The 56498-nt window shown below is 73.5% G+C and carries 49 protein-coding genes (2 of these 49 cut by a window edge); 26 read left to right on the forward strand and 23 right to left on the reverse strand.

Annotated features, from left to right (window positions below; genetic code table 11):
• On the reverse strand, positions 1-1962 hold the 5' portion of the coding sequence (locus ABT084_RS12730; RefSeq protein ID WP_351041720.1) for a helicase-associated domain-containing protein. The gene continues 486 nt to the left of window position 1, outside the view; only the first 1962 of its 2448 coding nucleotides appear in the window; it begins with the start codon at positions 1960-1962; its stop codon lies off the left edge, out of view.
• A gap of 130 nt (positions 1963-2092) precedes the next feature.
• Here ABT084_RS12730 and ABT084_RS12735 point away from each other — a divergent pair, with 130 nt between their 5' ends.
• Both ABT084_RS12735 and ABT084_RS12740 read left to right on the forward strand, forming a co-directional pair.
• The gene (locus tag ABT084_RS12735) at positions 2093-3175 is read left to right on the forward strand and encodes a hypothetical protein (protein WP_351041723.1); all 1083 of its coding nucleotides are present in this window, start codon (positions 2093-2095) and stop codon (positions 3173-3175) included.
• A gap of 101 nt (positions 3176-3276) precedes the next feature.
• Complete coding sequence (locus ABT084_RS12740) at positions 3277-3981, forward strand: HAD family hydrolase (RefSeq protein ID WP_351041726.1); 705 nt, start codon at positions 3277-3279, stop codon at positions 3979-3981.
• A gap of 35 nt (positions 3982-4016) precedes the next feature.
• Here the strand turns inward: ABT084_RS12740 and ABT084_RS12745 are convergent, their stop codons facing one another.
• Positions 4017-4319 carry a hypothetical protein gene (locus ABT084_RS12745; RefSeq protein ID WP_351041729.1) on the reverse strand — a complete coding sequence of 101 codons (303 nt, stop codon included), beginning with the start codon at positions 4317-4319 and terminating at the stop codon, positions 4017-4019.
• A 145-nt stretch (positions 4320-4464) separates the two neighbouring features.
• Between ABT084_RS12745 and ABT084_RS12750 the strand changes: the two genes are divergently transcribed.
• Positions 4465-4848: a cold-shock protein gene (locus ABT084_RS12750; RefSeq protein ID WP_351041732.1), complete on the forward strand. Its 384-nt coding sequence runs from the start codon at positions 4465-4467 to the stop codon at positions 4846-4848.
• A 153-nt stretch (positions 4849-5001) separates the two neighbouring features.
• Here the strand turns inward: ABT084_RS12750 and ABT084_RS12755 are convergent, their stop codons facing one another.
• From ABT084_RS12755 to ABT084_RS12765, 3 genes are all read right to left on the reverse strand, one after another.
• Positions 5002-5862, reverse strand: a complete 861-nt coding sequence (locus ABT084_RS12755; protein WP_351041882.1) for a 1,4-dihydroxy-6-naphtoate synthase — start codon at positions 5860-5862, stop codon at positions 5002-5004.
• A 70-nt stretch (positions 5863-5932) separates the two neighbouring features.
• A complete protein-coding gene (locus ABT084_RS12760; protein ID WP_351041733.1) occupies positions 5933-6697 on the reverse strand; it encodes a futalosine hydrolase in 765 nt (254 codons plus the stop codon).
• A gap of 8 nt (positions 6698-6705) precedes the next feature.
• Positions 6706-7221: a DUF2771 domain-containing protein gene (locus tag ABT084_RS12765; RefSeq protein WP_351041735.1), complete on the reverse strand. Its 516-nt coding sequence runs from the start codon at positions 7219-7221 to the stop codon at positions 6706-6708.
• 174 nt (positions 7222-7395) lie between these two features.
• Here ABT084_RS12765 and ABT084_RS12770 point away from each other — a divergent pair, with 174 nt between their 5' ends.
• The gene (locus tag ABT084_RS12770; RefSeq protein WP_351041737.1) at positions 7396-7734 is read left to right on the forward strand and encodes a DoxX family protein; all 339 of its coding nucleotides are present in this window, start codon (positions 7396-7398) and stop codon (positions 7732-7734) included.
• A 59-nt stretch (positions 7735-7793) separates the two neighbouring features.
• On the opposite strand, the gene ABT084_RS12775 is transcribed toward ABT084_RS12770, so the two are convergent.
• Entirely contained in the window at positions 7794-9158 is a 1365-nt protein-coding gene (locus tag ABT084_RS12775; protein WP_351041739.1) for an MFS transporter, read from the reverse strand.
• Positions 9159-9501: 343 nt separating this feature from the next.
• Between ABT084_RS12775 and ABT084_RS12780 the strand changes: the two genes are divergently transcribed.
• Entirely contained in the window at positions 9502-10437 is a 936-nt protein-coding gene (locus ABT084_RS12780; protein WP_351041741.1) for a DUF3027 domain-containing protein, read from the forward strand.
• 675 nt (positions 10438-11112) lie between these two features.
• Here the strand turns inward: ABT084_RS12780 and ABT084_RS12785 are convergent.
• The 3 genes from ABT084_RS12785 to ABT084_RS12795 form a co-directional block, all read right to left on the reverse strand.
• On the reverse strand, positions 11113-12639 hold the full coding sequence (locus tag ABT084_RS12785) for a flotillin family protein (protein ID WP_351041743.1): 1527 nt from the start codon (positions 12637-12639) through the stop codon (positions 11113-11115).
• 163 nt (positions 12640-12802) lie between these two features.
• Positions 12803-13009 (reverse strand): NfeD C-terminal domain-containing protein, encoded by a 207-nt coding sequence (locus ABT084_RS12790; RefSeq protein ID WP_502968921.1) that lies wholly within the window; start codon positions 13007-13009, stop codon positions 12803-12805.
• A 105-nt stretch (positions 13010-13114) separates the two neighbouring features.
• The gene (locus tag ABT084_RS12795) at positions 13115-14644 is read right to left on the reverse strand and encodes an MFS transporter (RefSeq protein ID WP_351041748.1); all 1530 of its coding nucleotides are present in this window, start codon (positions 14642-14644) and stop codon (positions 13115-13117) included.
• A gap of 115 nt (positions 14645-14759) precedes the next feature.
• Between ABT084_RS12795 and ABT084_RS12800 the strand changes: the two genes are divergently transcribed.
• The gene (locus tag ABT084_RS12800) at positions 14760-15383 is read left to right on the forward strand and encodes a TetR/AcrR family transcriptional regulator (protein WP_351041750.1); all 624 of its coding nucleotides are present in this window, start codon (positions 14760-14762) and stop codon (positions 15381-15383) included.
• 48 nt (positions 15384-15431) lie between these two features.
• On the opposite strand, the gene ABT084_RS12805 is transcribed toward ABT084_RS12800, so the two are convergent.
• Positions 15432-16481: a WD40 repeat domain-containing protein gene (locus ABT084_RS12805; protein WP_351041753.1), complete on the reverse strand. Its 1050-nt coding sequence runs from the start codon at positions 16479-16481 to the stop codon at positions 15432-15434.
• 124 nt (positions 16482-16605) lie between these two features.
• On the opposite strand from ABT084_RS12805, the gene ABT084_RS12810 reads away from it, so the two are divergent.
• Together ABT084_RS12810 and ABT084_RS12815 are read left to right on the forward strand one after the other, a co-directional pair.
• Complete coding sequence (locus tag ABT084_RS12810; RefSeq protein WP_351041755.1) at positions 16606-17298, forward strand: GDSL-type esterase/lipase family protein; 693 nt, start codon at positions 16606-16608, stop codon at positions 17296-17298.
• A 99-nt stretch (positions 17299-17397) separates the two neighbouring features.
• Positions 17398-18387, forward strand: coding sequence for an aldo/keto reductase (locus ABT084_RS12815; protein WP_351041758.1), 990 nt, complete (start codon positions 17398-17400; stop codon positions 18385-18387).
• Positions 18388-18521: 134 nt separating this feature from the next.
• Here ABT084_RS12815 and thpR read toward each other — a convergent pair whose 3' ends face one another.
• From thpR to ABT084_RS12830, 3 genes are all read right to left on the reverse strand, one after another.
• Positions 18522-19064, reverse strand: coding sequence for an RNA 2',3'-cyclic phosphodiesterase (gene thpR, locus ABT084_RS12820; RefSeq protein ID WP_351041760.1), 543 nt, complete (start codon positions 19062-19064; stop codon positions 18522-18524).
• A gap of 469 nt (positions 19065-19533) precedes the next feature.
• Positions 19534-20874 (reverse strand): MFS transporter, encoded by a 1341-nt coding sequence (locus tag ABT084_RS12825; RefSeq protein WP_351041763.1) that lies wholly within the window; start codon positions 20872-20874, stop codon positions 19534-19536.
• A gap of 24 nt (positions 20875-20898) precedes the next feature.
• Positions 20899-21336 (reverse strand): MarR family winged helix-turn-helix transcriptional regulator, encoded by a 438-nt coding sequence (locus tag ABT084_RS12830; RefSeq protein WP_266574971.1) that lies wholly within the window; start codon positions 21334-21336, stop codon positions 20899-20901.
• A 121-nt stretch (positions 21337-21457) separates the two neighbouring features.
• Between ABT084_RS12830 and ABT084_RS12835 the strand changes: the two genes are divergently transcribed.
• Positions 21458-21640, forward strand: coding sequence for a ribbon-helix-helix protein, CopG family (locus ABT084_RS12835; protein ID WP_351041766.1), 183 nt, complete (start codon positions 21458-21460; stop codon positions 21638-21640).
• 12 nt (positions 21641-21652) lie between these two features.
• Here ABT084_RS12835 and ABT084_RS12840 read toward each other — a convergent pair whose 3' ends face one another.
• Positions 21653-23092 carry an NCS2 family permease gene (locus tag ABT084_RS12840; RefSeq protein WP_351041769.1) on the reverse strand — a complete coding sequence of 480 codons (1440 nt, stop codon included), beginning with the start codon at positions 23090-23092 and terminating at the stop codon, positions 21653-21655.
• 178 nt (positions 23093-23270) lie between these two features.
• Here ABT084_RS12840 and ABT084_RS12845 point away from each other — a divergent pair, with 178 nt between their 5' ends.
• From ABT084_RS12845 to ABT084_RS12855, 3 genes are all read left to right on the forward strand, one after another.
• A complete protein-coding gene (locus ABT084_RS12845) occupies positions 23271-23618 on the forward strand; it encodes a DUF2530 domain-containing protein (RefSeq protein WP_351041772.1) in 348 nt (115 codons plus the stop codon).
• Between the two features lie 94 nt (positions 23619-23712).
• A complete protein-coding gene (locus ABT084_RS12850) occupies positions 23713-26181 on the forward strand; it encodes a cation-translocating P-type ATPase (RefSeq protein WP_351041773.1) in 2469 nt (822 codons plus the stop codon).
• 223 nt (positions 26182-26404) lie between these two features.
• Positions 26405-26647 carry a hypothetical protein gene (locus tag ABT084_RS12855; RefSeq protein WP_351041776.1) on the forward strand — a complete coding sequence of 81 codons (243 nt, stop codon included), beginning with the start codon at positions 26405-26407 and terminating at the stop codon, positions 26645-26647.
• Positions 26648-26888: 241 nt separating this feature from the next.
• On the opposite strand, the gene ABT084_RS12860 is transcribed toward ABT084_RS12855, so the two are convergent.
• The 4 genes from ABT084_RS12860 to serC all read right to left on the reverse strand — a co-directional run bounded on the left by ABT084_RS12860 (position 26889) and on the right by serC (position 33215).
• Positions 26889-30245 (reverse strand): sacsin N-terminal ATP-binding-like domain-containing protein, encoded by a 3357-nt coding sequence (locus tag ABT084_RS12860; RefSeq protein WP_351041779.1) that lies wholly within the window; start codon positions 30243-30245, stop codon positions 26889-26891.
• Positions 30246-30356: 111 nt separating this feature from the next.
• On the reverse strand, positions 30357-30989 hold the full coding sequence (locus tag ABT084_RS12865; protein ID WP_351041780.1) for a class F sortase: 633 nt from the start codon (positions 30987-30989) through the stop codon (positions 30357-30359).
• Positions 30982-31821, reverse strand: a complete 840-nt coding sequence (locus ABT084_RS12870; protein WP_351041783.1) for a hypothetical protein — start codon at positions 31819-31821, stop codon at positions 30982-30984. The genes ABT084_RS12865 and ABT084_RS12870 overlap by 8 nt, the downstream gene beginning before the upstream one ends.
• Before the next feature lie 275 nt (positions 31822-32096).
• Positions 32097-33215 (reverse strand): phosphoserine transaminase, encoded by a 1119-nt coding sequence (gene serC, locus ABT084_RS12875; protein ID WP_351041786.1) that lies wholly within the window; start codon positions 33213-33215, stop codon positions 32097-32099.
• A gap of 85 nt (positions 33216-33300) precedes the next feature.
• On the opposite strand from serC, the gene ABT084_RS12880 reads away from it, so the two are divergent.
• The 10 genes from ABT084_RS12880 (at position 33301) to ABT084_RS12925 (ending at position 47500) form a co-directional block, all read left to right on the forward strand.
• Entirely contained in the window at positions 33301-36054 is a 2754-nt protein-coding gene (locus ABT084_RS12880) for an FAD-binding and (Fe-S)-binding domain-containing protein (RefSeq protein ID WP_502968916.1), read from the forward strand.
• A 47-nt stretch (positions 36055-36101) separates the two neighbouring features.
• Positions 36102-37055, forward strand: coding sequence for an EamA family transporter (locus ABT084_RS12885; protein WP_351041792.1), 954 nt, complete (start codon positions 36102-36104; stop codon positions 37053-37055).
• A gap of 223 nt (positions 37056-37278) precedes the next feature.
• The gene (locus tag ABT084_RS12890; protein WP_351041794.1) at positions 37279-38484 is read left to right on the forward strand and encodes an MFS transporter; all 1206 of its coding nucleotides are present in this window, start codon (positions 37279-37281) and stop codon (positions 38482-38484) included.
• Positions 38485-38787: 303 nt separating this feature from the next.
• Complete coding sequence (locus ABT084_RS12895; protein ID WP_351041797.1) at positions 38788-39567, forward strand: TIGR03084 family metal-binding protein; 780 nt, start codon at positions 38788-38790, stop codon at positions 39565-39567.
• A gap of 74 nt (positions 39568-39641) precedes the next feature.
• Positions 39642-41336, forward strand: a complete 1695-nt coding sequence (locus ABT084_RS12900; protein ID WP_502968922.1) for an acyclic terpene utilization AtuA family protein — start codon at positions 39642-39644, stop codon at positions 41334-41336.
• A complete protein-coding gene (locus ABT084_RS12905) occupies positions 41333-42931 on the forward strand; it encodes an acyl-CoA carboxylase subunit beta (protein ID WP_351041802.1) in 1599 nt (532 codons plus the stop codon). Before ABT084_RS12900 ends, ABT084_RS12905 begins: the two co-directional genes overlap by 4 nt.
• 53 nt (positions 42932-42984) lie before the next feature.
• A complete protein-coding gene (locus ABT084_RS12910) occupies positions 42985-44961 on the forward strand; it encodes an ATP-binding protein (protein ID WP_351041885.1) in 1977 nt (658 codons plus the stop codon).
• Positions 44958-46136, forward strand: coding sequence for an acyl-CoA dehydrogenase family protein (locus ABT084_RS12915; protein WP_351041805.1), 1179 nt, complete (start codon positions 44958-44960; stop codon positions 46134-46136). The genes ABT084_RS12910 and ABT084_RS12915 overlap by 4 nt, the downstream gene beginning before the upstream one ends.
• A gap of 39 nt (positions 46137-46175) precedes the next feature.
• Complete coding sequence (locus ABT084_RS12920; protein WP_351041808.1) at positions 46176-46913, forward strand: enoyl-CoA hydratase family protein; 738 nt, start codon at positions 46176-46178, stop codon at positions 46911-46913.
• Positions 46901-47500, forward strand: coding sequence for a TetR/AcrR family transcriptional regulator (locus tag ABT084_RS12925; protein ID WP_351041810.1), 600 nt, complete (start codon positions 46901-46903; stop codon positions 47498-47500). Before ABT084_RS12920 ends, ABT084_RS12925 begins: the two co-directional genes overlap by 13 nt.
• A 66-nt stretch (positions 47501-47566) precedes the next feature.
• On the opposite strand, the gene ABT084_RS12930 is transcribed toward ABT084_RS12925, so the two are convergent.
• Positions 47567-48667, reverse strand: a complete 1101-nt coding sequence (locus ABT084_RS12930) for a citrate synthase 2 (protein ID WP_351041813.1) — start codon at positions 48665-48667, stop codon at positions 47567-47569.
• 239 nt (positions 48668-48906) lie between these two features.
• Here ABT084_RS12930 and pdxH point away from each other — a divergent pair, with 239 nt between their 5' ends.
• Complete coding sequence (pdxH, locus tag ABT084_RS12935) at positions 48907-49530, forward strand: pyridoxamine 5'-phosphate oxidase (protein ID WP_351041888.1); 624 nt, start codon at positions 48907-48909, stop codon at positions 49528-49530.
• A gap of 427 nt (positions 49531-49957) precedes the next feature.
• On the opposite strand, the gene ABT084_RS12940 is transcribed toward pdxH, so the two are convergent.
• Positions 49958-50203 (reverse strand): RRXRR domain-containing protein, encoded by a 246-nt coding sequence (locus tag ABT084_RS12940; protein ID WP_351041891.1) that lies wholly within the window; start codon positions 50201-50203, stop codon positions 49958-49960.
• An 89-nt stretch (positions 50204-50292) separates the two neighbouring features.
• Here ABT084_RS12940 and ABT084_RS12945 point away from each other — a divergent pair, with 89 nt between their 5' ends.
• Positions 50293-51612: a PAS domain-containing protein gene (locus tag ABT084_RS12945; RefSeq protein WP_351041815.1), complete on the forward strand. Its 1320-nt coding sequence runs from the start codon at positions 50293-50295 to the stop codon at positions 51610-51612.
• A 41-nt stretch (positions 51613-51653) separates the two neighbouring features.
• On the opposite strand, the gene ABT084_RS12950 is transcribed toward ABT084_RS12945, so the two are convergent.
• Positions 51654-52409, reverse strand: a complete 756-nt coding sequence (locus ABT084_RS12950) for an SIS domain-containing protein (RefSeq protein WP_351041818.1) — start codon at positions 52407-52409, stop codon at positions 51654-51656.
• Between the two features lie 211 nt (positions 52410-52620).
• On the opposite strand from ABT084_RS12950, the gene ABT084_RS12955 reads away from it, so the two are divergent.
• Both ABT084_RS12955 and ABT084_RS12960 read left to right on the forward strand, forming a co-directional pair.
• Entirely contained in the window at positions 52621-53313 is a 693-nt protein-coding gene (locus ABT084_RS12955; RefSeq protein ID WP_351041821.1) for an iron-dependent transcriptional repressor DtxR, read from the forward strand.
• A 288-nt stretch (positions 53314-53601) separates the two neighbouring features.
• Complete coding sequence (locus ABT084_RS12960) at positions 53602-54513, forward strand: alpha/beta fold hydrolase (protein WP_351041824.1); 912 nt, start codon at positions 53602-53604, stop codon at positions 54511-54513.
• A gap of 100 nt (positions 54514-54613) precedes the next feature.
• Here ABT084_RS12960 and ABT084_RS12965 read toward each other — a convergent pair whose 3' ends face one another.
• A complete protein-coding gene (locus ABT084_RS12965) occupies positions 54614-55069 on the reverse strand; it encodes a hypothetical protein (RefSeq protein ID WP_351041826.1) in 456 nt (151 codons plus the stop codon).
• A gap of 137 nt (positions 55070-55206) precedes the next feature.
• Positions 55207-56498, reverse strand: partial view of an alpha/beta hydrolase gene (locus ABT084_RS12970; protein WP_351041829.1) — the 3' portion only. Its footprint extends 442 nt past the window's final position; only the last 1292 of its 1734 coding nucleotides appear in the window; its start codon lies beyond the right edge, outside the window; its stop codon occupies positions 55207-55209.

Consider the following 56498-nt stretch of genomic DNA (forward strand, 5'->3'; position numbering starts at 1 on the left):
GAGCAGCGCGCCCGGTTCGGCCTGCGCGGCCAGGACGGTCGGCGCGAGGCGGCGCAGCCCGAGGCCGGCCGAGCGCTTGTCGGCGAGGAGTTCGCCGAGCACCGCGTCGTCGTCGCAGCGGACGTAGGAGGAGGCCGCGCCCACCCGCAGGTGCCCGTGTCGCCGCGCCACGTCGTCGATCAGGTAGGTCAGCGGCTGCGGTACCGGCGTGCGGCTGTGCTCGGCCAGGAAGGCGTGCAGGTCGGAGGCGGTCCGCCCGGCGTCCAGGGCCCGGCGCACGGACCCGGGCGTGAACCGGTACACCGTCGCCCCGCCCTTGGATTCCACGTCGGCGAGCACGGCCAGTACGTCCCCGAGCGGGCGGCGCAGCGGGCCCGGCGCGACGGCCGTCAGGTCGGCCTGGAGCAGGACGTGGTCCACCGGCTCCGGCAGCAGCGGAGCCAGCAGCGGCGCCGGATCCTCGTGCGCGAGCAGCGCGCGGCCGGGGGCGGAGAGTGCCCCGCGCCCGGTCACCCCGAGCAGCTCCGCCTCCGTCAGCGTCCAGTGCGCGAGGCGGGCCCGCAGCTCGCTGGTCCCGCGCACCGGGCGCTCCCAGGCGAGCCGCGCGAGCAGCGCGTCCGGGTCGGCGGAGCCGCCCTCGGGCAGCGCGGCGAGGAGTTCCAGGACCCGGCGGCGCACCTCGGGGGCGGCGCTGCGGTCCAGGTCGGGGCCGAGGACGGACAGCGTGCGGCCCTTGGCGTCCTGCTCCCCGGCCAGCGCGGCCGTGCGGGTCGCCGGGAGCCAGGCGGCGGCCAGCGCCGACCACCGCTCGGCGGGCGGGAGTTCGACCCAGGAGTCGAAGGCGGGCGTCGGCGCGTACCGCTCGTCGGCCTCGCCGTCGCTCGCCAGCAGACCGGCGGCGTAGGCGAGTTCGATCCAGAAGGCGGTGAGGGACTCGGTGGTGTCCAGAGCGGCGGCGGTCCGCTTGAGGTCCCGGACGGCGAGGCCGCCCGCGCGCAGCACGGCGGGCCCGGTGTGCTCCCAGTACTTGACGAGCTCCTCGACCGTGGACAGCGCGGCGAGCGCCTGCCCGGCCGCGTTCGCGTCCACAAGCTGTGGACGGTGCTCGCGCGCGGCGGGCACCGGCGGGGCCACGGGTTCCACCGTGCGGTGGGCCAGCCCGCCCCGCAGGTGCAGGGCGACCTCCCGGGGGAGCACGACCGTACGCGTCGAGGCGGGCAGCAGCAGCCCGCGGTCGCGCAGCCAGCGCACGGGCGGGGTGGGCTGCGCGGTCACCTCCCCGTACGGCGGCCCCCACACGAGGCGGCCCAGCACCTGATGGGCTTCGGCGGGCGCCTCGTCGAGCAGCGCCGACATCCGCTCCCCGTCGGTGAACAGCGAGGTCAGCGCGGATACCGCGGACACCGGGTCGTGGGTGGCCGGCAGCCCGGCGGCCAGCACGATCTCCTGGACCCGGCCCGGGGACATGCCCGCGGTGGCCTCGGCGACGGTCGGGCCGAGCCCGGTGGGGGAGGGCCGGGACGCGGAAGGGGCGAGCAACTCGCGTGCGGTGCGCACCAGTCGCAGCGAATCCTCGCCGCCCCACACGAGGGCCTGGTCGCGCAGGGTGCGCAGGGCGCCGGGCAGCGCGGCCCGCACCGCATCGGCGGCCGGGGCGCGGTCGTCCTCGCCCGCCGGGGCGGTGCCGGTCAGCAGCGACTCCAGTACCTCGTACGGGCACGGATCCGGGGCCACCGCCAGTGCCTCGGCGCTCTGCAGCGAGAACCGGTCCAGGTGCTCGAGGGCGCGCACCACCGACGCGCGGGTCCCGGCCCGGGTCGCCAGCTGGGTGACGTCCCCCGGGACCGGGCTCAACAGGTCCGGCCGGGCGCGCAGCAGAGCGGCGAGCGCGGCGTCGTCACGGGCGCGCAGCGCCTCTGCCAGGGAACGCGGAGCGCTCCCTGCGGTGCTTGCCTCGGGCACGGTCGCCTCCTGGTCGCGTCGGCCGGTCGTCGGCCGGTCCCCATCCGGTCCACGTTATCCGCTGCGTACGCGGCCGCTCCACGGGCGCACGCGCTACCTTTCGACGAGGCGGTACGGGAGGAGCCGGGGCGTGGGGATCGAGAGCGACCATCTGGTCTACGAATATCTGAGCCGGGTCGGCGACTTGGCCCAGCGTCGCCACCTGCCGTCGGGCGAGCGGATGCGGCTGGTGTCGGGGCTGCGGGACGAGATCGACCGGCGCCGCGCCAAGTACGACCCGGACACCCCGGCCGCCGTGCGGCGCATCCTCGACCGGATCGGCAGCCCCGAGGAGATCCTGGACGCGCTGGCGGAGGGGTCGGGGAGCGGGGAGTCCCGCCCGGCGCGGGCGGCGGCTCCGGAGGCGGGGGCCGGCGTACCCGTGCAGCGGGGGCCGGGGCGGTTGCTGGGGCGCAAGTCCGTACCGGCGCCCCGCCCCGCGTCGTCGTCCTCGCCCGCCGCGCCCGCCGCGCCCGCCGCCGGGCCTACGGCGGCCTCGCCCGGTGCCGCGTCGCCGCACCTGGCCGGGCTGGACGAACTCGGGCCGGACGGGGGCGGGTCCGCCGAGCCGGACTGGTGGCGGGTCGCGCCGGGGCCGTACGGGGCCGGGCCGCAGGTCGAGGGGTTCGCGGGCGGCATCGAGATGCCGGACCTGCCCGACCTGTTCAAGGTCCCGGCGGAGGAGGACGAGGCGGCCGAGGCCGCCGCCAAGGATGCGGGCGCGGGGGGCGGGTCGCGTTCGCGGGCGGTGGTGCGGGCGCTGCGGGAGCGGCGGCGCCTCAAGAAGGAGGCGGCGGCCGCGGCCGCGCCCGTGGCGCCCGAGGCGGCGGCGGTCGTGCGGGCCAAGCCGCATGCCTTCCTGCTCATCGCCGCGCTGCTGCTGACGGTGGGTGTGGTCAGTGGGTACTGGGTGCTGCTCGGGCTGGGCTGGCTGCTGGCCTATGCCTCGCGGGTGCTCGGGCCGGCCGAGAAGAAGTGGGTGGTGTTCGGGCTGCCGGGGGTGGTGTTCGCGGGGGCCGTGGTGTGGGTGTGGGGTCGCCTGAACCATCGTTGGGGTGACCCCCTCGCCGATGCGCAGCTCGGCGAGGCGTTCCAGGGCATGTGGCCCTGGCTGGTCCGCGGCGCCGCCGTAGCCTCGGCCCTGTACCTGGCCTGGCGCTCCCGCCGCCGATAACCCGCCCCGGGGGCTGACATCTCACCCGATTTCATGATCCGGTAAGGCAAGCCTAAGTGTACGTTCCCCCACGTTTGCCCGACCTCGGCACAATGGAGGGCATGACCTCCCCCGCCACAGCCCCCGCCACAGCCCCGGCCACAGCCCCCGCCCCGCACGCCTTCACGGTCGGCTTCGACCTCGACATGACGCTCATCGACTCCCGCCCCGGCATCAAGGCCACGTACGAGGCCCTGTCCGCGGAGACGGGGACGTGGATCGACGCCGCGGAGGCGGTCACCCGGCTCGGGCCGCCGCTGGACGAGGAGCTGGCGAACTGGTTCCCCGAGGACCGGATCGCGCAGATGGCCGACCGGTACCGGGAGATCTACCCCGCGTACGCCATCGAGCCGACCCCGGCGATGCGCGGAGCGCGCGAGGCGGTCGAGGCGGTGCGCGCGCTCGGCGGCCGGGCCATCGTGGTCACGGCGAAGCACGAGCCCAACGCCCGGCTGCACCTGGCGCACCTGGGCATCGAGCCCGACGCGGTGATCGGCTGGCTGTGGGCGGAGGCGAAGGCGGTCGCGCTGCGCGAGTACGGGGCGCAGGTCTACGTCGGGGACCACGTGGGCGACGTACGCGGGGCGCGCACGGCGGGCGCGCTGTCGGTGGCGGTGCCGACCGGACCGTGCCCCGAGCCGGAGCTGCGCGCGGCCGGCGCGGACGTGATCCTGGCGGACCTTACCGCGCTGCCGGCCTGGCTGGCGGAGTACGTCCGTACGCGCCCGGAGGCGGCGGAGACGGCCGCGGTGGTTCAGGAAGTCTGAGCCGAAGCCGCCTGGGCGGACGTCTACGCGGACGTCTACGCGGACGTCGGGGCGGACGTCCGCGCGGCGGCCGCCGCCTGCGCGAGGCGCGCGGCGCGGCGCTGGGCGGCGGCCGAGCGGAGCACACCGGCGGCCGCGATCGCGAAGCCGACGCCCATGAGCATGCAGACGGCCCACGCCCACGAAGGGAACGGCCGGGTGTGCAGGAACAGCGGGGCCATCGTCGCGAGGGTCGCCATGGCGCCCAGGATGAACACGATGCCGCCGGCCTTGACCAATGCGTCGCCGGGCCGCGCTTCGTCGGGCCGCGCTTTTTCGTGATGGGGAGTGGGAGTCACCTCACCAGGGTAGTTCCCTGGCCGAAGGGGCACTGCAGGAAGGACCGGGGGACGCCTTGTCAGCCCGACCCCGCCCATTAGCCTTGAGGGTGGCAGGTCACAGATGACCCGCCACACCCGACGAGCACAAGGACAGAGGACGGACGTGCCTACCGGCAAGGTCAAGTGGTTCAACAGCGAGAAGGGCTTCGGCTTTCTCTCCCGCGACGACGGCGGCGACGTCTTCGTCCACTCGTCGGTCCTGCCCGACGGGCTCGACGCGCTCAAGCCCGGCCAGCGCGTGGAGTTCGGCGTGGTCGCGGGCCAGCGGGGAGACCAGGCCCTCTCCGTGACGGTGCTCGATCCGGCGCCGTCGGTCGCGGCCGCGCAGCGCCGCAAGCCCGACGAACTGGCCTCGATCGTCCAGGACCTGACGACCCTGCTCGAGAACGTCACGCAGCAGCTGGAGCGCGGCCGTTACCCCGAGAAGGGGCACGGCACGAAGATCGCGGGCATGCTGCGCGCGGTGGCCGACCAGCTCGACGTCTGACGTCCGGCGCCTGACGTCCGGCGCCTGGCGTCCGGCATCTGACGCCCGGCGTCCGGCGTTCGACCGCTCTGACCGAACGGCCGTGCCCCGGCCCCCGCTCCTCGCGGGGACCGGGGCACGGCCGCGTCCGGGAACGGCGTGGCCGGCCCGGCCTCAGGGAAAGTCGAGCGCCCCGGGCGCGATCGCCGGGACCAGCCCTTCCGCCGCCGCCCGGGTCAGCAGCCCGCGCACCGCCGCGTACCCGGCCTCGCCCAGGTCCGCCGTGAACTCGTTGACGTACAGCCCGATGTGCTGGTCGGCGACCGCCGGATCCAGCTCCTGCGCGTGCGCCCGCACGTACGGACGGGACGCCTCCGGGTCGTCCCACGCCATCCGCACCGACGTACGGGCCGCCTCGGCCAGCGCCCGCAGCGCCTCGGCGCCCAGCGAGCGCCGGGCGATGATCGCGCCCAGCGGGATCGGCAGCCCGGTCGTGGACTCCCAGTGCTCGCCCATGTCGGCCAGGCAGTGCAGCCCGTAGTCCCGGTAGGTGAACCGCGCCTCGTGGATCACCAGTCCGGCGTCCACCCGGCCCTCGCGCACCGCGGGCATGATCTCGTGGAACGGCAGCACCACGACCTCGCCCACCGGGCCGGGCAGCACGTCGGCCGCCCACAGCCGGAAGAGCAGGTAGGCGGTGGAGCGCTCGCTCGGCACGGCCACGGTCTTGCCGGTCAGGTCCACGCCCGGCTCGCGGGTCAGGACCAGCGGCCCGCAGCCGCGGCCCAGCGCCCCGCCGCAGGGCAGCAGGGCGTACTCGTCGAGCACCCAGGGCAGCACGGCGTACGACACCTTGAGCACGTCCAGCCCGGCCAGGCCGTCCCGGTCCGCGGGGGCGTCCGGGCCGCGCTCGGCGATGCCGTTGGTGATGTCGATGTCGGCGAAGGTCACGTCCAGCGCGGGCGCGCCCGGCACCCGGCCGTGCGCCCACGCGTCGAAGACGAAGGTGTCGTTGGGGCAGGGTGAGTAGGCGATCCTCAGCGGCCCCTCGTGCGAGAGCCCGTCGGTCGCGGGCCCGTCCTGGGACGGCGCGTCCTTGAGCGGTTCATCGCTGCGCATGCTGACGTTCTCCCCAGTTCGCGAGTACGGGCCCCAGCGCGCGGAAGCCCCCGGTGAGCGCATCGAGCGCCTCCCCGATCCGCCACGCGGCGCGGTCGCGCGGGCCCACGGCGTTGGACACGGCGCGGATCTCCAGTACCGGCAGCCCGTGCGCGGCGGCGGCCTCGGCGACCCCGAAGCCCTCCATCGCCTCGGCCCCCGCGAGCGGGTGCCGGGCGGCGAGCCGCGCGGCGCCCTCGGCGGTGCCGGTGACGGTGGACACGGTGAGCACCGGTGCGAGCAGGGCGCCCGTCACCTCGGCGGCCAGCGCGGCCAGTTCGGCGGGCGGCAGGTGCACCGTGTGGCCGAAGCCGAGCTCGCGGACGTCCAGGAAGCCGTCGGGGGTCTCGGCCCCCAGGTCGGCGGCGACGAGGGCGTCCGCGACGACGAGCGAGCCGACCGCGGCGGCGGGCTGGAAGCCGCCGCCGATCCCGGCGCTGACGACGAGGCCGTAGGGGCGGGGGCCGTCCGGGCCGGGCGCGCCCGCGAGGGAGGTCGCGAGCGCGGTGGCGGTGGCCGCCGCGGCGGCGGCCGGGCCGACCCCGCCGACGAGGACGTCGAGGGCGAGGCCGGGCAGGTCCCGCCGGGTGATGAGGTACCCGCCGGGAAGCGTGCGCGGCTCAGGTGACCCGGAGGGGTCCGGATGAGGGGTGAGACCAGCGAGGACGGAGTCGGCCTCCGCCGCCACCGCGGTCACGATGAGCGCGCGCACGCGAACGGCTACTTCTTGAGCTTGAGGTTGAAGGTCCAGACGGAGGTGGGCTTGCCGTCCTTGCTCAGCTCGATGATGTGGATCGCCTGGGCGTCGACCGGGGCGGCGGGAGCACCCTGGCCACCGGCGGAGAACGGGTTCAGGCCGGGGAAGCTCTGGTAGGTGTTCGACGTGAGGTCACCGAGGCGCTGGCTGCCGACGGCGGCCAGCCACTTCTTGCCGCCCTCCACGACGTCGGGCTCGACGCCCAGACGCAGGGTGTCCCCGGCGGTGTAGTCGATGGACTGGACGTTCTTCACGCCCTTGGAATCGTCGAGGCACTCCTGGACGCGCGCGTCCGACAGCTCCTTCTCCGAGTCCCTGAGCTTGCAGGAGGCCTGGGCGGACACCGACGAGCTGCCGACCGTCACGGTCGCCAGCGGCGTCGGCTTGTCGCAGGCGGAGAGGACGAGGAGGCCGGCGGAAACGGCTCCGAGGGCCGCGACACTGCGGCGGGCCCTACCCGAGAAAAGCGGTGCGGTCATGAGCCGAAGGCTATCGGGCCACCGCGCCCGCGCCCCGCACCGGGTCCCCTGGCGGGCCGCCCGCGCGCCCGCCGGGGAAAGAAAGTTCCGCCGGGGTGTCACATCCGGGTGCCGCGGCGGGTCAGTGGAGTGAAGAGCACGCCCCAGCAGCCCGCACCTTCCGAGGAGCCTCCGATGTCCACCGCACACCTCGTCGTCACCCTGGTCGCCGCCCTGATGGTCGGCTTCTCCGCCTTCTCCCTGCTCACCCGTACGGCCTGGGTCGTCGAGCCGCTGATCGCCTACGAGGTCCCCGAGGCCTGGTGGCCGTGGCTCGGCGCCGCCAAGGCCGCGGGCGCCGTCGGGATCCTGGCCGGGCTGTTCGTGCCGCTCGTGGGCACCCTGGCCGCCATCGGCCTCGTCCTCTACTTCAGCGGCGCCGTCGTGACCGTCCTGCGCGCCCGCTCCTACGCCCACGTGCCCTTCCCGCTCCTCTACGCCGCCCCCGTCGTCGCGGCGATGCTGGTCGCCTGAGGCGTACGTACGACGGCAGGGCCGGCTAGGTGCATTGCCCAGTGAGGTTGGGGACGCGGCTAGGCCACCCGGGGCCGGGAGGAGGCGCCCGGGTGGTGGCGGGGGGAGGCCAGCAGGCCGCGTACGGCCATCACCGTGCCCAGCGCGACGATGACCGCGGCCACCGCCATCCCCAGCGTCCCGTGCAGCGGGAGCGCGATCCCGATCGCCCCGCCCAGCACCCAGGCCACCTGCAGCAGCGTCTCCGAGCGCGCGAAGGCCGACGTACGCACCGCCTCCGGCACGTCCCGCTGGATCATCGCGTCCAGCGACAGCTTGGCCAGCGCCTGGCAGAAGCCCGCCGTCGCGCCCAGCACCGCCATCAGCACCCCGGAGAAGAAGACCGCCGCCACCACCGCGACGCCCAGCGTGACGCACAGCACCACGGCGATGATCGTCTCCGGCGCGCGGGCCCGCAGCCACGCGCCGACCGCCGTCCCGCACGCGTTGCCCACCCCCGCCGAGACGCCCACGATCCCCAGCGAGACAGCCGCGGTCTGCCCGGCGAGCGGGTGCTCGCGCAGCAGGAACGCCAAGAAGAAGATCAGGAACCCGGACAGCCCGCGCATGGCGGCATTCGCCAGCAGCCCGCACAGCACCGACTTGCTGACCGTCCGCAGCCCGGGCTTGCGCGAGTGCGCCTCGTGGGTGGAGAGGCGGGCCCGCCGCTCGCCCTTCGCGTCGTCCACCTTGTGGGGCATCCGGAGCGCGGCGAAGGTACCGGCGACGAAGATCGCGCAGGCCCCGTACAGCGGCCACCCGGGCCCGATCGCGTGCAGGGCCGCACCCACCGGCGCTGCGGCCCCGGTGGCCAGCAGACCGGCCAGCGTCACCCGGGAGTTCGCCTTGACGAGTGAGAACTTGGGCGGGAGCAGCCGGGGCACGACCGCGCTGCGCACCACCCCGTACGCCTTGGACGCGACCAGCACCCCCAGCGCCGCCGGATACAGCTCCAGCCCGCCCGTCGCCACCGCGCCCGACATCATCACGGCGAGCAGCGCCCGGGTCAGCATCGCCGCGGCCATCGCGGCCCGGCGGCCGTGCGGCAACCGGTCCAGCAGCGGGCCGATGACGGGGGCCAGGAGGGTGAAGGGGGCCATCGTGATGGCGAGGTAGAGCGCGACCCGGCCGCGGGCCTCGTCGGTGGGGACGGAGAAGAAGACCGTCGAGGCGAGCGCCACTGTGATCATCACGTCACCGGCGCCGTTGATCGCGTGCAGCTCGATCAGCTTGCCGAGGCCCGACTCACCGGCTCCGTGGGCGTGCGTGGCCCGCCGGATCCCACGAGCCGTACCCGTGATCGGCAGGTGCAGGGCACGCCCGAATGCCCGGCCGGCCCTCCGGACCGGTCCCGAGCCGTCATCGGACGACCGTACGGGTGCCATCTCGCCATAGTGCCCCACGAGGCCCCCGGGAACCCCTCCCGGCACGCTCTCGGCGCGAACCGGGGGGAGCCGGGCGTCCGCGAATCGGACTTGCATGTGGGCCCAGGCCCCAAGAAGAGGTAGCGTGCGTAGCGCGCCACCGGCGGTTGCTCTTGGCCGCGCGCCTCTTCGCGATCCCGCAGAATGGATCGCGCTAGGTGCGCCCGAGGCCGATCGGGTGCGGACGTCGACGCGGCCCTCTGGTCCGCTCCGCCCGCGCCACGTACGGACAGCACCGACGGGTCGTTGTGGACGACAGTACGGACGGCGCACACGTGAGACGGCGTAGGAGAGAACGAGACCAGTGAGTGCTGCGACGACGCGAAGCCGTACCCCGCGTACCCCTGACCGCCTGTGCGTCGAGGCGGTAGAACTCGCCCGGGCGGCGGCCGAGGAGGCCGCCTACCCCGGAGTGGTGGGAGAGCACGTCTCCGCGGTGGCGGAGGGCGACCGGGTCGTCACCCACTACTTCGAGGCCAAGGAGCCGGGCTACCGCGGCTGGCGCTGGGCCGTCACGGTGACCCGCGCCTCCCGCGCGAAGAACGTCACCCTCGACGAAACGGTGCTGCTCCCCGGCTCCGACGCGCTGCTGGCACCCGAGTGGGTGCCGTGGAGCGAGCGGCTGCGGCCGGGTGACATGGGGCCGGGCGACCTGCTGCCCACCGATGCCGAGGATCTGCGGCTGGAGCCGGGCTGGTCCGGCGAGGACGCGCCGCCGCCGAACTCCGTGGTGTCGGGGGAGATGGCCGAGCTCGTCGAGGCGGAAGACGCCGACATCACGGACGTCGCGGACCGCGCGGTGGTGCCGGTGGTGCCGGTGCGCGGGTCGATCACCTCCGTGGCCGAGGAGCTCGGCATGCGGCGGGCGCGCGTGCTGTCGCGCTACGGGCTGCACACGGCGGCCGACCGCTGGGACGAGTCCTTCGGGGCGAAGACCCCGATGGCGCAGGCGGCGCCCGCGTCGTGCGTGTCCTGCGGGTTCCTGGTCGCGATCGGTGGCTCGCTGGGGCAGGCCTTCGGGGTGTGCGCGAACGAGTTCGGTCCGGCCGATGGGCGGCTCGTGTCCCTGTCGTACGGGTGCGGGGGGCATTCCGAGGCGGCGGTCATGCCGGTGCCGATGCGGCCTGCGCCGCCGGTGCTCGACTCGATGGCCTCGGACGACTTCCCCCTCCGCCCGACCCCGACCTCTCCCTCCCTCCCCGCCGAGGACCTCCCCCCGTCGGACCTGGGCCACTCCTGACCGAGGGGGCGGGCGCGGATACCGCCTGGCCCGCGCGGCCCGGCGCGCCCTCCGGGGGGCGCCTCAATCGTCGGCGGGGCTGAGATGCCCGGCCGCGCGGCGGCTGGTGTGGTGCCGCCTGAAGTGTGCTGCTCTGCGCGGCTCGGTGTGCCCTCCGGGGGCGCCTCAAACGCCGGCGAGGCTGAGATGCCCGGCCACGCGGCCGACTGCCGCCTGCGCGGGTCGTCTCGATCGTCGGCGGGGCTGAGATGCCCGGCCGCGTGGCGGGCTGGTGGTGCGCCGCCTGAAGTGTGCTGCTCTGCGCGGCCCGGTATGCCCTCCGGGGGCGCCTCAAACGCCGGCGAGGCTGAGAAACGCCGCGCGGCCCGCTGCCGCCTGCGGGGTTCGCCTCAATCGCCGGCGGGGCTTGGGATGGTGCCGGTCGGCCGCCCGGGCGGGCTGGATGCCGCGCAGCGGCACTTCCAGCCTCGCCGGCGTTTGAGGCGCCCCCGGAGGGGAGTCCGGCGGACGGTCGAACTCAGCCTCGCCGGCGTTTGAGGCGCTCCCGGAGGGGGGTCCTGCGGACGGTCGAACTCAGCCTCGCCGGCGTTTGAGGCGCCCCGCCCCCGGACGGGTGGCCGCCCGGGGGCGGGAACGCGGGGGCGTGGGGGCCCGCGTGCCCGGCGTGGGGTCGCGTTACGGGCGGGCGTCCTCCGTGATCGGGATCGGGTGGACGCCGTTCACCGAGGGCGCGGCGACCGGCACGGAGTGCTTCGGCTTCGCCGCCTCCTCCTGCCCCTGGTTCATCGTCGACAGGAGCTGCCGCGCGAGCCCCAGCCCGGTACCCCCCATCGTGAGCGCCTTGGCGAACATCTCCGACATGCCCTCGGCCCCGTTCAGCAGCACCATGTGCTCGACGTTCCCGAACGCACTCGCCCCCGCCTCCACGATCTTCGGCCAGTTCTCGGCCAGCTGCTGGGCGACCACGGCCTCCTGGTTCTCCGCCAGGGCCGCCGCCCGCGCCTTGATGGACTCGGCCTCGGCGAGACCCTTGGCCTTCGCCGCGTCCGCCTCCGCCAGCCCCCTGGCCCGCGCCCACTCGGCGTCCGCGAGGCCCTTGGCCTGCGTCGCCGCGGCTTCGGCCTCACCGGTGGCCCGGGTCGCCTTCGCCGCCGCCAGACCGCGGGCCTCGGTCGCCTGGGCCTCCGCCGCCGCGGCCGTCCTGACCCGGGTGGCCTCGGCGGCAGCCGCCAGTTCGGTCTCCTGGGCCTTGGCCTGGGCGGCCGAGATCCGGGAGTCGCGGTCGGCCTCGGCGAGCGTGCGCTGCTCGTAGGCCTTGGCGTCCGCGGGCTTGCGCACGTCCGCCTGGAGCTGCTGCTCGCGCCGGTTGGCCTCCAGCTCGGCGACCCGGGTCTCCTGGACGACGACCTCCTGGCGGGCGGCCGCGTCCGCGAGCGGTCCGGCCTGCTTGGCCGAGGCCGCGGCCTTGTCCCGCTCGGCCTGGTAGCCGGCCTGGAGGATCTCGCTGTCCCGGGTGGCCTCCGACATGCGGGCGAAGGCGGCCTGTTCGGCCTCGGTCGCCAGCAGGTTCGCATCCGCCTGGGCGATCCGCGCGTCCCGCTGGACGGCGGCCGCGTGCGGCATCGCGAGGTTCTTGATGTAGCCGGTCGGGTCCTCGATCTCGTGGATCTGGAGCGAGTCGACGATCAGGCCGAGCTTCTCCATCTCGCTGCCGCAGGCCGCCCGGGTCTGCCCGGTCAGCTTCTCGCGGTCGCGGATCATGTCCTCGACCGTCAGCCCGCCCACGATGGAGCGCAGATGGCCGGCAAACACGATGTGCACGCGGTCCGGGATCATCTTCTGCTGGTCCAGGAACCGCCGCGCCGCGTTCGCGATCGAGACCATGTCGTCCCCGACCTTGAAGATCACCACGCCCTTGACCTTGAGCGGGATGCCCTGGTGGGTCACGCAGTCCACCAGCAACTGGGTCTCGTTCAGGTCCAGCGACAGCTTCCGTACCGCCTGGACACCGGGCAGCACGAGCGTGCCGCGGCCGGTGACGATCCGGAACCCCATGCCGTCGCCGAGACCCTCGGTCTTGTGCGTGGAGCCGGAGATGACAAGTGCTTCGTTCGGTTCGGCCACCCGCCACATGAGCTTGAACAGGCCGATCAGAACGAGAATTGCGGCGAGGATCGCTCCCGCCACGACGCCGATAGCCATCGGCAAACGCCCCCTTAGTGCAGTGCCGTTGCGGCACCGATGAGGGCGAGTCTGCGCCTGTCGGCCAGTGGCGTGAAGACGCTGGCGCGCTCTTGTCGCAATCTTGATACGCACCGGTCCCGCCGCGGGCCCGGCGAGAGGTCAGCGGCAGGTCGACGGAAGGTCAGCCGACGTAGGCGGCGGTGACGTACACCGTGCGCGGCGGCAGGTGTTCGACCACCGTGACGACCGTCCCGACGGGGATCGGATCCCGCTCGTCCAGCGCCGGATAGGCCAGGAAGTGCTCCGCCCCGCCCCGGATCCGGATGATGACCTCGCCCACGAGTCCGGGCCCCACCGTGCCGGTGACCCGTCCGGTCATCCCCGCCATGTCCTGATCCATACCGGCAGGTTACGCGGGAAGGGCCCGGGGAGACCCCGGGCCCGTTCCATCCGTTCGCCTGCTCGGCTCACGTACGCCGGTCACGTACGCCGTTCAGTTGGCAAGGGCCTCGGCCGCCCGCTCCGGTTCGGCGGTCCGGGCTGCCTCCGTGCGCCGGACCCGGGTCACCGCGATGAGCGCGGCGGCCAGCAGCAGGGCGACGGCGCCGTAGGAGGCGGTGTGCATGCCGTGGACGAACGCCTCGCGGGCGGCGGCCAGTACGGTCTCCCCGGCCTGCCCGCCGATCTGGTGGGCGACGGCCGCGGCGCCGCCGAGCGTCTCCCGTACGGCGGGCTGCGCGTCGGCCAGGTCGCCGCGGTAGACGGCCGTGCTGAGGCTGCCCAGCAGGGCCATGCCGAGCGCCCCGCCGAACTCGCTGCCGGTCTCCAGGACCGAGGCGGCCGAACCGGCCTTCTCGGCGGGTGCCGAGGCGAGGGCCATGTCGGAGACGAGCGACATGACGGCGACGATGCCGCTGGCCAGGACGCCGGCGCCGGTCAGCAGCAGCCAGAGGGAGTCGGTGCCGGTGAGGGCGAGGAGGGTGAACCCGGCGGCGCCGACGGCGAATCCGCCGGCGACGACGACGGGGCGGCCGTACTTCTGGCCGAGCGCGGTGGATGCGGGGGCGGCGGCGCCGACGGCGACCGAGGGGGCCAGGGACCACAGTGCGGCCTCGAGGGTGCCCATGCCGAGGACGGACTGGAGGTACTGGGTGGTGAAGTACGCCGAGCCCATCATGACGAAGGCGGCGATGCTGTTGAAGGCGACCCCGGCGGCGAAGCCGCGGCCCCGGAAGAGGTCCCGGCTGATCATGGCGTCGTCGCGGGTGAGCTGGCGGCGGACGAAGACGGACCCGAAGAGCAGACCGGCGGCGAGGCAGCCGAGGTACAGGGGCTCGAAGCCCTCCGCGGCGATCTCCTTGAGGCCGTAGACGACGGGGAGCACGGCGGCCATCGAGAGCGGGACGCTGAGCAGGTCGAAGCGGCCGGGGGCGGGGTCCTTGAACTCCGGTACGAGCACGGGGACCAGGACCAGCAGGAGCAGCATCGCGGGGACGTTGATGAGGAAGACCGACCCCCACCAGAAGTGGCTCAGGATCAGCCCGCTCATGACCGAGCCGAGCGCGATGCCGCCGGCCATCGCGCCGGACCAGATGCCGATGGCCTGGCCGCGCTGCTTGTCGTCCTGGAAGAGGTTGCGTACGAGCCCCAGCGTGGACGGCATCAGGGTCGCGCCGCCGACTCCGAGCAGGGCGCGGGCGGCGATCAGCATCTCGGCGCTGGTGGCGTAGGCGGCGCCGACGGAGGCGAGCCCGAAGGCGGCCGCGCCGATCAGCAGCAGCTTGCGGCGGCCGATCCGGTCGCCCAGCGAACCCATGGTGATGAGGAGTCCGGCGAGGGCGAAGGCGTAACTGTCGAAGATCCACAGCTGCTGCGTGGCGGTGGGATCCAGCTCCTGGGTGATGGAGGGGATCGCGAAGTAGAGGACGGAGACGTCCATCGAGACCAGGAGCAGGGGGAGCAGGAGGACGGTGAAGGCGGTCCATTCCCGGCGGCCTGCGAGACGTGCTGCGGGGTTCGTCATGAGCAGTAATGTACAAGCGTCATAAACGCTTGTCTAGTACGGACGTGTAGAACAATCGTGTTGAACGTATGTCTGTGACGCTTGTCTGTGACGGTTGTCTTGTTAGGCTGCAGGCATGGGACATCGTGAAGATCTGCTCGAAGGCGCCAAGAAGTGCCTGGTCGAGAAGGGTTTCGCGCGCACGACCGCGCGGGACATCGTCAATGCGTCCGGTGCGAACCTGGCCTCGATCGGCTACCACTACGGCTCCAAGGACGCCCTGCTGATCCAGGCGTTCATCAGGCTCGCGGAGGAGTGGGGGGACGCCGTCACCCCGGACGTGACCGGCGAGGGCGGCACGCTGGACCGCTTCACCTCGGTCTGGGAGGGCATCCTCGGGCGCCAGGACCAGTTCACCGCGATGTGGGCGGCCAGCACGGAGATCGCGCTCGCCCCGGACCGGATGCCGGAGCTGGCCGCCATGCTGTCGGCCTCGGAGGGGGAGGGGCGGCGCGGCCTGGTCGCCCTGTTCACGGGCATCCCCGAGGAGGACCTCGGCGAGGACGACGTGCGGACGCTGGGGGCGCTGTACCAGGCGATGCTGACGGGCGTGATGCTCCAGTGGCGGTTCAACCCGGAGACGGCCGCGACGGCGGCGGACCTCACGGAGGGCATGCGCCGGCTCGCGGGCGCCCTGACGCCGGGGACCCGGCCGAAACCGGCTCCGGAGGCGGCTCCCGAGGCGGCTCCGGAGGCCTGACCGGGCGGCGGGGCGGGCGGGCGCGGTGGCCCCCGCCGGCCCCCGTTCTCAGTCCCCGCGCCGCCCCCGGCCGACCAGGCGCTTGCCGGCCAGGACGATCGCCGTGGCCGCGACCAGGACCATCGCGCCCACCGTGAAGTCGCCCCCGTCGCGGGTGGCCGCCGGGGCCGCGGACGAGGGCGGGGAGCCGGGGGAGGGGGTGGACCCCGGCTTCGGGGAGCCGGCCGCCGCGCCCGGCACCGGGACCGCCACCACCCGGCTGTTCGCGCCCTCCGAGCCGAACATCAGCACCTTGCCGTCCGGCGTGTAGGTCACCGACTCCGCCTGCCCCTGCCACGGTGCGTCCACCCGGACCCCCTCGCCCTGCGGCTTGCCGTCCTTCCACGGGAAGGTCCGCGCGAAGAAATACCCGCGCAGCGTCAGGCTCCCGCCGTCCGGCGAGAACGCCCCGTCGGTCACCCACGGCACGTCCGCGATCCGGCGGAATTCGTTGCTCCCCGATGCCGACAGCTGCTCGGGCCCCTCGTACAGCCCGCCCTTGTCCTCGCTCTTGCTCGCGATGTACACCCGCCCGGTCACCGGATGGACCATCAGCGCCTCGGCGTTGCGGGGCCCGTCCGCGTAACGCACCGTGAACTGGACCGGCTTGACCGTCACATCGGCCAACTGGGCGGGCTCCGGGAAGCGGTAGATCCACACGTGGTCCCAGGTGCCGCCCAGGTTGTCGCCGATGTCCGCGACGTAGAGCTGCCCGTCGGGGCCGAGCGAGATCGCCTCGACGTCGCGCGGGGCGCCGATGCCCGCCATCGTGACGCGGGCGACCGTACGGCCGGTGGCCGAGTCGACGGCGTACACGTACGGCCCGTCGTCACTGTCGTTGTGCGTCCAGTAGACCCCCGGATGGATCTTGCTGGCCGCCAGCCCGCTGGACTCCTTGATCCGCGGATCGGAGATCGTGAAGGTCGAGGCCCCGGGCGCCGGAGCGGGCGCGGGGGACCCCGCGGCGGACGCGGCGCCCGGCAGCAGGACCAGGGCGGAAACGGCAGCGGCGGCGGCGACGGCGGTGGCCACGACGGCGGCGGACGGGAGCGGGCGCATCCCCCAAGCCTGCCAGGCGCGCGGCCCCGGCCCGCCAGGCGCGCACCCCCGCGCGCGTGTCCGGCATCGCGCGCGTGTCCGGCATCACGTGGGCAGCGCGGCGGTGATCCGCGATGATGACCGGATGCGTTTCATGTTCGTCGGCGACTCCATGACCATCGGACGCGCCGGCGACTTCACCTGGCGCTATCGGATGTGGCAGCACCTGAGCGCCCGCCTCGGCGCCCCGTACGAGATCGTCGGCCCCCGCAGCGAGGTCTACGACACCGGCGCCGACGCGCCGACCAGCCACGCCTACGCCGACCCCGGCTTCCCCGCCGACGCCCGCCGCCACCTGGCCGGCTGGGGCGAGGGCTGGCAGCACATGGTCCCGCTCATCGGCGACGCCGCCCGCGCCCACCGCCCGGACGTGCTCCTCGTCTCCCTGGGCCTGATCGACCTCGGCTTCTACACGGACGCCGACCAGACCGCCGCCAACGTCCGCCGCTTCGTCGCCGAGGCCCGCGCCGCCCGCCCGCGCGTACGGATGGTGCTGCTGCCGGTCATCCCCAACGTCCGCGCCGACGACGACGCGCCCTTCGCCGCCCAGGTGAGCCGCTTCAACGAACTGCTGGCCAAGACCGTCGCCGACCTGTCCACCGACGCCTCGCCGCTGCTGCTGGCCGCGCGCCCGCAGGGCTACGAACTGGCCCACGACACCTACGACGGCACCCACCCCAGCGCTTCGGGCGAGCACCGGCTCGCGGGCGAGTTCGCGGCCGTCATGCACCAGGCGTGGGGCATCGGGGCGCCGTACGCGGCGGCCGAGGGGCCGTAACGTTTCGTCGCGCCGCGCCGGGCTCTGCCGTAATGCGCAACACGCCCTTCACCGTGGGGTCTTGCCTCGAGCCCGCTCGAAGCAGTTGGCTTGGGCCCCATGAAGTACACGCAGCTCGGACGCACCGGCCTCAAGGTCAGCCGACTTGTCCTCGGCACGATGAACTTCGGCCCCCAGACCGGGGAGCCGGAGAGTCACGCGATCATGGATTCCGCGCTCGACGCGGGCATCAACTTCTTCGACACCGCCAATGTCTACGGCTGGGGCGAGAACAAGGGCCGCACCGAAGAGATCATCGGCACCTGGTTCGCGCAGGGCGGCGGCCGCCGCGAGAAGACGGTCCTCGCCACCAAGGTCTACGGCAACATGGCCGCCGAGGGCGACCCGTGGCCCAACTACGACCGGCTCTCGGCGCTGAACATCCGGCGGGCCGTCGAGGCCAGCCTCAAGCGCCTGAACACCGACCACATCGACGTCTACCAGTTCCACCACGTCGACCGGAACACCCCCTTCGAGGAGATCTGGCAGGCCGTCGAGGTCCTGATCCAGCAGGGCAAGATCCTCTACGCGGGCTCCTCCAACTTCCCCGGCTGGAAGATCGCCCAGGCCAACGAGGCGGCCGCGCGCATCGGGCGGCTCGGCCTCGTCAGCGAGCAGTGCCTCTACAACCTGGCCGAGCGGCGCGCCGAGATGGAGATCATCCCGGCCGCCGAGGCGTACGGGCTCGGGGTCATCCCGTGGTCGCCGCTGCACGGCGGGCTGCTCGGGGGCGCCATCCGCAAGTCCGCGGATTCCGGCCGCACCGTGACCGGCCGCTCGGCGGAGGCGCTGTCCAACAGCTCGGTCCGGGCGCAGGTCCAGGCGTACGAGGACCTGCTCGACAAGCACGGCCTGGAACCGGGGGACGTGGCCCTCGCCTGGCTGCTGAGCCGGCCCGGGGTCACCGGCCCGATCGTGGGGCCGCGTACGCCGGAGCAGCTCGCCTCCGCGCTGCGCGCGGTCGAGCTGGAGCTCTCGCAGGAGGTGCTGGACGGTCTCGACGAGATCTTCCCGGGGCCGGGTGCCGCGCCGGAGGCCTTCGCCTGGTAGCGGCCCGCCGCCGGGAGGGGCCTACTGTCCGACGGCGGCCGCCACCGCCACGACGACGAACATGAGCACGAGCACACCGGCCATCACACGGTTACGGGTCTTGGGATCCACCCGTCGAGCGTAACGCGTCGGGGTCAGCCGCCGAGCGGCCAGGCCCCGACGACGTCGTAACGGGGCCCGCCCGCCGGGTCGAGGTTGCTGCGCACCAGGCTCAGCTCGCGGACCGGCCACGGCGTGCCCTCGAAGCCCGCTAGGGCCTCGGTGTACGGGCTCAGGTCGGTGCCGTCGGAGCTGCGGGCCAGGGTGAGGTGGGGCGTGTAGCGGTGGTGCTGCTCCATCGGTACGCCGGCCCGCCGGGCGGCGGCGTCGGTGCGCTCGGCGAGCATGCGCAGGGGGTCCAGGCCGCCGGCCGCGCCGGCCCAGAGGGCGCGGTCGCCGAAGTGGCCCGAGCCGTGGACGCGCAGCGTGAAGGGGGCCGTCTTCGCGGCGGCCCGCTCCAGCCGGGCGTGGAGGTCGGGGAGGAGGTCCTCCCCGACCTCTCCCATGAAGGCGAGGGTGTAGTGCCACCCGGCGTCGGAGGTCCAGCGCAGGCCCGGGGCGGGGCCGAGGGCCCGGACCGCCTCCCCCAACTCCGCGACGGCCCTGGCGGGCGGCAACACGGCGGCAAAGAGTCTCATCCCCCGACCCTAACCGCGCCCCACCGGACCCGGCCGCCCCTCCCGGCCCGCCCGGCGTTTGAGGACCCGCGGTCCACCGTCCGCCGGTGCGGGGTCGCCTCCGGCGGGGCTGGTGGTGGCTGGGGCAGGCCATTCCAGCCTGCCCGGCGTTTGAGGGCCCGCCGGAGGCCCCATGGTCCGCGGGTGCGGGGTTGCCTCCGGCGGCGCCTCAAACGCCCGGCGAGGCTGGAGGTGGCTGGCCCCTGGCATCCCCAGCCTGCCCGGCGTTTGAGGGCCCGCCGGAGGCTGCGCGGTCTGCGGGTGACGGGTCGTCCGCGGGTGCGGGGTTGCCTCCGGCGGCGCCTCAAACGCCGGCGAGGCTGGAGGTGGCGGGGGCAGGCCACTCCAGCCCGCCCGGCGATTGAGGGCCCCCGGGGCTCCCGGGCACCCCGGGGCCGGGGTTGCTCATGCCCCGGCTCCCCGCCAGGGGTCAGGCGGCGGGGACCAGCGCGCGGGCGGGGTGGGGGTGGCGGGGGACCAGGGCCAGGCCCCGGTGGCGGTCCATCCGCAGGCGCAGGTTGCCGACCCGGGACAGGACCAGCCCGATCGTCACCGCGGCCAGCAGCGCGACCGCGCCACCCGCCGCCATGCCGACCCGCGCCCCGTAGGTGTCGGTCACCCACCCGACCACCGGCGCGCCCACCGGCGTACCACCGGTGAAGACCATCATGAACAGCGCCATGACCCGCCCCCGCATCTCGGGATCGGTCGCCATCTGGACGCTGGAGTTGGCGGTGACGTTCACCGTCAGCCCGAACATCCCGATCGGGACGAGGAGCAGCGCGAACAGCCACAGCCCCGGCGCGAAGGCGGTCGCGATCTCCAGCACGGAGAACAGCACGGCCGCCGCGACCAGCACCCGCAGCCGGGACTGGCCCCGCCGGGCCGCCAGCAGGGCGCCCGCGAGGGAGCCCGCCGCGATCAGGGTGTTGAACAGGCCGTAGGTGCCCGCGTCTCCGTGGAAGACGTCACTGGTGAAGGCCGACAGCCAGATCGGGAAGTTGAACCCGAAGGTCCCGATGAAGCCGACCAGCACGATCGGCCAGATCAGCTCGGGCCGCCCCGCGACGTAGCGGAGCCCCTCCCGCAGCTGCCCCTTGGCCCGGGGCTGGATCTCCGTACGGTGCAGCTCGTGCGCCCGCATCAGCATCAGGCCCGCGATCGGCGCGGCGAACGACAGCCCGTTCAGCAGGAAGGCCCAGCCGGAGCCGACGGCGGTGATCAGCACACCCGCCACCGCCGGGCCGACCAGCCGCGCGGACTGGAAGTTGGCCGAATTCAGGCTGACGGCGTTGGCGAGCTGGTCCGGTCCGACCATCTCGGACACGAAGGACTGGCGGGCCGGGTTGTCCACGACGGTGACGAGGCCGAGCAGGAAGGCGGCCAGGTAGACGTGCCAGACCTGGACGTGCCCCGCGAGGGTGAGCGCGGCCAGCGCGAGACCGGTGAGGCCCATGGCGCTCTGGGTGCCGATCAGCAGCGGCCGCTTGGGCAGCCGGTCGGCGAGTACGCCTCCGTAGAGGCCGAACAGCAGCATCGGCAGGAACTGCAGCGCGATGGTGATGCCGACGGCGGAGGCCGAGCCGGTCAGCGAGAGGACCAGCCAGTCCTGGGCGATGCGCTGCATCCAGGTGCCGGTGTTCGACACGACCTGCCCGGTCGCGAAGAGCCGGTAGTTCCGGATCTTCAGCGAGCTGAACATCGTGGCGGGTACTGCGGTAGGAGCGGATTTGTGGCCGGGTGCGGAGTCTGCTCCGTTTCCCGTACTCAAGGGTGCGCCTCCAGGCGTGTGCGGTTACAGGTGCGCGAGCTTCTCCAGGACGGGTGCGGCCTCGCGGAGCTTGGCCCATTCGTCCTCGGTCAGCTCGGCCGCGAGCCCGGCCAGGAAGGCATTGCGCTTGCGACGGCTCTCTTCGAGCATCGCTTCGGCTTCCTCGGTCTGGCTGACCACCTTCTGGCGGCGGTCGTCGGGGTGCGGCTCCAGCCGGACCAGTCCCTTGGCCTCGAGCAGCGCGACGATGCGTGTCATCGACGGCGGCTGTACGTGCTCGCGCCGGGCAAGCTCACCGGGGGTGGCCTGGCCGCAGCGGGCGAGGGTGCCGAGGACCGACATCTCGGTCGGGCTGAGCGACTCGTCGACGCGCTGGTGCTTGAGGCGTCGGCCGAGCCGCATCACGGCGGACCGGAGGTCGTTCACGGCGGCGGCGTCGTCGCCATGGGAAAGGTCGTGCATGTTCATTAGAGTAACTCATTACTCTCGCTAAATAAAACCGGGTTCTTTGAGTCACTCGTACGGGTGAGCCGGCTCCGGAAAGTGACACGCGTCCACGCCCCGTGGCCCGACCCTGTGGGGCATGGGGACTCATGTGCTCAGCATGCGGATAGACGGAGAGCTGCTGGACCGGCTCCGGGATCACGCCGCGAAACGCGGAATGAGCGTCCAGGACTATGTGGTCCGGACGCTCATTCGCGACGACTTCGACGAACGCTTCAAGGTGGCGGTCGACGAGACGGAGAGGTTCTACGGCCTCACCTGAGGCCCGGGGCCGCTACGTGAGGCCGAGGGCGGGCATCGCGTAGTAGAAGACGAACACCGCCGACACGACGTACATCGCGGCCGGGACCTCGCGGGCCCGCCCGGTCGCCAGCCGCAGGACGCAGAAGCTGACGAAGCCGATGCCGATGCCGTTGGTGATCGAGTAGGTGAAGGGCATCATCGTCATTGCCAGGAAGGCGGGGACGGCGACGGTGAAGTCGCTCCAGTCGATGTCCTTGACCGAGCCCGCCAGGATCAGGAAGCCGACCGCCAGCAGCGCGGGGGTGGCGGCCTGCGACGGGACCATCGTGGCGAGCGGGGTGAGGAACAGCGCCACGGCGAAGAGGCCGCCCGTGACCACGTTCGCCAGGCCCGTACGGGCGCCCTCGCCGACGCCCGCCGTGGACTCCACGAAGCAGGTGGTGGCCGAGGAGGAGGTGGCGCCGCCGGACGCGACGGCGAGGCCGTCGATCAGCAGGACCCGGTTGATGCCGGGGAAGTTGCCGTCCTCGTCCATGAGCTTGGCCTCGTCGCCGACGCCGAGGATCGTGCCCATCGCGTCGAAGAAGCAGGACAGCAGCACGGTGAAGACGAAGAGGACGCCGGTCAGCATGCCGACCTTGTCGAAGCCGCCGAACAGGCTCACCTGGCCGACGAGCCCGAAGTCCGGGGCGGAGACCGGATTGCCCGGCAGCTCGGGGACCGTCAGGCCCCAGGCCGCGGCCGGCAGCTCGGTGACCAGCTGCACGACGACCGCGACGACGGTCATGGCCACGATCGAGATCAGGATCGCGCCGGGCGTCTTGCGGATGATCAGCGCCAGGGTGAGCAGGACGCCGATGACGAAGACGAGCACGGGCCAGCCGTGCAGGTGCCCGTTGCCGCCGAGCTGGAGCGGCACCGTGGTGTGCGCGAGGTCCGGGATGCGGGAGATGAAGCCCGAGTCGACGAGGCCGATCAGCATGATGAAGAGGCCGATGCCGATCGCGATGCCCTTGCGCAGGCTCAGCGGCACCGCGTTCATGACCCGCTCGCGCAGTCCGGTGGCGACGAGCAGCATCACGACGAAGCCCGCCAGGACCACCATGCCCATGGCGTCGGGCCAGCTCATGCGCGGGGCGAGCTGGAGGGCCACGACGGTGTTCACGCCGAGGCCGGCCGCGAGGGCGATCGGGACGTTGCCGATGACGCCCATCAGCAGGGTGGAGAAGGCCGCGGTCAGCACGGTGGCGGTGACCAGCTGGCCGCCGTCGAGCTGGTGCCCGTACATGTCCTTCGCGCTGCCGAGGATGATCGGGTTCAGCACGATGATGTAGGCCATCGCGAAGAAGGTGGCGAAGCCGCCCCGGACCTCTCGGGCGATGGTGGAACCGCGCTCCGAGATCTTGAAGTAGCGGTCGACGCCGTTGGTGGGCGTCGGAGTGGGGGCCGCGGCGGGGGCCGAGGTGCTCATGCGGTCCTCAAACTGGTTCGTTTTGGTGGCTTCGTACGAATGAAACCCGTCACAGGCAAACCGTTTCAGTATGAACAGATGAGAAGTGTGGCGTCCATCTCCGCGCGTAGAGCCATGGGGCAATTGGGTCAAGGCGACCGGCCGAAGGCCCCGCGCGGGCGCCCAATAGACTGGTGACATGGCGAAATGGACCGCACAGCACGAGGCGCCCGAGCCCCTGGAGGGCCCGATCGTCGCGACCGTCACCGGTGGCACGATCCTCTGGTTCGAGCTCTTCCTCGTCCAGCTGCCCTTCTACGGCTGGTTCGCGGAACGCGACCTGCTGTGGTGGGTGTGGTGCTGTGCGGCGGGCGGCGTACTCGGCCTGATCGGCCTCTGGTACGTCCGCGGACGCGACGCCGCGCTCAAACGCCACGCGGCGGAGCAGGCGGCGGCCGAGGCGGCGGCGGCCGAGGCGGCGGCCGAGGCGCCCGGACAGGCCCCGGCGGCCGGAGTCAACCCCCCGGGGAACCAGACCGCCGGTTAAAGGGCGTACCGAGGGACGATTCGGGTCATCCCGAAGTCGGATCTTCGTACTGCTCGGCGGGTGAACCGTTGGAACGCCCTTTACCGTCGAAAGCATGACGCAGCGGGCGAGGATCGATTCCGACGGACCGGAGCCCGGCGGCACCACCGCCGGCACCACCGCCATCGACGCGGGGGCGGAGCTGGACCCGGTGCACCCGGTGTCCCCGCCCGCACCCCGCTTCCGGGCGGGCGGCCTCAGCACCGCCGAGGTCGCGGAACGCGTCGCCCGCGGGGAGGTCAACGACGTCCCCGTCCGCTCCTCGCGCTCCACCCCGGACATCGTCCGGGCCAACGTCTTCACCCGGTTCAACGCGATCATCGGCGTGCTCTGGGTGATCATGCTGTTCGTCGCGCCGATCCAGGACAGCCTCTTCGGCTTCGTGATCATCGCGAACACCGGCATCGGCATCATCCAGGAACTGCGCGCCAAGAAGACCCTCGACGGCCTCGCCGTCATCGGCGAGGCCAAACCCAGCGTCCGCCGCGACGGCGCCACCGCCGAGATCTCCACCTCCGAGATCGTCCTCGGCGACGTCATCGAACTCGGCCCCGGCGACAAGGTCGTCGTCGACGGCGTCACCGGCGAGGCCGACGGCCTGGAGATCGACGAATCGCTGCTCACCGGCGAGGCCGACCCCGTCCTCAAGAAGCCCGGCGACCCCGTCATGTCCGGCTCGTTCGTCGTCGCGGGCGGCGGCGCGTTCACCGCCACCAAGGTCGGCCGCGAGGCCTACGCCGCCCAGCTGGCCGAAGAGGCCTCCCGCTTCACGCTCGTCCACTCCGAGCTGCGCACCGGCATCTCCACCATCCTCAAGTACGTCACCTGGATGATGGTCCCGACCTCCATCGGCCTCGTCATCAGCCAGCTGGTCGTCAAGGACTCCAACCTCAAGGACTCCATCGCCCGCACCGTCGGCGGCATCGTCCCGATGATCCCCGAGGGCCTGGTCCTGCTCACCTCCGTCGCCTTCGCGATCGGCGTCATCCGGCTCGGCCGCAAACAGTGCCTCGTGCAGGAACTCCCCGCCATCGAGGGCCTCGCCCGCGTGAACGTCGTGTGCCTCGACAAGACCGGCACCCTCACCGAGGGCGGCATGGACGTCACCGAGCTGCGCCCGCTCGGCGGCGCGGACGCGGCGTACGTACAGAAGGTCCTCGGTGCGCTCGGCGAATCCGACCCGCGCCCCAACGCCAGCCTCCAGGCCATCATCGACGCCTACCCGGACAGCGAGGAGTGGCGCTGCACCGAATCGCTGCCCTTCTCCTCCGCCCGCAAGTACAGCGGCGCCAGCTTCAGCGAGGGCGACGGCGAGAACTCCACCTGGCTCCTCGGTGCCCCCGACGTCCTGCTGCCCGTCGGCGACCCCGCCCTCGACGAGATCAACGAGCTGAACGAACAGGGCCTGCGCGTCCTGCTGCTCGCCCGCTCCGCCCGCGAACTGGACGACGAGCGGGTCACCAGTGCCGTCCGGCCGACCGCGCTGGTCGTGCTGGAGCAGCGGCTGCGGCCCGACGCCGCCGACACCTTGGGCTACTTCGCCGAGCAGAACGTCCACACCAAGGTCATCTCCGGCGACAACGCGGTCTCGGTGGGCGCGGTCGCGGCCAAGCTGGGGCTGCCGGGCGCCGAGAACACGGTCGACGCGCGCGATCTTCCGACCGACCGGGAGGAGCTGGCCAAGGTCCTCGACGAGAACTCGGTCTTCGGCCGGGTCACCCCGCAGCAGAAGCGTGACATGGTCGCCGCGCTCCAGTCCAAGGGCCACACCGTGGCCATGACGGGCGACGGGGTCAACGACGTCCTCGCGCTCAAGGACGCCGACATCGGCGTCTCGATGGGCTCGGGTTCGGAGGCGACCCGTGCGGTCGCCCAGATCGTGCTGCTGAACAACAGCTTCGCCACCCTGCCGTCGGTGGTGGCCGAGGGGCGCCGGGTGATCGGGAACATCACCCGGGTCGCGACCCTCTTCCTGACCAAGACGGTCTACTCGGTGCTGCTGGCCGTCCTGGTGGTGTGCAGCCAGGTCGAGTACCCGTTCCTGCCGCGGCACCTGACCCTGCTGTCCACGCTGACCATCGGCATCCCGGCCTTCTTCCTGGCGCTGGCGCCGAACCGGGAGCGGGCGCGGCCGCACTTCGTGAAACGGGTGATGCGGTACGCGATTCCCGGCGGGGTGATCGCGGCCGTGGCCACCTTCGTGACGTACCTGATCGCCCGGGCCCACTACTCCGGGCCGGACGCGCTCAAGGCGGAGACCAGTGCGGCGACGCTGACGCTGTTCCTGACGTCGATGTGGGTGCTGGCGATCATCGCCCGGCCGTACACCTGGTGGCGGGTGGCGCTGGTCGGGGCGATGGGTGGGGCGTTCCTGATCGTCCTGATCGTGCCGTGGCTGCAGGACTTCTTCCAGCTCGAGCTGGAGGGTGCCGTCCTGCCGTGGACTGCCGTCGGCATCGCGGTGGTGGCCTCGGCCCTGATCGAGTGCGCCTTCCGCTGGGTATCCCACCGCTTCCCTGCCTGACCCAGGCGGGCCCTCAATCGCCGGGCAGGCTGGAGTGGGCGGGCTCTCGAGCGGCGGGCGGGCTGGGGTGGCGCATTTCAGCCCCGCCGGCGTTTGAGGCGCCGCCGGAGGGGTGGGGGATCCGGCATTGGGGTGACATGTCGTATCCGGTGATCATCCTTGGCGTTGAACGGTCCGGCGCGCCGTTTCCTGGCGCGTCCTTCAGAGATCTTTGGGAGTAGTCATGCGTCTGCGTTCTACCCTGACGGCGTCCGTCCTCGCCGCCGGCATCCTGCTCGGCGGCGCCGGCGCCGCTCTCGCCAACGACGGTGGCGGCCTCGTCCGCACGACCGGTTCGCAGGGCGCCGCCCGCACCGCCGCCTCCTCGTTCGCCGGTGTCATCGACCACGTTGGCCCGGTCTACGCCTCGGACTCCCAGACGGAGCACGAGTGGGACCGCGGCACCTTCCTCGGCATCGCGTTCTAGTACGGGAACGCCACCGGTGACGGTGCGGGGGCGGTCGGCATCACGCGGCCGCCCCCTTCCCGTGCCGGTCGAACCCCCTAGGGGGTGTCTGACGGATGTCCGCGGCGTCGCGGCGCCCGGCACGCGCTCTCGCCGCACCGACCGAAAACCCGAGTACGTCCAGTACACGGGCCTCCGGTCGGCGCACCGAGAGCACGCACCGGACACCCCTCCTTCCCCACGCACATCCGTCAGACACCCCCTAGTCGAACCAGCGGTCGCGCGCCAGCTCCGCGGTCCGGGACGGGTCCTCCAGCAGGGCCGCGACCTCGAAGCGCCGCGGCCACTGGCCCGCCGCCCAGGCCAGGCCCGCCGCCACGCCCTCGAGGGTCGCCGCATGCAGGGTGCCGTCCGGCGTGCGCCGCCAGTCCAGCTCGACCCCGCCCGCGAGCAGCTCCTCGTGCTCGACGTACGTCGCCGGGGTGGCCGGGCCCAGCAGCGTCCGTACCGCCTCCGGTACGTCGTGCTCCTCGCCCGGGGCGTCGACCTCCGCCGCCACCGTGTCCGACAGGCGGCGCACCTGGAGCAGCTCGGCCAGGTCGGCCGCCCGCGCCGGGGCCACCGGCAGCAGCGGCAGGCCAGCCGCCAGCGGGAGCAGGTCCGGGGCGTCGGCGACCAGCGCGTCGGCCGCGTCCACCACGACCACCTCGCCGTCCACCACCGCGCGCAGCGCGTCCGGCAGGGTGACCTGCTCGGGGTCCAGGTCGGCCAGCGCCCCGTACAGCGCGTGCAGCTGGTGCCCGCTCACCTCACGGTCCGGGTCGGCGAGCCGCCCCAGCAGCTCGGCGGCGCCGCCGGGCTCCTCCAGCAGGGCGGCCACGGAGGTCCGTACGCCCAGCGCCCGCAGGACCTGCTCGTCCTCGAAGCCGGTCGCGTCGGCCGGGGCGTACAGCCCGGCGAGCAGCGGGTCGCCGCCCGCCGCACGCAGCCCGGCCGGGCGGCGGCCGTCGAGCACCGGGTGGTCGCGCAGCCACCACGCGGTGTACGGACGGACCGACTGGGTGGTGCCGTCCGGCAGCAGCACCCGCACCGGCTGGGTCAGGGCGTCCCGCAGCGGCGGCTGCGCGAGCATGGCCAGGGCGCGCGGCCAGCAGTCGTCGTCGACCAGGTCCAGGTCGCGTACGGCGATCAGCTCGGTGGCGACCGGCGGCACCGGGGTGTCGGGGAACTGGTCGAGCAGGTCCTCGCACCACACGTCGACGGCGTCCAGCAGGCCCGCGTCGTCCGGCTCGGCGAAGTCGCCCTCGCGCGGCTCCAGTTCGTCCGGGTCGAGCACCACGTCGGTGGCCCGCACCAGCTGGAAGGTGGCGAGCACCCCGCAGGCGGTGAGCGTGTCCGCGTCCCACTTGGCGGCCAGTTCGGCGTCCACGTACGGGATCTCGTCCTCGCGGACCACCGAGGCCAACGGGCTTCCGGGGAGCAGGAGTTCACCGGCCGGGGTCAGCTCGCCGTCCTCGTCGGGCAGGGCGAGGGCGCCCAGCCAGGGCTCGTCACCGGGCGCGAGGGCGGCGTCCCGGACCAGGCCGAGCACGATGTCGGCCAGCTCGTCGGCGTCAAGCGCGTCCTCGTCCCAGATCTCACCCGCATCCAGCGAACCGGCCACCGCGGCCCGCACCTGCGGGGTGGTCAGCACGGCGCGCGGGGTCGCGGGCAGCGCGCCCAGCTTCTCCAGCAGCGGGTGCGCGGCGTCCGGGTGGGCCACCTTGAGGCCGAGCCGGGTCAGCCCGGCCGGGGTGCCGGGTCCGGGGAGCAGGATGTGGCGCGGGCCGATGGCGGTGCGGATCGCGGAGGCGGCGGAGGGCCGCTCGGGGCCGTCGAATCCCCCGAACCCGTCGAAGTGGCTGGAGCGGTCGGAGCGGTCGGCGTCGCCGAAGCGGTCCGGGGCGTCGAAGTCCCGTACGCCCTCGCCGTCGCCCTCGCCCTCTCCCTCGGCCCCGGGCTCGTCGCCCGCCGGAGCCAGCGGCACCGGCAGCCCCGAGAGCCGGTCCGGGTCCACGCCCGCCAGGGTGTCGTAGAGCCGGTACCACCACCGCGGCGGCCGGTCCGCGCCCGCGATCCGCTCGATGGCGTCGCCCAGCGGGAGCCGCCCGACGCCCAGGGTGCGCAGCTCGGCGCGCCGCTCCAGCCCGGCGGGGAGCAGGGTCGGCAGTACCTCGGCCAGGACCCGTACGGTGTCGGCGCCCGCGCCCTCCACGACCTCGGCCTCGAAGGGGCGCAGGGCGGCCCGGCCCTCCTCGGGACCCGCGTCGGGATCCGCAGGGGCGGCGGCGGCCGGGGCGAGGAAGGCGGTCCGGGGCAGCCGCTCCAACACGGCGGCCCGCAGCGCGCCGTCCAGCTCGCCCTTGCCGAGCGGGCCGGGCACCAGGTCCACCAGCGCGGTGCTCACCGGCTCCCACGCGCCCAGGAGTTCGGCGTAGGCGTCGGCGGCCCGCTGCACCAGGAAGTCGGTCAGCGGCCCGGGCGCCGGGTGGCGGCGGGCGGTGTCCAGCGGCAGGGTCGCGATGAGCAGCGCGGGAATGCCGAGGGGCTCGTCGGTGGGGGTCGGCGCGTGCACGACGGGCGCGGTGGCCGGGCGTACGGGCGCGCCCTCCGCGTCGACGGGCACCGACCAGGACACGGCCCAGGCGGGCCGCAGCCGCTCCTCGACGGGCCGGTCGGCGAGGAGCCGGGGCTCGATGGCGCCGCTGGACCGCACGGTGCGCCAGCGCCGGACGCCGCTCTCGCCCCGGGCGTCCCGGCCGCCCCGGTCGCCGTCGCTGTCCTCGATCACCGTGTACGGGCCCTCGTCGCGGCGGCGCAGGGTCCGCACGCCCGCCGCGGTCTCCACGACCACCTCGGTCAGCCCGGGCAGGGTCAGCAGCAGCGCGTCGTCGATCCCGGCCAGCAGCCGCTCGACGAGGTCCGCGGCGGCCGCGTCGCGCAGCGGCAGGATGACCACGGTGTCGTAGCCCTCGGGCGCGGTGCCCTCGGCGGGCAACGGCAGTCGCAGCAGCGGGACGTGCCCGTCGCGGCGGCGCAGTTCGTCGCCGAGGCCGGGGCTGCCCTGGGAGGCGCCCCGGGCCAGCTCGCGGGCCTCGGCCAGGGACCAGCGGACCCCGCCGTGCCGGCCGACGACGGCGGGCTCGTCGCTGACGGCGAGGACGGCCGCGAAGCCGACGCCGAACCGGCCGACGCTCTCCCACGCGCTCTCGCCGGGCCGCTCCCCGGCGGCCTCGCGCTTGGCGGAGGCGCGCAGGGTGCTCAGCGACTCCACGCCGGTGGCGTCCAGCGGGGCACCGGAGTTGGCGACGGCGAGGACGCCGTGGCCGCCTTCCCCGGAGTGCAGGGTGAGCCGGAGCCGCCCGGGGGTGTGGGCCCGGGCGGCGGCGTCGGCCGCGTTCTGCGCCAGCTCCACGACGAGCCGGTCCCGGTAGCCGCCGAGCGCCAGGTCCTCCTCCGCGTTGGCGTCCTCCCGGAACCGGGCCGGGCCCGCGCCCCAGGAATCGAGGACTCCGCGTCGCAGCCGGGCCGTCCCGAAGGGGTCCACGCCGCTCTGGGCCGCCGTCACTCGCACGCTCACGCCGCTGCCTCCATGCTGTACCGCATTCACCGAATGCCGAAGTCCCGAAGGTATCGCGGCCGGAGGGGCCCGGGCGCGCCGGGCCGCGCGGGGTGCGGCCGCGGCCGGGGGCTACGCGGTGCCGGTGAGGTGGGCGAAGACGACGACGTTGGCGTCCCAGTGGCGGTCCGCGGTGAGCCGGCCGCCACAGGTGATCAGGCGCAGTTCGGCCTTGCCGTGCGTGTCCCCGTAGACCGTGTCCGTGGGGAAGGCGTCCTTCTTGTACGTCTCCACGTGGTCCACGGCGAAGACGGCGGTGCTGCCGTCGGCCCGGTGGATCTCGATCCGCTCGCTCGGCTTCAGCTTCTTGAGGTTGAAGAAGACGGCTTCGGGGGCCTGCGGGGTGTCCATGTGCCCGACGACGGCCGCGGCGCCCTTCTCGCCCGGGGTGGGGCCGTCCTCGTACCAGGCCGCGTCCTTCGGTTTGGCGAAGTCCGGTTCCCGCATGACGCCTTGGGCGTCGAGGCCGACCCCGTCGAGGGGGGCGTCGACCTTGATGTCCGGGATCGTGATGTGGTCCGGTACGGACGGCTCCAGGGCCGAGGCGGCCGTGGTGCCGGCCGGTGCCGTGGCCCCGGCGTCCCGCCCGCCGCCGGAGCAGCCGGTGACGAGGGCGGCGGTGAGGGCGGCGCCGCCGGCCAGGGCGGCCGCGCGGCGCGCGCGGTCGCCCTGGCGGCTCCGTCGGAGGAGGAGCCGCTCAGCCATGGGGCGCGGTGTCCTCGGCGACGTAACCGACGGGGGCCTGGCCGGTGTTCACGGAGCCCTTGGGCTTCTTGTGCTCGCTCGGGGCGAGCGGCTTCAGGTGGTGGTCGGCCGGGTTGGCGCCGCCGCCCTTGGCCTCGGTGGAGAACGTGACGGTGCCGAACTTCTTGCCGCCCGCGAAGGCGTCGACGCCGTAGTAGCCGGTCGTGACGTCCTTGGCGACGACCGCGGTGCCGGTCCAGGTGCCCTTGCCGTCGTTCTTCAGGTTCACCGTGCCGCCGAAGGCGTCCGACCGGACGGAGGCGCTCTTCTCGGTGGTCTTCACGGTGACGGTGACCTTGTCGCCGGGGCGGCCGAAGTCGGTGGAGAGCCGGAGCGTGGACGGCTGGGGCGTGGGGTCCGGCGTGCCGGCCGTGACGGTCAGCTGCGCGGTGGCCTGGAGCTTCCTGCCGTCGGGGCCCGTGCCGGTGAGGGAGACGCCGTAGGTGCCCGCGGGGACCTTGGCGACCGTGGCGGTGGCGCCCCGGCCGTCGGTCATCGTGACATCGTCCAGGGCCTTGGAGGACAGGGACAGGTTCGTCGAACCGTCCGGGACCTCCATCGCGAGCCGGAGGGAGTCACCCGCCCGGGCGGTGGAGGCCGAGAGCTTCAGGGCCACCGGCGCGGAGTGGGTGCCGGTTCCGGTGCCAGTGCCAGTGCCAGTGCCAGGTCCGGTGCCGGGGCTGCTCGAAGCCGTCGGGGCCGGGGCGGCATCGGCGGCGAAGGCGACGGTGGGGACCGCCAGGGCCATCGAGGAGACGAGGGCGATCGCCGAGAGGGTGAGTGCCTTGCGCATGGGATTCCTCCTGAACGGGCCGGGGTTTTTTTCCGGCACACCAGACATGAGGGACATCCTGGGCGGGCGGTTGCAGGGCGCCCGCCACCCCGGGAGGGGACCCGCCGAAGGTCCCGCGGGGTGAACGCGCAGGCGGGCGGGGGAGCAGGGGTGTTCCGTTTGCTGGCTCTTTGCCCCGATTTTTGGGACCAAAGTCCCGGCGGCGGACACGCGCTGGAAAACGGACGGCCCCCGGTGACGGGACGTCACCGGGGGCCGTCGGAGCGGTTCAGCGGTCAGAGCTTCTCGATCACGTAGTCGATGCAGGCGGTCAGCGCCTGCACGTCCGCCGGGTCGATCGCCGGGAACATCGCCACGCGCAGCTGGTTGCGGCCGAGCTTGCGGTACGGCTCGGTGTCCACGATGCCGTTGGCGCGCAGCACCTTCGCGATCGCCGCCGCGTCGATGTCGTCCTGGAAGTCGATCGTGCCGATCACCGAGGAACGCTTCGAGGCGTCCGTGACGAAGGGCTCCGCGTACTTCGACGCCTCGGCCCAGCCGTACAGGTTGGCCGCGCTGGACGCCGTACGGGCGGTCGCCCAGTCCAGACCGCCCTGGCCGTTGATCCACTCGAGCTGCTGGTTCAGCAGGAAGAGGGTCGACAGCGCGGGGGTGTTGTACGTCTGGTTCTTGACCGAGTTGTCGATCGCCGTCGGCAGCGAGAAGAACTCCGGGATGTGCCGGCCGGAGGCGTGCACGCGGGCCGCGCGCTCCAGGGCCGCCGGGGAGAACGCCGCCAGCCACAGGCCGCCTTCGGAGGCGAAGGACTTCTGCGGTGCGAAGTAGTAGACGTCCGTCTCGGTGATGTTTACCGGCAGACCGCCGGCGCCCGAGGTCGCGTCCACCAGAACGAGCGAACCGGCATCGGCGCCCGCGACGCGCTTGATCGGCGCGGCGACACCCGTCGAGGTCTCGTTGTGCGTGTACGCGTACACGTCCACGCCCGCCTCGGCGACCGGCTCGGGGTGCGTCCCGGGCTCGGAGGAGATGACGGACGGCGCGTCCAGCCACGGCGCGAGCTTCGCGGCCGTCGCGAACTTGGACGAGAACTCGCCGAAGGTGAGGTGCTGGGACTTCCGCTCGATCAGCCCGGCGGCCGCGATGTCCCAGAAGGCGGTGGAGCCGCCGTTGCCCAGGATCACCTCGTAGCCCTCGGGGAGGGAGAAGAGGTCCCGCACGCCCTGGCGCACCGAGCCGACCAGGTTCTTGACCGGGGCCTGTCGGTGGGAGGTTCCCAGGAGGGAGGTACCGGTGGCGGCGAGCGCGTCCAGCGCGTCCGTCCGCACCTTGGAGGGGCCCGCGCCGAAACGACCGTCGGCGGGCTTGATGTCAGCGGGAATCTGGATCTCAGCCACGAGCGGAGCGTATCGGTTCCCGGCGCGGCCTTCCGAAGCGCGTCCACCCGGTGAGACGCCCGGCGGCGGTGGCAGGGTGGTCGCCGTGACGGCAACCGGGGATCTTGAGCGGGCATTGCGGACGCGGCTGCGCGGAGGGGTGGATTTCGGCGCCGCCGCGCGGGCGCTGACCACCATGGACGCCTCCAACTACCGCCGGGTCCCGCTCGGCGTGGTCGCCCCGCGCGACGCCGAGGACGTCGCGGCGGCCCTGCGCGTGTGCGCGGAAGCCGGCGTTCCGGTGGTCCCGCGCGGCGGCGGCACCTCCATCGCGGGCCAGGCCACCGGGACGGGCGTGGTGCTCGATCTGACCCGGCACATGAACGCCCTCGTGTCGGTGGACCCCGACGCGCGGACGGCGGTGGTCCAGCCCGGGCTCGTCCTCGACCGGCTGCGGGACGCGGCGCGCCCGTACGGCCTGACCTTCGGACCGGACCCCTCCACGCACTCCCGCTGCACCGTCGGCGGCATGATCGGCAACAACGCCTGCGGGGCCCACTCGGTGGCCTGGGGCACCACCGCCGACAACGTGGCCGAGCTGGCCGTCACCACGTACGGGGGCACCGCGCACCGCATCGGCACCGGCTGGACGGGCGCCCCGGCGGGGCTGCGCGAACTCGTCGCGGGGAGCCTGGGGCCGCTGCGCACCGGGATGCCCCAGGGGCTCCGCCGCCGGATCTCCGGGTACGCGCTGGACGCGCTGCTGCCCGAGCGGGGCACGGAGGTGGCCCGGGCCTTCTGCGGGAGCGAGGGCACGCTCGGGGTGGTGACCGAGGCCGTCGTGCGCCTGGTGGAAGCGCCGCGCGCGCCGGTGCTCGTGGTCCTCGGGTACGCCGACGAGAGCGCGGCGGCGGACGCGGCCGCGGGGCTGCTGCCGCTGGGTCCGCTGACGGTGGAGGGGATGGCGGCGGATCTGGTCGGGGACACGGGCGCGGTGGGGCTGCCGCGCGGCGGTGCTTGGCTGTTCGTGGAGACGCGGGACGCGGGGGCGGCGCGCGAGACCGTACGGGCCGCCGACGCGCTGGACGCGCGCGTGATCGCCGACCCGGCCGGGCAGCGCGCGCTGTGGCGGATCCGGGAGGACGCGGCCGGTACGGCGACCAGGACGCCGGACGGCCGGATGGCCTGGCCCGGCTGGGAGGACTGCGCGGTGCCGCCCGCCCGGCTCGGGGCCTACCTGCGGGAATTCCGGGCCCTGCTGGCGGCGCACGGGCTGCGCGGGACGCCGTACGGGCACTTCGGCGAGGGCTGCGTGCACGTCCGCATCGACTTCGACCTGGTGTCGGCGGCGGGCGTGGCCCGCTTCCGGACCTTCTCCGAGGAGCTCGCCGACCTGGTCGTGGCCCACGGCGGCTCGCTGTCGGGGGAGCACGGGGACGGGCAGGCGCGCGCCGAACTGCTGCCGCGGATGTACGGGCCGGAGCTGGTCCGGCTCTTCGGCGCGTACAAGGACGTGTGGGACCCGGCGGGCGGGATGAACCCCGGCATGCTCGCGCGCCCGGCCCGGCTGGACGAGAACCTGCGCTTCGCGGTGCTGCCGGCCGACGCCCCGCTCGCGCGGGAGGTGGCGCGCTGCGTCGGGGTCGCCAAGTGCCGGTCCACCGAGCCGGGTCCGGGGGTGATGTGCCCGTCGTACCGGGTGACGGGGGAGGAGCGGCACTCCACGCGCGGCCGGGCCCGGCTGCTGCACGAGATGCTGGCCGGGGAGATCGTGACGGACGGGTGGCGCTCGGAGGAGGTCCGGGAGGCGCTCGACCTGTGCCTCGGCTGCAAGGGATGCCGCAGCGACTGCCCGGTGGGCGTGGACATGGCCACGTACAAGAGCGAGTTCCTGCACCGGCACTGGGCGGGGCGGCTCAGGCCCCTGGCTCACTACACGATGGGCGGCCTGCCGCGCTGGCTGCGCCTGATCGCCGCCCTGCGGGCCGCTCCGCTGGTCAACGCGGCCGGGCGGGTGGTGCGGGTTCCGGGGCTGGCGCGGGAGCGGGCCCTGCCGGAGGTGGCGCGGGTGCCGTTCAGCCGGGGGTGGGGCGGTGGCAGGAGTGCGGAAGGTGCGGATGTCCTGTTGTGGCCCGACACCTTTACGGAGTACCTGTCCCCGCAGGTCGGGCGGGCCGCCGTCCGGGTCCTGGAGGCGGCGGGGCTGACGGTCGCCCCGGCGGGCGGACCCGGGGCGCGGCCGGGCGCCGTCTGCTGCGGGCTCACGTACGTGTCGACCGGGCGGCTCGACGCGGCGCGGGCGGTCCTGCGGCGCACGCTGGACGCGGTGGATGCGGTGGATGCGGTGGACGCGCTGGATGCGGTGGACGGCGTACGGGCTCCCGTGGTCGTACTGGAACCCAGCTGCGCGGCGGCCCTGCGCACCGACCTCCCGGCGCTGCTCCCGGACGACCCGCGCGCGGCCCGGCTGGCGGCGTCGGTACGGACCTTCGCGCAGGTACTGGAGGAGCGCGCCCCGGGGTGGCGGCCGCCCCGGGTGGACCGCCCGGTCGCCGGGCAGACCCACTGCCATCAGCACGCGGTCCTCGGCGACGGCGCGGAGCGGCGGCTGCGCGAGCGGGCCGGGCTGACGGGCGAGCTCAGCGGCGGGTGCTGCGGTCTCGCCGGGAACTTCGGATTCGAGCCGGGGCACCACGAGGTCTCGGTGGCCTGCGCGGAGGAACAGCTCCTCCCGGCCCTCCGCGCGGCGGCCGACCGGACCGCCGTCCTCGCGGACGGCTACTCCTGCCGCACCCAGATCGCCCAGCTCAGCACCCGCAGGGCGGTCCACCTGGCGGAACTCCTGGCGGAGGAGTTGTAAGGAAAGACACGGTCGCAGACTCCTTACCGACCCCTTAGCCTGGAATCATGCCCGCACCCTCCTCCGCGCCCTCTTCGTCCGCGAAGAGCACGGCTGCCACCGCTGCCGCCCCTGGTCCCACGACGTCCGCGGCCGCTGCCAAGCCGGGCCGGTTCGGGCCGGTCGCGCTGGTCGTCTCGGCCGGGCTCTCGGTGCAGTTCGGTGCGGCCCTCGCGGTCATGATCATGCCGCGGGCCGGGGCGGCGGGCGTGGTCACGCTGCGCCTGGCGGCGGCCGCGGTCGTGCTGCTGCTCGTGTGCCGGCCCAAGGTGCGCGGGTACTCGCGCTCCGACTGGACCACGGTGGTGGTCTTCGGGATCACGATGGCGGCCATGAACGGGCTGTTCTACCAGGCGGTGGACCGGATCCCGCTCGGACCGGCCGTCACCCTGGAGGTGCTCGGGCCGCTCGTGCTGTCCGTGGTCGTCTCGCGGCGGCTGGTGAACTTGCTGTGGGCGGGGCTCGCCCTGGCCGGCATCGTCCTGCTCTCCGGGCACGGCGGGGGCGGCGGCTTCGGCTCCCTCGACCTGGCCGGGGCGGCGTTCGCCCTGGGCGCGGGGGCGATGTGGGCGGCGTACATCGTCTTCAGCGCCCGCACCGGCCGCCGCTTCCCGCAGGCCGACGGCCTCGCGCTGGCGATGGCGGTCGCGGCGGTGCTCTCGCTCCCGCTCGGCATCATCGAGGCGGGCCCGGCCCTGCTCGTCCCCAGCACCCTCGCCCTCGGCGTCGGGGTCGCGCTGATGTCGTCGGTGCTCCCGTACACGCTGGAACTGCTCGCCCTGCGGCGGCTGCCGGCGCCCACCTTCGCGATCCTGATGAGCCTGGAACCGGCGATCGCGGCGACCGCGGGCTTCCTGGTCCTCGACCAGGCCCTGTCCACGACGGACGCCCTCGCGATCGCCCTGGTGATCGCGGCGAGCATGGGCGCGGTCCGCTCGCAGACGAAGCGCCGACGGGCGTAGGCCGTCCAGGCCGTCCAGGCCGTCCAGGCCGTCCAGGCCGACCGAGCCGCACCCGGGGGCGGGCGGCGGCGAAAGTATCTTGACGTCGAGATTGATGTCCGGCAGGCTGCGGGCGTCAGGTCTCTTGATGTCGAGAGACTTTCGGGGTGGAGCGGAGGCATCGATGGGGGTCGGGCTGGGGGCGCGTCTGCGTCGGCCGCCGGGTGGGCGGGACGCGCGGATCATGCTCCTCGCACAGCTGCTGGACCGGACCGGGACGGGCGTGTGGGCCGCCTCGTCGGTGCTGTACTTCACCTTCGCCGTCGGGCTGGACGCCCGGCAGCTCGGCCTGCTGCTCGGCGCGGCCGGGGTGGCCGGCGTCGCGGGATCACCGCTGGCGGGGCGGCTCGCGGGCCGCTTCCCCGTACGGATCCTGCTGATCGGCTGCCACCTGCTGCGGGTCGCCACCCTCGGCCTGATGCTGGTGTGCACGCGGTTCGACGTGCTGCTGCCCGTCGTCGCGGTCACCTACCTGGGCGACCGCGCGGCCAAGACGCTGGAGATGCTGTTCGCGACCCGCGTCGCGGGCGAGCGGCGCTCGGAGTACCAGGCCCTCTCGCGCAGTGCGGCGAACGCCGGTTACGCGGTGGGGGCGGGCATCGCCGCGATCGGACTCGCCGTCGGGACCCGGGAGGCGTACGCCGCGCTGATCCTCGGCAACGCCCTGTCCTTCGTCGTGGCCTCCGTCCTCGTGTGGCGCACCCACGAACCCCGGTCCCACGGTCATGTCGTGGCCCGCTCGACCGACGCCAAGCCCGCCGCTCCCCGCAGCCCGTGGCGCGACCGCGACTACCTCGCGTTCGTCCTCCTCGACATCCCGATGAACCTCGACGACTCGATCCTCAACGTCGGCCTGCCGCTCTGGCTCGTGAACCACACCTCGGCCCCCCACGCTCTCGTCCCGGCCTTCCTGGCGATCAACACCGTGCTCGTCGTCGTCCTCCAGCTGCACGTGTCGGCCCGGGTCGAAGGCCCGCGCCGGGCCGCCGGAGCGGTGCTCCTGTACGGCCTCACCCTGCTCGCGTGCTGCGTCGTCGTGGCCACCGCGACGGGGGGCGGAGCCTGGACGGCGTCGATCGCCCTGCTCGCCGCGGCCCTGCTGGTCACCACGGCCGAACTCTTCCGCTCGGTCAGTTCCTGGGAGCTGGCGGTCTCCCTGGCCCCCGAGGAATCCCGCGCCTCCTACCTGGGCGTGGCCGGCATGGCCGGGTCCGTCCAGAAGTCGGTGGGCCCCCTCCTCCTGACCGGCGCCGTGATGACGGCCGGCCCCGCCGGCTGGCTCCTCCTCGGTGGAGCCGTGGCCGGACTGTCCGTCGTCCAGCGCCGTCTCTCCCTGCGCCGCCTGGACGCCCTCCTCCCCGCAGCGCCGCCCAGCCGTACGCTCAGCTGATCCCCCGACCGGGGGCGGCCCGGTGGCCCGGTGGCCCGGTGGCCCGGCGGCCCGGTGGCCCGGGCCAACTCCCGCATGCCGGGGCCCCGTTCCGGATTCCGGCTCCCGCGCGAAAAATCATGCAAGCATGCTTGATTGTTTTCTCGGGCGCTGCCAGGCTTCCCTCCACAGCCGTGTCCTGGGGTCCTGAGGGAGCGCATCGTGTCCGAGCCGTCGCCGCCGTCATCGCCGTCACCGTCATCGCCGTCACCGTCACCGCCGTCACCGTCACCGCCGTCACCGCCGTCCACCGCATTCGCCGCCGTGTGCGCCGACCTCCGCGCCGAAGGCGAGGAACTCGACCTCCTGGTCGCCGACCTGCCCGCGCCGGGATGGGCCAAGGCCACCCCCGCCCCCGGGTGGAGCGTCGCCCACCAGATCGCGCACCTCACGTGGACCGACCGGGCGGCGCTGCTGGCGCTCACCGACGCCGACGGTTTCGCGGAGATGGTGGCGGAGGCGCTCGCCGCGCCCGACCGGTTCGTCGACGACGGCGCGGCCGAGGGGGCCGCGCTGGCCCCCGGGGAGTTGCTGACCCGCTGGCGCGCCGGGCGTACGGCCCTGGACCAGGCGCTCGCCGAGGCCTCGCCCGACGTGCGCCACCCCTGGTACGGGCCGCCGATGAAGGCCGCCTCGATGGCCAGCGCCCGGCTGATGGAGACCTGGGCGCACGGCCAGGACGTCGCCGACGCACTCGGCGTACGCCGCGCGCCCACCGACCGGCTGCGGCACGTCGCCCGGATCGGGGTGCGGGCCCGCGACTACGCCTTCGCCGTGCGCGGGCTGCCCGTGCCCACCGAGGAGTTCCGGGTGGAGCTGACGGCTCCCGACGGCGGGGCCACCTGGACGTACGGACCCCCGGACGCCCCGCAGCGCGTCACCGGGCCCGCCCTCGACTTCTGCCTGCTCGTCACCCAGCGGGCCCACCGCGCCGACCTCGGCGTCCGGGCGCGGGGCGCCGACGCCGAGCGGTGGCTCGACATCGCGCAGGCCTTCGCGGGCCCGGCGGGACCCGGCCGCGAGCCGGGCGGCGGCCCCGCGTGAGCGGCGCGCGGCGCGCGCTGCGCATCGGCAACGCCTCCGGGTTCTACGGCGACCGGTTCTCGGCGGTCCGCGAGATGCTGACCGGCGGCGAGCTGGACGTCCTGACCGGCGACTACCTGGCCGAGCTGACCATGCTGATCCTCGGCCGCGACCGCCTCAAGGACCCGGGCCTCGGATACGCGAAGACGTTCCTGCGCCAGCTGGAGGAGGGCCTCGGGCTCGCGCACGAGCGGGGCGTGCGGATCGTCGCCAACGCGGGCGGCCTCAACCCGGCCGGGCTCGCGGACGCCGTGCGCGAGCTGGCAGCGAAGACCGGGGTCCCGGTGAGCGTCGCGCACGTCGAGGGCGACGACGTGATGCCGTACGCCGAAGGGGTGCTGACCGCGAACGCCTACCTCGGCGGCGCCGGGATCGCGGCCTGTCTGCGGGCGGGCGCGGACGTCGTGATCACCGGCAGGGTGACGGACGCGGCGCTCGTCAGCGGCCCCGCGTCCTGGTGGTTCGACTGGGCGCCCGGGGACCACGACCGGCTGGCGGGAGCGGTCGTCGCCGGGCACGTACTGGAATGCGGCACCCAGGCCACCGGCGGCAACTACTCCTTCTTCACCCGCCACACGGCGTCCCCGCTCCTCCCCGGCTTCCCCCTCGCCGAGATCGAGGCGGACGGATCCAGCGTCATCACCAAACACCCCGGCACGGGCGGGGCGGTGACCACCGGCACCGTCACGGCGCAGCTGCTGTACGAGACCCAGGGCGCCCGGTACCTCGGCCCCGACGTGACGGCCCGCCTCGACACCGTGCGGCTCACCGACGCCGGCCCGGACCGGGTCGGGATCAGCGGGGTGCGGGGCGAGGCGCCGCCGCCGACGCTGAAGGCCGGGATCACCCGGATCGGCGGCTGGCGCAACGAGGTGGTCTTCGTCCTGACCGGGCTGGACATCGAGGCCAAGGCAGACCTCGTACGGGCCCAGCTGGCCGGGGTGCTGGAGGGCGTGGCCGACGTCGGCTGGACCCTCGCCCGCACCGACCACGAGGACGCGGGGACCCAGGAGACGGCGAGCGCGCTGCTGCGGCTGGTGGTCCGGGACCCGTCCGCCGACCGGGTCGGGCGGCCCCTGACCTCGGCGGCGATCGAGCTGGCGCTGGGCAGCTACCCCGGGTTCCATGTGAGCGCCCCGCCGGGACCGGCCCAGCCGTACGGGGTGTTCAGCTCCGGGTACCTGCCCGCCGACACCGTCCCCCACCTGGCGGTCCTCCCGGACGGCACCCGCCTGCCCGTCCCGGCGCCCCCGTCGGCCACCGCGTCGGCCCTGGCGGAGCCCGCTGGGGAACGGCTTGCGGAGCCCCCTGCGGCTCCCCTCGCCGAGCCCGCGCCCGCCGGCCCCACCCGCCGCGCCCCCCTGGGCCTGGTGGCCGGAGCCCGTAGCGGGGACAAGGGCGGGGACGCCAACGTCGGGGTGTGGGTGGAGCGGGACGACGCCTGGGAGTGGCTGCGGCGGACCCTCACCGTGGAGCTGTTCCGGGAGCTGCTGCCCGAGACCCGCGCCTTCTCCGTCACCCGGCACGACCTGCCCGGCCTGCGCGCCCTGAACTTCGTCGTCACCGGCATCCTCGGCGCCGGGGTCGCCTCCGGGCACCGCTTCGACCCCCAGGCCAAGGCGCTCGGCGAGTGGCTGCGCGCCCGCCACCTCGACATCCCCGTCGGCCTCCTCCCCCCTTCCCCCTCGCCCCTCTCCCCCTTCTCCCCTCCGGAGGTGAGCCGCCCATGACCCGGCTCGGCACCAGCGTCGACACCCGCGACCCCGACCACCTGGCCCACCGGGCCGCCGCCCTGGAGCGCATCGAGGCCCTCGACGCCGAGCACGCCAAGGCGCTGGCGGGCGGCGGCGAGAAGTACACGGCCCGGCACCGGGCGCGCGGCAAGCTGCTCGCCCGGGAGCGGATCGAGCTGCTGCTGGACCCGGACACCCCTTTCCTGGAGCTGTCCCCCCTCGCGGCCTGGGGCAGCGACTATCCGGTGGGCGCCTCGATGGTGACCGGGATCGGGGTGGTCGAGGGCGTCGAATGCCTGGTCACCGCCAACGACCCGACCGTGCGCGGCGGTGCCTCCAACCCGTGGACCCTCAAGAAGGCGCTCCGGGCGAACGAGATCGCCCGGGCCAACCGGCTGCCCTGCATCAGCCTGGTCGAGTCCGGCGGCGCCGACCTCCCGTCGCAGAAGGAGATCTTCATCCCGGGCGGGGCGATCTTCCGGGACATCACCCGGCTCTCCGCCGCCGGGATCCCCACCGTGGCCGTCGTCTTCGGCAACTCCACGGCGGGCGGGGCCTACATCCCCGGGATGTCCGACCACACCGTGATGATCAAGGACCGGTCGAAGGTGTTCCTCGGCGGTCCGCCGCTGGTCAAGATGGCGACCGGCGAGGAGAGCGACGACGAGTCGCTCGGCGGCGCCGACATGCACGCCCGCACCTCGGGGCTCGCCGACTACTACGCCCTCGACGAGGAGGACGCGATCCGGCAGGCCCGCCGGATCGTGGCCCGCCTGAACCACCGCAAGGCGCTCCCGGACCCGCCGGAGGCCCAGGAGCCCCTGTACGACGCCGAGGACCTGCTCGGGATCGTGCCGGCCGACCTCAAGACCCCCTTCGATCCGCGCGAGGTGATCGCCCGCCTGGTCGACGGCTCCGACTTCGACGAGTTCAAGCCGCTGTACGGCACCAGCCTGGTCACGGGCTGGGCGAGCCTGCACGGCTACCCGATCGGCATCCTCGCCAACGCCCAGGGCGTGCTGTTCAGCGCCGAGTCGCAGAAGGCCGCCCAGTTCATCCAGCTCGCCAACCAGCGCGACATCCCGCTCCTGTTCCTGCACAACACCACCGGCTACATGGTCGGCAAGGAGTACGAGCAGGGCGGGATCATCAAGCACGGCTCGATGATGATCAACGCGGTGTCCAACTCGAAGGTCCCGCACCTGTCCGTCCTCATCGGCGCCTCCTACGGCGCCGGGCACTACGGCATGTGCGGGCGGGCCTACGACCCGCGCTTCCTCTTCGCCTGGCCCGGCGCCAAGTCCGCCGTCATGGGCCCGCAGCAGCTCGCGGGCGTGCTGTCGATCGTCGCCCGCGCCTCGGCCGCCGCGAAGGGGCAGCCGTACGACGACGAGGCCGACGCCGGGATGCGCGCCTTCGTGGAGCAGCAGATCGAATCGGAGTCCCTGCCGATGTTCCTGTCCGGGCGGCTGTACGACGACGGGGTCATCGACCCGCGCGACACCCGCACCATCCTCGGCCTGTGCCTGTCGGCCGTCCACAACGCCCCCGTCGAGGGCGCCCGTGGCGGCTTCGGCGTCTTCCGGATGTGAGCCCCCACATGACCACCGCACCCGACCCCACCGCACCCGCCACCACGGCCACCATGACCCCGTCGGCCGTCACCGCGTCCGTCCCCGCCGCGCCCAAGACGATCGGCTCGCTCCTCGTCGCCAACCGCGGGGAGATCGCGGTACGGATCTTCCGCACCGCGCGCGCCCTCGGCATCGACACCGTCGCCGTGTACGCCGACCCCGACGCCCGGGCCCTGCACGTCCGGGAGGCCGACGCGGCCGTGCGGCTGCCCGGGGCCGCCCCCGCCGAGACCTACCTGCGAGGCGAACTCCTCGTGAAGGCGGCCCTCGCCGCGGGCGCCGACGCCGTCCACCCCGGATACGGGTTCCTCTCCGAGAACGCCGGCTTCGCCCGGGCCGTGCGCGCCGCCGGGCTGCTCTGGATCGGCCCGCCGCCCGAGGCGATCGAGGCCATGGCCTCCAAGACCCGCGCCAAGGAGCTGATGCGCGCCGCCGGGGTCCCGCTCCTCGACCCCGTCGACCCGGCCGGGGCCACGGTCGCGGACCTCCCGCTGCTCCTCAAGGCCGCCGCGGGCGGCGGCGGCCGCGGCATGCGGGTGGTCCGCGAGCTGGGCGTCCTCAAGGACGAACTCGAGGCCGCCGCGGCCGAGGCCCGGTCCGCCTTCGGTGACGGCGAGGTCTTCGCGGAGCCCTACGTCGAGCGCGGCCGGCACGTGGAGGTGCAGATCCTCGCCGACGCCCACGGCACCGTATGGGCGCTCGGCACCCGGGACTGCTCCCTCCAGCGCCGCCACCAGAAGGTCATCGAGGAGGCCCCCGCCCCGGTCCTCCCCGAGAGCCTGCGCACGACCCTCCACGAAGCCGCCGTCGCCGCCGCCCGCGCGGTGTCCTACCAGGGCGCGGGCACCGTCGAATTCCTCGTCACCGCCGACGGCCGCCCGTACTTCCTGGAGATGAACACCCGCCTCCAGGTGGAACACCCCGTCACCGAAGCCGTCTTCGGCCTCGACCTCGTCGCGCTCCAGCTGCGCATCGCCGAGGGCGAGGCGCTGCCCCTGGATCCGCCGCGGGCCAAGGGCCACGCCGTCGAGGCCCGGCTGTACGCGGAGGACCCCGCCCGGGACTGGCGTCCGCAGGCGGGCGTCCTGCACACCCTGTCCGTGCCCGGGGACGGGATCCGGGTCGACACGGGCTTCACCGACGGCGACACCGTCGGCGTGCACTACGACCCGATGCTCGCCAAGGTCATCGCCCACGCCCCCACCCGCGCCGAAGCCGTCCGCGCGCTGGCCGGCGCGCTGGCCCGGGCCCGTATCCACGGCCTCACCACCAACCGGGACCTGCTCGTACGCTCCCTGCGGCACCCGGAGTTCACCGCCGCCCGCCTCGACACCGGGTTCTACGAGCGCCACCTGGACACCCTCATCGAAGCCGCCCCGGACGCGGCGCTCTCCGCCGTCGCCGCCGCCCTCGCCGAGGCCACCCCGGCACCCGGAGCGCCGCTCGCCGCCCGGCTCGGCGGCTGGCGCAACGTGCCGTCCCAGCCGCAGAGCCGGAACTACACCGCGGCCGGGACGGCGTACGAGGTCCGCTACCGACCGGCCCGCAGCGGGCCCCCGCAGCTCGTGGACCGGCCCGGCGTGCGCGTCGTGGCCGCCGGCCCGGAGTCGGTCACCCTCGAAGTCGACGGGATCCACCGGGTGTTCCACGTGAAACAAAAATCGAACAGCCCCGAGGTGTACGTCGATTCACCGCTCGGCGCGCACACCCTGACCCGGCTGCCCCGCTTCGCCGAACCCCAGGACCGCACCGAACCCGGCTCCCTGCTCGCCCCCATGCCCGGCACCGTCGTGCGGATCGCCGAGGGCCTCGCCACCGGCTCCGCCGTCACTGCCGGGCAGCCCCTGTTCTGGCTGGAGGCCATGAAGATGGAGCACCGCATCGTCTCGCCCTCCTCCGGCACGCTCACCGCGCTCCACGCCGTCCTCGGCCATCAGGTCGAATTCGGCGCCCTGCTCGCCGTCGTCCAGGAGGAACCGCCCGCATGAGCAACGTCGTTGTGCCCCCCTCTGTGACCGAATCCGAAGAACACCGGGCCCTGCGCGCGGCCGTCGCCGCCCTCGGGCAGCGCTACGGCCGCGACTACCTCGCCCGGGTGGCCCGCGAGGGCCGCCACCCCGACGAGCTGTGGGCCGACGCCGCCAAGCTCGGCTACCTCGGGGTCAACCTCCCCGAGGAGTACGGCGGCGGGGGCGGCGGCATCGCCGAGCTCTCCATCGTGCTCGAGGAACTCGGCGCCGCGGGCTGCCCGCTGCTGATGATGGTCGTCTCGCCCGCCATCTGCGGCACGGTCATCGCCCGCTTCGGCACCGACGCCCAGAAGAGCGCCTGGCTCCCCGGCCTCGCCGACGGCAGCCGCACCATGGCCTTCGGCATCACCGAGCCCGATGCCGGATCCAACTCGCACCGCATCACCACCACCGCCCGCCGCGACGGCGACGCGTGGGTGCTCACCGGCCGCAAAGTCTTCATCTCCGGTGTGGACATCGCCGACGCCACCCTGATCGTCGGCCGGACCGAGGACGCCCGGACCGGACGCCTCAAGCCCTGCCTGTTCATCGTCGACCGCGACACCCCCGGCTTCACCCGTTCGGTCATCGACATGGAGCTCCAGGCCGCCGAGAAGCAGTTCGAACTCGTCCTGGACGAGGTCCGGCTGCCCGCCGACGCCCTGGTCGGCGACGAGGACGCGGGCCTGCTCCAGCTCTTCGCCGGGCTCAACCCCGAACGCGTCATGACCGCCGCCTTCGCCATCGGCATGGGCCGCTACGCCCTGGCCAAGGCCGTCGACTACGCCAAGACCCGGCAGGTGTGGAAGGAGCCCATCGGCGCCCACCAGGCCATCGCCCACCCGCTGGCAGCCGCCCACATCGACCTCGAACTGGCCCGCCTGATGATGCAGAGGGCCGCCCACCTCTACGACGCCGGGGACGACATGGGCGCGGGAGAAGCGGCCAACATGGCCAAGTACGCTGCCGCCGAGGCCTGCGTCAAGGCGGTGGACCAGTCCGTCCACACCCTGGGCGGCAACGGCCTCACCCGCGCATACGGACTCGCCGCCCTCATCACCGCCTCCCGGGTGGCCCGTATCGCACCCGTCAGCCGCGAGATGATCCTCAACTTCGTCTCGCACCAGACCCTGGGCCTGCCCAAGTCCTACTAGACACGCCCCACTGGAACGGAAAGGGCCGGAGGAACGGACATGACCCCGATCGTCGGATCCGCGCACACCCGCGGCATCACCACCCTCACGCTCGACTCGCCGGACAACCGCAACGCGCTCTCCGCGGAGCTCGTCGGCGAGCTGCGCGCGGCCCTCGCCGCGGCGGGCGCGGACCCGGCGGTCCGGGCACTGGTCCTCACCCACACCGGCGGCACCTTCTGCTCCGGTGCCGATCTGAAGAACCCCTTCGCACCCGAGGACTTCCTGGCCCTGCTGCGGGAGCTGGCCGAGCTGCCCAAGCCGGTCGTGGCCCGCGTCACCGGCCACGTCCGGGCCGGGGGCCTGGGGCTGCTCGGGGCCTGCGACATCGCCGCCGCCGGGCCCCGGTCCTCGTACGCCTTCACCGAGAGCCACCTGGGCCTGGCCCCCGCGGTGATCTCGATCCCGCTGCTGCCCCGGCTCGACCCCCGGGCCGCGGCCCGGTACTTCCTCACCGCCGAGCGCTTCGGACCGGCCGAGGCGGCCGGGATGGGCCTGCTCACCCTGCACGCCGACGATGTCGACCAGGCCCTCGAACCGGTCCTGGGGGGGCTGCGCAAAGCCTCCCCGCAAGGCCTCGCCGCGTCGAAGGCCCTGGTCACCGCCCCGGTACGGGCGGCACTGGAGCGGGACGGGGAGCGCCTGACCGCGCTGTCCGCGTCCCTCTTCGCCTCGGCCGAGGGCCGCGAGGGCATCACCGCCCTCTTCGAGCGCCGGGACCCGTCATGGGTGTGGTGACCGGTCCCAAGCAGGCCCGCAGCCGGGTCACCCGTCGGCATCTCCTGGAGGCGGCCGTCTCCTGTCTGGCGGAACACGGCTGGGCGGGGTCCACCGTCGCGGTCGTCGCCGAGCGCGCCGGGGTCTCCCGGGGCGCGGCCCAGCACCACTTCCCCACCCGCGAGGCCCTGTTCACCGCCGCGGTCCAGTACGTCGCCGAGGAGCGCTCCACCGCCCTGCGCGAGCTGTTCCACACCGCCCCGGCGCCCCGCGCCGAGGTGGTCCACGCCGTGGTGGACCTGTACACGGGCGCCCTCTTCCGGGCCGCGCTCCAGCTGTGGGTGGCCGCCTCCAACGAGGAGCAGCTGCGGCCCCCGGTCACCGAGCTGGAGGCCCGGGTCGGGCGCGAGACCCACCGCATCGCCGTGGAACTCCTGGGCGCGGACGAGTCCGTGCCCGGGGTGCGGGAGACCGTACAGGGCTTCCTGGACATGGCGCGCGGGCTGGGCCTGGCGAACGTCCTCACCGACGACACCGCCCGCCGGGCCCGGGTGGTCACCCAGTGGGCGGCCATCCTGGACACCGCCCTGGGTCCGCCCCGGGACTGATCCGGGGCGGACCGTCGCCGGGGCCGCGGGTGCGGGGCCCCGGCGGGGCCCCACCGACCCCACCGACTACCGGGCGATGTCGGCGTACCCCTCGACGGCCTGCGGCTCCCGGGTGCCCGGGCCGACGTAGCGCGCCGAGGGACGGACCAGGCGGCCCGTGCGCTTCTGCTCCAGGATGTGCGCCGACCAGCCGGCGGTGCGGGCGCAGGTGAACATCGAGGTGAACATGTGCGCCGGGACCTCCGCGAAGTCCAGCATGATCGCCGCCCAGAACTCCACGTTGGTCGCGAGCACCCGGTCGGGGCGCCGCGCGTGCAGCTCCTCCAGCGCGGCCTTCTCCAGCGCCGCCGCCACCTCGTAGCGCGGCGCGTCCAGCTCCTTGGCCGTACGGCGCAGCACGCGGGCGCGCGGGTCCTCGGCGCGGTAGACGCGGTGCCCGAAGCCCATCAGCCGCTCGCCCTTGTCCAGGGCCTTCTTCACGTACGCCACCGCGTCGCCGCTGCGCTCGATCTCCTCGATCATGCCCAGCACCCGGGAGGGCGCGCCGCCGTGCAGCGGCCCGGACATGGCGCCGACGGCGCCCGACAGCGCCGCCGCGACGTCGGCGCCGGTGGAAGCGATGACCCGGGCGGTGAAGGTGGAGGCGTTCATGCCGTGCTCGGCGGCCGAGGTCCAGTAGGCGTCGACGGCCTTGACGTGCTTGGGGTCGGGCTCGCCCCGCCAGCGGATCATGAAGCGCTCGACGACGGAGTCGGCCTTGTCGATCTCGCTCTGCGGGACCATGGGCAGGCCCTGGCCGCGGGCGGACTGGGCGACGTACGACAGCGCCATGACGGCCGCGCGCGCGAGGTCGTCACGGGCGGTCGCCTCGTCGATGTCCAGTAGCGGTTTCAGGCCCCACACGGGGGCCAGCATCGCGAGCGCGGACTGCACGTCGACCCGGATGTCCCCGGAGTGCACCGGGATCGGGAAGGGCTCGGCGGCGGGCAGCCCGGGGTTGAAAGCACCGTCGACCAGCAGTCCCCAGACGTTCCCGAAGGACACGTGACCGACCAGGTCTTCGATGTCGACGCCCCGGTAGCGGAGCGATCCGCCTTCCTTGTCGGGCTCGGCGATCTCGGTCTCGAACGCGACGACCCCTTCGAGCCCGGGTACGAAGTCGGACATCAGGCGGCTCCTCAGATAGATGCGAACACGCGCGGCTCCCGGCGTGATTCGCGGTCCGGCGCGGTCATCCCCGTTGATGCCCGGCAGGGCCGATGGTCACCCTCATGGGAACCAGCGGACCGGCCCCAAGATTTTGTCCGCTCTGGATGGCCTGCGGAAGCGTGACATACGGCACACCCCCGGAAGTCGTCCTGCGGCAGGATGGCGGGGTGACAGACAAGGATCTTGACCCCGCCCTCATGCGGATGCAGTACCGCTCGGAGATCCTCGACGAGGACGGCCTCGCCGCGGACCCCATGGAGCAGTTCGCGCGGTGGTTCCGCGATGCCGCCGACGCGCACGTCTTCGAGCCCAACGCGATGGTCGTCTCGACCGCCACCCCCGACGGGCGGCCCAGCTCCCGCACGGTGCTGCTCAAGCAGTTCGACGGGCGCGGCTTCGTCTTCTTCACCAACTACGGCTCGCGCAAGGGCGCGGAGCTGGCCGCGAACCCGTACGCGAGCCTGCTCTTCCCGTGGCACCCGGTCGCCCGGCAGGTGCTGGTCACCGGCAGCGCGGTGCGGATCGGCCGGGACGAGACCGCCGCGTACTTCCGGTCGCGGCCGCACGGCTCGCAGCTGGGGGCGTGGGCGAGCGACCAGTCCCAGGTGATCGCCTCGCGCGCCGAGCTGGACCGCAGGTACGCCGAGCTGGCGCAGCGGTACCCCGAGGGGGAGCAGGTGCCGGTGCCGCCGGAGTGGGGCGGCGTGCGGGTGGTGCCGCAGGAGGTGGAGTTCTGGCAGGGCCACGAGAACCGCCTGCACGACCGGCTGAAGTACGTCCGCGACGGCGAGAAGTGGCGCGTGGAGCGGCTCTGCCCGTAGGGCGGCCGTGACCGTGGGCCGGCGCCCGCGCGGGCGGCGCCGGGAGCGAGCGGCGCCGGGAGCGGACCACGCCGGGAGCGGACCGCGCCGGAAAACAGACGACCCGCGGGCTCGGGTTTCTCTCCTGCAGTGAGAGAAGCCGGCCGGACGTACCGGCGAGCCCGCGGGTCGGGTGACTGCTTGGGATTGGCGCTCGGCGATCCCGCCGGGCACCGCACTGGGTGCGTGCGACGACGGGCGCTTAGCCCGCAGTCACCTCACGCGTCCGGATTTCATACATTTCCGGGATCACCTCCTTTCAGTGTGCGACCACTGTAAGCAGCCCTACGCCCTTCGCTCAATCGAATTTCGGGGGCGAATCCACAGCTGTATCCATCGGCCCGTTGGAGCATCCGAAGAAGCCGGTGGGAAACGTCGAAGCGGCTGGTCAGAGTGGTGACGCGAGGCTGTCCGCCCGCCCGCACCGCGATGCGCCCCACCCAGAGGAACCCGGCCGGGTGCGGTTGCCGTGCCGCGGAGCCCGGTGCCGGAGGTTCGCCGAGCGGCGTCGGCGACGGTAACCCGCGCGCCGCATCATGCCGCGGTGAATCTGTTCTCCCCTGTGCCGCAGCTCGATCGTGATAAGGCCGCGGCGTGTGAGGGCTGTGCTGTCCGCGCCCGTCCAGGTGTGCATGGATTTCGCCGAACAGGGTGTGGGCTGCGTCACGTTCCAGTTCAATGATCTGACGTGCCGCACACGCGAACACCTGCAGGGGGTCCCAGGTGAGTGCTTTCGGACGTAGTGAGACCACCGATGATCTGCTCGCCGCACTCCTGGACGGGATGGACGCGGCACTCTGCGCGTTCGATGCCGACGGCGTGATCACCCACTGGAACCGCGAGGCCGAGCGGATCCTGGGCTGGTCGGCCGCCGAGGCCGTCGGGCGGCGGGGGTTCGCGGGGTGGGCGGCGCGGGCCGCCGACGCGCAGGACGTCGAGGCCAGACTCATGGCCGCGCAGGACGTGCCGGGCCGCCAGGTGCACGAGTTCGCCCTGCTCACCAAGGACGGCGGGCGGGTGCTCGTACGGACCCAGTCGGCCGGGGTGCCGGGCGCGGACGGAAAACCGGCCGGGGTGTACTGCGCGTTCAGCGAGGTGCACGCGCAGATCGACCTGGAGCGGTCCATCGCGCTCAGCGAGGCGCTGATGGACGACGCCTCGTGGGGGGTCGTCCTGGTCGATGTGGATCTGCGGCCCGCCGTGGTCAACGCGCAGGCGGCCACCGCCTTCGGATCGGGGCGCACCACGCTGCTGGGGCGGCCGCTCGGGGAGCTGCTCGCGCAGGGCGTGGAGGAGCTGGAGGGCGCCCTGCAGCACGTCCTGGCCGAGGGGCCGCCGCCGGGGCCGGTGGAGCTGTGGGTCTCGGTCCGCACGGCCACGGGAGTACGCCGCCGCTGCTGGCGCAGCGGCTTCCTGCGGCTGGCCTCGCCGCTGGCGGAGGAGCCGGTGCCGCTGGGGGTCGGCTGGCTGTTCCAGGACATCACCGAGGCCCGGCAGGCGGAACTGGACACCGCGCAGCTGCGGTTCCGCTCCCAGCAGCTGCACCGGGCGGGCCGGGCGGCGGGGGAGTGCGAGGAGCCGGCGGAGGCGGCGGCGGTCCGGCTGGAATTCGCGCTGGCCGGCTTCGCGGACCACGCGCTGATCGACGTACTGGCCGCGGACGGGGCACGCCTGGTCCGCTCGCCCGTGTCCCCCTCCGGGGCGGTGCCCGCCGCGGGCCCGCTGCTGCCGGGGCCGGGGGCGATCCCGGTCCGCTACGAGCCCGGCCACCCGGCGCTCCAGGCACTGGACCGGATCGGCTCGGTCCGGGCCAGCGCCCCGGGAGGCCCGGCGGCCGAGGGCTGGGTGCGGTCCCGTCAGTGGCCGCAGGGCGCGGCGCACGCGCTGTGCGTGGTCCTGCGCAGCCGCGGCCGGAGCCTGGGCGTCCTCACCTTCCTGCGGGGTACGTCCCGCCCCCCGTTCGACCGCACGGACGCCGCGTACGCGGAGGAGGTCGCCTCCCGGGTGGCCACGGACCTGGCCCTGTCCCGCATGACGGCGTAGGGGGAGGATCCGAAGGGGACGGCCCGGTGGCGGGGTGATGCCTAGTGGCGGAAGAAGATGCGGTCGCCGTACTCCTTCATCACGCGGCCGTTCCACTCGTGGCCGCCGTCGACGTTGCCCGAGCGCAGCAGCGGCGGCTCGACGCCCCGCGCGACGAGGTCACCGGCCGCCGCGGCCATGACGGCCTGCATGATCGCGCTGGTCACCACGGTGGACGCCGGGGCGAACGGCGCGTCGATCCCCGCCAGGCTCAGCTCCGCGTCGCCGACCGCGATCTTGCTGTCCAGGACGATGTCGCAGTGGTCCTTGAGGAAGGTGCCGGAGACGTGCCGCGAACGGGTCTCCGTCGCGTACGCCACCGAGGTCACGCCGATCACCTTGAGGCCGATGGCCCGTGCGTTCATCGCCATCTCGACGGGCAGCGCGTTGCGCCCGGAGAGCGAGATGATCACGAGTACGTCGCCGTCGGCGGCCGGGCTGCTGTCCAGGACCGCACCGGCCAGCCCGTCCACCCGCTCCAGCGCGCTGCCGAGCGTCGCGGGCATGACGTCGATCCCGGCGGTGCCGGGGACGGCGAGGAAGTTCATCAGGGCGAGCCCGCCGGCCCGGTAGACCACGTCCTGCGCGGGGAGCGAGGAGTGCCCGGCGCCGAAGGCGAAGAGCCGGTTCCCGGCCGCCACCGCGTCCGCGATCACGGCGCCGGCCTCGGCGATGCCCGCGGACTCCTCGTCCCGCACCCGCTCCAGGAGACCGATCGCGGCGTCGAAGAACTGACCGGCCAGCTTGCTCTCGCTCATGCGCTGAGGGGCCCTTCCAGAGGTGGGGTGCGTCCGTGTCCGCCGCTCACCGTGCGGTCTGGACCAAGGGCGTGTCAATACCGGCGTCAATCCGGGGACGAAGGCCCCGAGCGGGTCCGGGACGGGCCATGACCTCCGGCACGGGACGGTTGTCGGCCTGATGCGTCAGAATTGGGTGCAGGGCCAGCGCACGATATCCCGAGGGGCACGAATGTCCGGACTGATCGACACCACGGAGATGTATCTCCGCACCATCCTCGAGCTGGAAGAGGAAGGCGTGGTCCCCATGCGCGCCCGGATCGCCGAGCGGCTCGATCAGAGCGGCCCGACGGTCAGCCAGACGGTGGCACGCATGGAGCGCGACGGCCTGGTGGCCGTCGCCAGCGACCGGCACCTGGAGCTGACGGAGGAGGGGCGGCGGCTGGCCACGCGCGTGATGCGCAAGCACCGGCTGGCCGAGTGTCTCCTCGTCGACGTCATCGGTCTCGAGTGGGAGCAGGTGCACGCCGAGGCCTGTCGCTGGGAGCACGTGATGAGCGAAGCGGTGGAGCGGCGGGTGCTGGAGCTGCTGCGTCACCCGACCGAGTCGCCGTACGGGAACCCGATCCCGGGGCTGGAGGAGCTGGGCGAGAAGGCCGAGGCGGATCCGTTCCTCGACGACAGCATGGTGAGTCTGGCGGAGCTGGACCCGGGCGCCGAGGGCAAGACCGTGGTCGTGCGCCGGATCGGTGAGCCGATCCAGACGGACGCCCAGCTCATGTACACGCTGCGGCGGGCGGGCGTGCAGCCCGGCTCGGTCGTCAGCGTGACGGAGTCCCCGGGCGGAGTGCTGGTCGGCAGTGGCGGCGAGGCGGCCGAGCTGGACTCGGACGTCGCCTCGCACGTGTTCGTGGCCAAGCGGTGAGCATCCGTACCGCCCGCGTGGGGTAGATGTTTTCTCCGGTGTGGACGGTCCCGGCGCCTCGCGGCGCCGGGACCGGTCCTCCCCTATTGACCTGGAGCCCCGAGCTCTCAAGGTCATCCCCTTCGGACCGTCTTCCCCGAGCGGCCCGCCTCCCGTTGAAAATCTCCCCTCGGCAGCGGCGGCCAATCCTTGAGCAAGGTCATTCGAAAGAGTGGTGTTGCCGTCGAGAAGGCTGTTTTCGAATGCGGGTTCGATAGTCTTGCGGGGAGCGAAGGGGGTGCATCTGCGGTGGTACAGCGCTTCGATGTAACAGGGTCCGACGGCGTACGCCTGGCCGCGTGGGAGTTCCGGGAACCCACCTCCCCAGGTGCCCCGGCCGAAGGCTCCCGTCTTGGGTCCGGGCCCGGATCCGGTCCCGGCGTGCTCTTACTCCACGGGCTGATGGGCCGCGCCTTCCACTGGGCCGGAACCGCCCGCTGGCTCGCCGAGCGGCGCCGCGTCGTCGCCCTGGACCAGCGCGGCCATGGACAGAGCGAGCGCCTGGCCAACGGGCCGGGTCTCCCCACCGCCTTCGCCCGCGAAGCCTTCGTGGCCGACGCCGAAGCCGTGGTCGAGCAGCTCGGCCTGGCCCCCGTCACCCTGATCGGCCACTCCATGGGCGCCCTCACCGCCTGGCAGCTGGCCGCCCGCCGCCCCGACCTCGTCGAGGCCCTGGTCATCTGTGACATGCGGGCCTCCGCGCTCGGTGCCGCCTCGCAGCGGGAGTGGGAGGAGTGGTTCCGCCGCTGGCCGCTGCCGTTCCCCACGCAGGACGCCGCGCGGCGCTGGTTCGGCGAGGACGACCCGCGGGTGGAGCGGCCCGACCCCGGGCGCGGGGCCTTCTTCGCCGAGGTGATGCACCAGGCGCAGGACGGATGGCGCCCCCTCTTCTCCCGTCGGCAGATGCTCACCGCCCGCGAGACGTGGGTGCACGACGCGCACTGGGAGGAGCTGGCGCAGGTACGGTGCCCGACGCTGGTGGTGCGCGGGCTGGACGGCGAGCTGGGCCGGGCCGAGGCACAGGAGATGGTGCGGGTGCTTCCGGCGGGCCAGTACGCGGAGATCCCCGACGCCGGCCACTACCTCCACTACGACCAGCCCGACGCCTGGCGCGCCGCCCTGGAACCCTTCCTGGACACCCTGAAGGCCACCCACCCCTGACCGCCCCCGACGGCGACGGCCCGGCTTCCCAGCCGCCCGGCTCCCGGAGCAGGGCGGCCGGGGGCAGGGGGCGTGCGGCACGCGCGCGCCCCCTGACCGCCTACGGCGCGGGGCTCTCCGCCGACCAGAAGTCGTCGTGGACATCCGGTCGCTGGGGGTACGGGCCGGTGCGCACCGGTGTGTTGGGCTTGGCCGTGGGGTCCTGGACGGGTGAGTCCGCGAAGCAGGGGGTGGTGATGTCGAAGAAGAACTGCCCCGTGGATCCGACCATGGCGGAGAGGCGATAGTTCTCGGGCGTGGCGGCATAGACGGCAGGTGTCTCTCTACCGGGCCTGACCTTGGTGATGGTGTAACCGCGCCCCTTCCATTCGCGCTCGATCACTCCGATCAGAGCGCCGCGCCGCGCTTCCGACACGATCGTCAGCACGGTGATCGAACGGCGCGCCGAGGCGCTCCCCGCAGGGCTCCCGGCGCCTTCACAGCGTGAGTTGCCGGAAGGCCCGTGATTCCAGCTGAGTCCGGGTTGCACCGCGGCGAGTGTCTCCTGGAGGATCATGTCGCCACGCTCGACGCCCTGTCGTAGATCCATGTCCGGCCGAGGCCCTTTCGTCGAGTCCTTCGCACCGGATCCGGGCAGCGCGCACCCTGTGAGGACGCCCAGGAGAAGTGCGACGGCTGCCATGCGCTGATGTCTCATCGTGGGTCCTGAGTGGTGAGCCCGCTGGTGTCACCGGCCACGATGCGGGCGATGTTCTCCGCGGAGACCGGATCCACCTGGGGATCGAAGTAGTTGGAGTGAGCGGGTGCCGGGTCTTCGAGGCTGTGAAAGGCGGGGGGCCCGGCCGCCACCTCGAAGCGCCGGGCTCCGAAGGACCGGTCGGCGGGGTCGGTACCGAAGTAGCCTTCACTCGTGCCGGTCGCTATCGTGCCGGCCAGGAAGCCGGTGGCACCGCCGAGCAGGGGGCCGGTCGGACCACCGGATATGCCATTGATGACTCCCCTGAGCATGCCGTTGGCTTCGGCCTTGTTCGGCAGTTGAGTGACCGGGTCATTGTCCGCCGCTCCGACCCACACATGCTCCCTTCCGACCCCGAGTTGGTCGGCCGTGTGCGCACCCGTACCAGGGCTACCGATCAGAACGATGTCATCGGCGCCCGGAATGCCGCCAGGCGCCTGTGCGGCTTGGCCCACCATAAGGGACCCATATGAATGGCCGATAGCGGTGACGTGCGGGTCGGAGTTGTGGTTCGTGGCGCTGATCCCGGCCATGAACTGGTTGTAGGACGTAGCGCCGGTACGGGCTTTGCCATCGCCCATGACCTCGAAATTCTCAACGAATTTGTCAGCAGGCGCCTGCGGTGCGTCGTAGCCGAGCCACACCATGGATGCCGTGGAGGGATCGAATCTGCTGGCGAGGATTCCAGTACTTCGAGCCCGCTCGATGTCGTTGCGGGCGAACGAACCGTCGAGCGCCGTCCCCAACCCGGGGACGTACGCCGAGACGTTCTTCGAGGTGTCCGGGTTACCGAAGGAGACGATGGCCCGGCCATTGTTCTGGTCGCTGATGCCCAGGAGGTACATCGGCGGGTCCATCGGCCTTTGATTCCACAGCTGGTCGTTGATCGAACGCAGGCCCTCCAGCTGATTCCGGGACTTTTCGTCACCCTGCTCCGACAGCTTCCCGATCAGCATCTCCAGGTTGTCCCGGTTGGCGCGGTCCCGTGTCTCCGCCGGGATGCCGTCCAGGTTGCCGATCACGTCCGGGTACACCGCCAGATACTCGGCCCGCTGGTCGTCCGTCAGGCCCTGCCACCATGAGTGCCGGTCCGCCGGGCTCCGGTCGAGCGGGATCGTGTCGTGGAGGTAATGTCCGGCCTCCTTGCGTACGAGGTCCGCGTCGGCCGTCGCGTCCGCCCAGGTGGCGTCGGTTACCTCGAGGCCATCCGCGGCCACCAGCCGGTTCAAGGCCTGGGTGAAGCGCGAGT

Source organism: Streptomyces sp. NPDC002138 (assembly GCF_040296485.1).
Lineage (GTDB): Bacteria > Actinomycetota > Actinomycetes > Streptomycetales > Streptomycetaceae > Streptomyces.

Coding starts and splice junctions, on each gene's coding strand:
- ABT084_RS12740 (WP_351041726.1), top strand. CDS start 3,277: ATGACCTCCCCCGCCACAGCCCCCGCCACAGCCCCGGCCACAGCCCCC.
- ABT084_RS12765 (WP_351041735.1), bottom strand. CDS start 7,221: ATGACCGCACCGCTTTTCTCGGGTAGGGCCCGCCGCAGTGTCGCGGCC.
- ABT084_RS12770 (WP_351041737.1), top strand. CDS start 7,396: ATGTCCACCGCACACCTCGTCGTCACCCTGGTCGCCGCCCTGATGGTC.
- ABT084_RS12775 (WP_351041739.1), bottom strand. CDS start 9,158: ATGGCACCCGTACGGTCGTCCGATGACGGCTCGGGACCGGTCCGGAGG.
- ABT084_RS12785 (WP_351041743.1), bottom strand. CDS start 12,639: ATGGCTATCGGCGTCGTGGCGGGAGCGATCCTCGCCGCAATTCTCGTT.
- ABT084_RS12790 (WP_502968921.1), bottom strand. CDS start 13,009: ATGGCGGGGATGACCGGACGGGTCACCGGCACGGTGGGGCCCGGACTC.
- ABT084_RS12795 (WP_351041748.1), bottom strand. CDS start 14,644: ATGACGAACCCCGCAGCACGTCTCGCAGGCCGCCGGGAATGGACCGCC.
- ABT084_RS12800 (WP_351041750.1), top strand. CDS start 14,760: ATGGGACATCGTGAAGATCTGCTCGAAGGCGCCAAGAAGTGCCTGGTC.
- ABT084_RS12805 (WP_351041753.1), bottom strand. CDS start 16,481: ATGCGCCCGCTCCCGTCCGCCGCCGTCGTGGCCACCGCCGTCGCCGCC.
- ABT084_RS12810 (WP_351041755.1), top strand. CDS start 16,606: ATGCGTTTCATGTTCGTCGGCGACTCCATGACCATCGGACGCGCCGGC.
- ABT084_RS12815 (WP_351041758.1), top strand. CDS start 17,398: ATGAAGTACACGCAGCTCGGACGCACCGGCCTCAAGGTCAGCCGACTT.
- thpR (WP_351041760.1), bottom strand. CDS start 19,064: ATGAGACTCTTTGCCGCCGTGTTGCCGCCCGCCAGGGCCGTCGCGGAG.
- ABT084_RS12830 (WP_266574971.1), bottom strand. CDS start 21,336: ATGCACGACCTTTCCCATGGCGACGACGCCGCCGCCGTGAACGACCTC.
- ABT084_RS12835 (WP_351041766.1), top strand. CDS start 21,458: ATGGGGACTCATGTGCTCAGCATGCGGATAGACGGAGAGCTGCTGGAC.
- ABT084_RS12840 (WP_351041769.1), bottom strand. CDS start 23,092: ATGAGCACCTCGGCCCCCGCCGCGGCCCCCACTCCGACGCCCACCAAC.
- ABT084_RS12845 (WP_351041772.1), top strand. CDS start 23,271: ATGGCGAAATGGACCGCACAGCACGAGGCGCCCGAGCCCCTGGAGGGC.
- ABT084_RS12850 (WP_351041773.1), top strand. CDS start 23,713: ATGACGCAGCGGGCGAGGATCGATTCCGACGGACCGGAGCCCGGCGGC.
- ABT084_RS12855 (WP_351041776.1), top strand. CDS start 26,405: ATGCGTCTGCGTTCTACCCTGACGGCGTCCGTCCTCGCCGCCGGCATC.
- ABT084_RS12865 (WP_351041780.1), bottom strand. CDS start 30,989: ATGGCTGAGCGGCTCCTCCTCCGACGGAGCCGCCAGGGCGACCGCGCG.
- ABT084_RS12870 (WP_351041783.1), bottom strand. CDS start 31,821: ATGCGCAAGGCACTCACCCTCTCGGCGATCGCCCTCGTCTCCTCGATG.
- ABT084_RS12885 (WP_351041792.1), top strand. CDS start 36,102: ATGCCCGCACCCTCCTCCGCGCCCTCTTCGTCCGCGAAGAGCACGGCT.
- ABT084_RS12890 (WP_351041794.1), top strand. CDS start 37,279: ATGCTCCTCGCACAGCTGCTGGACCGGACCGGGACGGGCGTGTGGGCC.
- ABT084_RS12900 (WP_502968922.1), top strand. CDS start 39,642: ATGCTGACCGGCGGCGAGCTGGACGTCCTGACCGGCGACTACCTGGCC.
- ABT084_RS12905 (WP_351041802.1), top strand. CDS start 41,333: ATGACCCGGCTCGGCACCAGCGTCGACACCCGCGACCCCGACCACCTG.
- ABT084_RS12910 (WP_351041885.1), top strand. CDS start 42,985: ATGACCCCGTCGGCCGTCACCGCGTCCGTCCCCGCCGCGCCCAAGACG.
- ABT084_RS12915 (WP_351041805.1), top strand. CDS start 44,958: ATGAGCAACGTCGTTGTGCCCCCCTCTGTGACCGAATCCGAAGAACAC.
- ABT084_RS12920 (WP_351041808.1), top strand. CDS start 46,176: ATGACCCCGATCGTCGGATCCGCGCACACCCGCGGCATCACCACCCTC.
- ABT084_RS12925 (WP_351041810.1), top strand. CDS start 46,901: ATGGGTGTGGTGACCGGTCCCAAGCAGGCCCGCAGCCGGGTCACCCGT.
- ABT084_RS12930 (WP_351041813.1), bottom strand. CDS start 48,667: ATGTCCGACTTCGTACCCGGGCTCGAAGGGGTCGTCGCGTTCGAGACC.
- pdxH (WP_351041888.1), top strand. CDS start 48,907: ATGCGGATGCAGTACCGCTCGGAGATCCTCGACGAGGACGGCCTCGCC.
- ABT084_RS12940 (WP_351041891.1), bottom strand. CDS start 50,203: ATGCACACCTGGACGGGCGCGGACAGCACAGCCCTCACACGCCGCGGC.
- ABT084_RS12950 (WP_351041818.1), bottom strand. CDS start 52,409: ATGAGCGAGAGCAAGCTGGCCGGTCAGTTCTTCGACGCCGCGATCGGT.
- ABT084_RS12955 (WP_351041821.1), top strand. CDS start 52,621: ATGTCCGGACTGATCGACACCACGGAGATGTATCTCCGCACCATCCTC.
- ABT084_RS12965 (WP_351041826.1), bottom strand. CDS start 55,069: ATGATCCTCCAGGAGACACTCGCCGCGGTGCAACCCGGACTCAGCTGG.